49 protein-coding genes and 1 pseudogene (2 of these 50 only partly in view) are annotated in these 56,469 nt (G+C 73.1%); 23 read left to right on the top strand and 27 right to left on the bottom strand.

The window, feature by feature from the left end:
- Both QBL21_RS05215 and QBL21_RS05210 read left to right on the top strand, forming a co-directional pair.
- Positions 1-1,234, top strand: partial view of an alanine racemase gene (locus tag QBL21_RS05215; RefSeq protein ID WP_407560795.1) — the 3' portion only. 101 nt of this gene lie to the left of the window's left edge; only the last 1,234 of its 1,335 coding nucleotides appear in the window; its start codon lies beyond the left edge, outside the window; the stop codon is at positions 1,232-1,234.
- Between the two features lie 22 nt (positions 1,235-1,256).
- On the top strand, positions 1,257-2,840 hold the full coding sequence (locus QBL21_RS05210; protein ID WP_407560794.1) for an amidohydrolase family protein: 1,584 nt from the start codon (positions 1,257-1,259) through the stop codon (positions 2,838-2,840).
- Here the strand turns inward: QBL21_RS05210 and QBL21_RS05205 are convergent.
- Complete coding sequence (locus QBL21_RS05205) at positions 2,773-4,956, bottom strand: P-loop NTPase fold protein (protein WP_407560793.1); 2,184 nt, start codon at positions 4,954-4,956, stop codon at positions 2,773-2,775. The two genes, QBL21_RS05210 and QBL21_RS05205, sit on opposite strands and share 68 nt — an antisense overlap.
- A gap of 119 nt (positions 4,957-5,075) precedes the next feature.
- Here QBL21_RS05205 and QBL21_RS05200 point away from each other — a divergent pair, with 119 nt between their 5' ends.
- Positions 5,076-6,287 carry a pyridoxal phosphate-dependent aminotransferase gene (locus tag QBL21_RS05200; RefSeq protein WP_407560792.1) on the top strand — a complete coding sequence of 404 codons (1,212 nt, stop codon included), beginning with the start codon at positions 5,076-5,078 and terminating at the stop codon, positions 6,285-6,287.
- Positions 6,288-6,413: 126 nt separating this feature from the next.
- On the opposite strand, the pseudogene QBL21_RS05195 reads toward QBL21_RS05200, so the two are convergent.
- Positions 6,414-6,678 (bottom strand): annotated as a pseudogene (locus QBL21_RS05195) (hypothetical protein).
- 178 nt (positions 6,679-6,856) lie between these two features.
- Between QBL21_RS05195 and QBL21_RS05190 the strand changes: the two are divergent.
- A complete protein-coding gene (locus QBL21_RS05190) occupies positions 6,857-9,043 on the top strand; it encodes a thioredoxin domain-containing protein (protein ID WP_407560791.1) in 2,187 nt (728 codons plus the stop codon).
- A 14-nt stretch (positions 9,044-9,057) separates the two neighbouring features.
- Here the strand turns inward: QBL21_RS05190 and QBL21_RS05185 are convergent, their stop codons facing one another.
- The 4 genes from QBL21_RS05185 to QBL21_RS05170 all read right to left on the bottom strand — a co-directional run bounded on the left by QBL21_RS05185 (position 9,058) and on the right by QBL21_RS05170 (position 12,707).
- On the bottom strand, positions 9,058-9,708 hold the full coding sequence (locus QBL21_RS05185) for a TetR/AcrR family transcriptional regulator (RefSeq protein ID WP_407560790.1): 651 nt from the start codon (positions 9,706-9,708) through the stop codon (positions 9,058-9,060).
- A 5-nt stretch (positions 9,709-9,713) separates the two neighbouring features.
- The gene (locus tag QBL21_RS05180) at positions 9,714-11,252 is read right to left on the bottom strand and encodes an MFS transporter (RefSeq protein ID WP_407566312.1); all 1,539 of its coding nucleotides are present in this window, start codon (positions 11,250-11,252) and stop codon (positions 9,714-9,716) included.
- Between the two features lie 288 nt (positions 11,253-11,540).
- Positions 11,541-11,873 (bottom strand): hypothetical protein, encoded by a 333-nt coding sequence (locus QBL21_RS05175; protein ID WP_407560789.1) that lies wholly within the window; start codon positions 11,871-11,873, stop codon positions 11,541-11,543.
- A 144-nt stretch (positions 11,874-12,017) separates the two neighbouring features.
- Entirely contained in the window at positions 12,018-12,707 is a 690-nt protein-coding gene (locus tag QBL21_RS05170) for a hemolysin III family protein (RefSeq protein ID WP_407560788.1), read from the bottom strand.
- Positions 12,708-12,948: 241 nt separating this feature from the next.
- Here QBL21_RS05170 and QBL21_RS05165 point away from each other — a divergent pair, with 241 nt between their 5' ends.
- Complete coding sequence (locus QBL21_RS05165; protein ID WP_407560787.1) at positions 12,949-14,757, top strand: phosphoenolpyruvate carboxykinase (GTP); 1,809 nt, start codon at positions 12,949-12,951, stop codon at positions 14,755-14,757.
- Positions 14,758-14,990: 233 nt separating this feature from the next.
- The gene (locus tag QBL21_RS05160; RefSeq protein ID WP_407560786.1) at positions 14,991-18,335 is read left to right on the top strand and encodes a tetratricopeptide repeat protein; all 3,345 of its coding nucleotides are present in this window, start codon (positions 14,991-14,993) and stop codon (positions 18,333-18,335) included.
- Between the two features lie 69 nt (positions 18,336-18,404).
- Here the strand turns inward: QBL21_RS05160 and QBL21_RS05155 are convergent, their stop codons facing one another.
- Both QBL21_RS05155 and mca read right to left on the bottom strand, forming a co-directional pair.
- Entirely contained in the window at positions 18,405-18,815 is a 411-nt protein-coding gene (locus tag QBL21_RS05155) for a hypothetical protein (protein WP_407560785.1), read from the bottom strand.
- 4 nt (positions 18,816-18,819) lie between these two features.
- Positions 18,820-19,692 carry a mycothiol conjugate amidase Mca gene (mca, locus tag QBL21_RS05150; protein WP_407560784.1) on the bottom strand — a complete coding sequence of 291 codons (873 nt, stop codon included), beginning with the start codon at positions 19,690-19,692 and terminating at the stop codon, positions 18,820-18,822.
- 112 nt (positions 19,693-19,804) lie between these two features.
- On the opposite strand from mca, the gene QBL21_RS05145 reads away from it, so the two are divergent.
- Entirely contained in the window at positions 19,805-20,215 is a 411-nt protein-coding gene (locus QBL21_RS05145; RefSeq protein WP_407560783.1) for a DUF4307 domain-containing protein, read from the top strand.
- A 146-nt stretch (positions 20,216-20,361) separates the two neighbouring features.
- Positions 20,362-20,859 carry a transcription elongation factor GreA gene (greA, locus tag QBL21_RS05140; protein ID WP_407560782.1) on the top strand — a complete coding sequence of 166 codons (498 nt, stop codon included), beginning with the start codon at positions 20,362-20,364 and terminating at the stop codon, positions 20,857-20,859.
- 90 nt (positions 20,860-20,949) lie between these two features.
- Here the strand turns inward: greA and QBL21_RS05135 are convergent, their stop codons facing one another.
- From QBL21_RS05135 to ilvA, 3 genes are all read right to left on the bottom strand, one after another.
- Positions 20,950-21,810 carry an ABC transporter permease gene (locus QBL21_RS05135; protein WP_407560781.1) on the bottom strand — a complete coding sequence of 287 codons (861 nt, stop codon included), beginning with the start codon at positions 21,808-21,810 and terminating at the stop codon, positions 20,950-20,952.
- The gene (locus tag QBL21_RS05130) at positions 21,807-22,823 is read right to left on the bottom strand and encodes an ATP-binding cassette domain-containing protein (RefSeq protein WP_407560780.1); all 1,017 of its coding nucleotides are present in this window, start codon (positions 22,821-22,823) and stop codon (positions 21,807-21,809) included. The genes QBL21_RS05135 and QBL21_RS05130 overlap by 4 nt, the downstream gene beginning before the upstream one ends.
- Before the next feature lie 207 nt (positions 22,824-23,030).
- The gene (gene ilvA / locus QBL21_RS05125) at positions 23,031-24,254 is read right to left on the bottom strand and encodes a threonine ammonia-lyase (protein ID WP_407560779.1); all 1,224 of its coding nucleotides are present in this window, start codon (positions 24,252-24,254) and stop codon (positions 23,031-23,033) included.
- Positions 24,255-24,492: 238 nt separating this feature from the next.
- Here ilvA and QBL21_RS05120 point away from each other — a divergent pair, with 238 nt between their 5' ends.
- The 3 genes from QBL21_RS05120 (at position 24,493) to QBL21_RS05110 (ending at position 25,859) form a co-directional block, all read left to right on the top strand.
- Positions 24,493-25,047 carry a MarR family winged helix-turn-helix transcriptional regulator gene (locus QBL21_RS05120; RefSeq protein ID WP_407560778.1) on the top strand — a complete coding sequence of 185 codons (555 nt, stop codon included), beginning with the start codon at positions 24,493-24,495 and terminating at the stop codon, positions 25,045-25,047.
- A gap of 81 nt (positions 25,048-25,128) precedes the next feature.
- Positions 25,129-25,608, top strand: coding sequence for a sigma factor-like helix-turn-helix DNA-binding protein (locus QBL21_RS05115; protein WP_407560777.1), 480 nt, complete (start codon positions 25,129-25,131; stop codon positions 25,606-25,608).
- Complete coding sequence (locus tag QBL21_RS05110) at positions 25,605-25,859, top strand: hypothetical protein (RefSeq protein ID WP_407560776.1); 255 nt, start codon at positions 25,605-25,607, stop codon at positions 25,857-25,859. Before QBL21_RS05115 ends, QBL21_RS05110 begins: the two co-directional genes overlap by 4 nt.
- Before the next feature lie 166 nt (positions 25,860-26,025).
- Here QBL21_RS05110 and QBL21_RS05105 read toward each other — a convergent pair whose 3' ends face one another.
- On the bottom strand, positions 26,026-27,171 hold the full coding sequence (locus QBL21_RS05105; protein ID WP_407560775.1) for a cystathionine gamma-synthase: 1,146 nt from the start codon (positions 27,169-27,171) through the stop codon (positions 26,026-26,028).
- A gap of 121 nt (positions 27,172-27,292) precedes the next feature.
- On the opposite strand from QBL21_RS05105, the gene QBL21_RS05100 reads away from it, so the two are divergent.
- The 4 genes from QBL21_RS05100 to QBL21_RS05085 all read left to right on the top strand — a co-directional run bounded on the left by QBL21_RS05100 (position 27,293) and on the right by QBL21_RS05085 (position 29,879).
- A complete protein-coding gene (locus QBL21_RS05100; RefSeq protein ID WP_407560774.1) occupies positions 27,293-28,384 on the top strand; it encodes a hypothetical protein in 1,092 nt (363 codons plus the stop codon).
- Between the two features lie 86 nt (positions 28,385-28,470).
- Entirely contained in the window at positions 28,471-29,163 is a 693-nt protein-coding gene (gene msrA / locus QBL21_RS05095) for a peptide-methionine (S)-S-oxide reductase MsrA (protein WP_407560773.1), read from the top strand.
- 93 nt (positions 29,164-29,256) lie between these two features.
- Positions 29,257-29,610 carry a hypothetical protein gene (locus QBL21_RS05090; RefSeq protein WP_047017739.1) on the top strand — a complete coding sequence of 118 codons (354 nt, stop codon included), beginning with the start codon at positions 29,257-29,259 and terminating at the stop codon, positions 29,608-29,610.
- Between the two features lie 41 nt (positions 29,611-29,651).
- On the top strand, positions 29,652-29,879 hold the full coding sequence (locus QBL21_RS05085; RefSeq protein WP_407560772.1) for a hypothetical protein: 228 nt from the start codon (positions 29,652-29,654) through the stop codon (positions 29,877-29,879).
- A 399-nt stretch (positions 29,880-30,278) separates the two neighbouring features.
- Here the strand turns inward: QBL21_RS05085 and QBL21_RS05080 are convergent, their stop codons facing one another.
- Complete coding sequence (locus QBL21_RS05080) at positions 30,279-31,145, bottom strand: peptidoglycan DD-metalloendopeptidase family protein (protein WP_407560771.1); 867 nt, start codon at positions 31,143-31,145, stop codon at positions 30,279-30,281.
- A 252-nt stretch (positions 31,146-31,397) separates the two neighbouring features.
- On the opposite strand from QBL21_RS05080, the gene QBL21_RS05075 reads away from it, so the two are divergent.
- Entirely contained in the window at positions 31,398-33,074 is a 1,677-nt protein-coding gene (locus tag QBL21_RS05075; RefSeq protein ID WP_407560770.1) for a PP2C family protein-serine/threonine phosphatase, read from the top strand.
- Positions 33,071-34,171 carry a B12-binding domain-containing protein gene (locus QBL21_RS05070; RefSeq protein ID WP_407560769.1) on the top strand — a complete coding sequence of 367 codons (1,101 nt, stop codon included), beginning with the start codon at positions 33,071-33,073 and terminating at the stop codon, positions 34,169-34,171. The genes QBL21_RS05075 and QBL21_RS05070 overlap by 4 nt, the downstream gene beginning before the upstream one ends.
- 149 nt (positions 34,172-34,320) lie before the next feature.
- Here QBL21_RS05070 and QBL21_RS05065 read toward each other — a convergent pair whose 3' ends face one another.
- From QBL21_RS05065 to QBL21_RS05055, 3 genes are all read right to left on the bottom strand, one after another.
- Positions 34,321-34,926, bottom strand: coding sequence for a lytic polysaccharide monooxygenase (locus QBL21_RS05065; RefSeq protein WP_407566311.1), 606 nt, complete (start codon positions 34,924-34,926; stop codon positions 34,321-34,323).
- Positions 34,927-35,043: 117 nt separating this feature from the next.
- On the bottom strand, positions 35,044-35,250 hold the full coding sequence (locus tag QBL21_RS05060) for a hypothetical protein (protein WP_407560768.1): 207 nt from the start codon (positions 35,248-35,250) through the stop codon (positions 35,044-35,046).
- A 49-nt stretch (positions 35,251-35,299) separates the two neighbouring features.
- Positions 35,300-35,827: a hypothetical protein gene (locus QBL21_RS05055; RefSeq protein ID WP_407560767.1), complete on the bottom strand. Its 528-nt coding sequence runs from the start codon at positions 35,825-35,827 to the stop codon at positions 35,300-35,302.
- 173 nt (positions 35,828-36,000) lie between these two features.
- Here QBL21_RS05055 and QBL21_RS05050 point away from each other — a divergent pair, with 173 nt between their 5' ends.
- The gene (locus tag QBL21_RS05050; RefSeq protein ID WP_407560766.1) at positions 36,001-37,197 is read left to right on the top strand and encodes an HNH endonuclease; all 1,197 of its coding nucleotides are present in this window, start codon (positions 36,001-36,003) and stop codon (positions 37,195-37,197) included.
- On the opposite strand, the gene gap is transcribed toward QBL21_RS05050, so the two are convergent.
- From gap to QBL21_RS05035, 3 genes are all read right to left on the bottom strand, one after another.
- Positions 37,198-38,196: a type I glyceraldehyde-3-phosphate dehydrogenase gene (gap, locus tag QBL21_RS05045; RefSeq protein WP_407560765.1), complete on the bottom strand. Its 999-nt coding sequence runs from the start codon at positions 38,194-38,196 to the stop codon at positions 37,198-37,200. It lies immediately after the preceding gene.
- A gap of 145 nt (positions 38,197-38,341) precedes the next feature.
- Positions 38,342-39,298: a GlxA family transcriptional regulator gene (locus tag QBL21_RS05040; protein WP_407560764.1), complete on the bottom strand. Its 957-nt coding sequence runs from the start codon at positions 39,296-39,298 to the stop codon at positions 38,342-38,344.
- Between the two features lie 101 nt (positions 39,299-39,399).
- Positions 39,400-40,539 (bottom strand): AraC family transcriptional regulator, encoded by a 1,140-nt coding sequence (locus tag QBL21_RS05035; RefSeq protein WP_407560763.1) that lies wholly within the window; start codon positions 40,537-40,539, stop codon positions 39,400-39,402.
- A 177-nt stretch (positions 40,540-40,716) separates the two neighbouring features.
- Here QBL21_RS05035 and QBL21_RS05030 point away from each other — a divergent pair, with 177 nt between their 5' ends.
- The gene (locus QBL21_RS05030) at positions 40,717-41,478 is read left to right on the top strand and encodes a class I SAM-dependent methyltransferase (RefSeq protein ID WP_407560762.1); all 762 of its coding nucleotides are present in this window, start codon (positions 40,717-40,719) and stop codon (positions 41,476-41,478) included.
- A gap of 96 nt (positions 41,479-41,574) precedes the next feature.
- Here QBL21_RS05030 and QBL21_RS05025 read toward each other — a convergent pair whose 3' ends face one another.
- The gene (locus tag QBL21_RS05025; protein ID WP_407560761.1) at positions 41,575-42,474 is read right to left on the bottom strand and encodes a TIGR03560 family F420-dependent LLM class oxidoreductase; all 900 of its coding nucleotides are present in this window, start codon (positions 42,472-42,474) and stop codon (positions 41,575-41,577) included.
- Positions 42,475-42,671: 197 nt separating this feature from the next.
- Between QBL21_RS05025 and QBL21_RS05020 the strand changes: the two genes are divergently transcribed.
- On the top strand, positions 42,672-43,337 hold the full coding sequence (locus QBL21_RS05020; RefSeq protein WP_407560760.1) for a hypothetical protein: 666 nt from the start codon (positions 42,672-42,674) through the stop codon (positions 43,335-43,337).
- 251 nt (positions 43,338-43,588) lie between these two features.
- Here the strand turns inward: QBL21_RS05020 and QBL21_RS05015 are convergent, their stop codons facing one another.
- The 4 genes from QBL21_RS05015 to hutH all read right to left on the bottom strand — a co-directional run bounded on the left by QBL21_RS05015 (position 43,589) and on the right by hutH (position 49,091).
- The gene (locus tag QBL21_RS05015) at positions 43,589-44,275 is read right to left on the bottom strand and encodes an ABC transporter ATP-binding protein (RefSeq protein WP_407560759.1); all 687 of its coding nucleotides are present in this window, start codon (positions 44,273-44,275) and stop codon (positions 43,589-43,591) included.
- 59 nt (positions 44,276-44,334) lie between these two features.
- Positions 44,335-45,792, bottom strand: coding sequence for an ABC transporter permease (locus QBL21_RS05010; protein WP_407560758.1), 1,458 nt, complete (start codon positions 45,790-45,792; stop codon positions 44,335-44,337).
- A 251-nt stretch (positions 45,793-46,043) separates the two neighbouring features.
- Positions 46,044-47,234 carry an Ig-like domain-containing protein gene (locus QBL21_RS05005; protein WP_407566310.1) on the bottom strand — a complete coding sequence of 397 codons (1,191 nt, stop codon included), beginning with the start codon at positions 47,232-47,234 and terminating at the stop codon, positions 46,044-46,046.
- Positions 47,235-47,492: 258 nt separating this feature from the next.
- The gene (gene hutH, locus QBL21_RS05000; RefSeq protein ID WP_407560756.1) at positions 47,493-49,091 is read right to left on the bottom strand and encodes a histidine ammonia-lyase; all 1,599 of its coding nucleotides are present in this window, start codon (positions 49,089-49,091) and stop codon (positions 47,493-47,495) included.
- A gap of 173 nt (positions 49,092-49,264) precedes the next feature.
- Between hutH and QBL21_RS04995 the strand changes: the two genes are divergently transcribed.
- Complete coding sequence (locus QBL21_RS04995) at positions 49,265-50,044, top strand: enoyl-CoA hydratase/isomerase family protein (protein ID WP_407560754.1); 780 nt, start codon at positions 49,265-49,267, stop codon at positions 50,042-50,044.
- A 93-nt stretch (positions 50,045-50,137) separates the two neighbouring features.
- Complete coding sequence (locus QBL21_RS04990; protein WP_407560753.1) at positions 50,138-51,244, top strand: diguanylate cyclase domain-containing protein; 1,107 nt, start codon at positions 50,138-50,140, stop codon at positions 51,242-51,244.
- 250 nt (positions 51,245-51,494) lie between these two features.
- On the opposite strand, the gene QBL21_RS04985 is transcribed toward QBL21_RS04990, so the two are convergent.
- The 3 genes from QBL21_RS04985 to QBL21_RS04975 form a co-directional block, all read right to left on the bottom strand.
- On the bottom strand, positions 51,495-52,760 hold the full coding sequence (locus tag QBL21_RS04985; protein WP_407560752.1) for an MFS transporter: 1,266 nt from the start codon (positions 52,758-52,760) through the stop codon (positions 51,495-51,497).
- 234 nt (positions 52,761-52,994) lie between these two features.
- A complete protein-coding gene (locus QBL21_RS04980) occupies positions 52,995-54,233 on the bottom strand; it encodes an adenylate/guanylate cyclase domain-containing protein (RefSeq protein ID WP_407560751.1) in 1,239 nt (412 codons plus the stop codon).
- 75 nt (positions 54,234-54,308) lie between these two features.
- The gene (locus QBL21_RS04975; RefSeq protein ID WP_407560750.1) at positions 54,309-55,175 is read right to left on the bottom strand and encodes a biotin--[acetyl-CoA-carboxylase] ligase; all 867 of its coding nucleotides are present in this window, start codon (positions 55,173-55,175) and stop codon (positions 54,309-54,311) included.
- Between the two features lie 174 nt (positions 55,176-55,349).
- Here QBL21_RS04975 and QBL21_RS04970 point away from each other — a divergent pair, with 174 nt between their 5' ends.
- A protein-coding gene (locus tag QBL21_RS04970) for an acyl-CoA carboxylase subunit beta (RefSeq protein WP_407560749.1) crosses the window boundary here: on the top strand, positions 55,350-56,469 show its 5' portion. The gene runs 488 nt beyond the window's last position; only the first 1,120 of its 1,608 coding nucleotides appear in the window; it begins with the start codon at positions 55,350-55,352; its stop codon lies off the right edge, out of view.

The following is a 56,469-nucleotide window of genomic DNA, read 5'->3' as shown; positions in this document are numbered from 1 at the left end:
GCCCGATGCCGCCGGCCTGACCGCCGGCGCGCTGGCCGCCGAGCGCCGGTCGCTGTTCACGGGCGGCTTCACCACCCCCGTGCTCGCGCTCTCCGCCCCCGCGCTGGAGCACAACCTCGGCGCTCTCGCCCGCTTCGCCGCCGGCCACGGCCTGGCCTTCGCGCCGCACGGCAAGACGACGATGGCCCCGCAGCTCTTCGCCCGCCAGCTCGACCACGGCGCCTGGGGCATCACCGTCGCCGTCCCCCACCAGGCGCGGGTGGCGCGGGCGTACGGCGCGGGGCGGATCTTCCTCGCCAACGAGCTGGTCGACGCCGCCGCGCTGCGCTGGCTCGCCGCCGAGCTGGCCGCCGACCCGGACTTCCGGCTCGTCTGCTACGTCGACTCCGTACGCGGCGTCGAGCTGATGGACGCGGCGCTGCACGCGGCCGGGGCGACGCGGCCGGTCGAGGTCACCGTCGAGCTGGGCGCGGGGCCGGACGCGCGCACCGGGGCCCGTACGGAGGCCGACTGCCGCGCGGTCGCCGAGGCGGCGGCGCGGGCGGGGACGCTGCGGCTGGCCGGGGTCGCCGGGTACGAGGCGGAGGCGCCGGGCGCGGACGGCGAGGTGGTACGGGGCTGGATGCGCCGGCTGCTGGGGCTGGCCGCGGAGCTGGATGCCGCGGGGCTCTTCGCGGACGCCGACGAGATCGTGGTCAGCGCCGGGGGCAGCGCGTGGTTCGACGCCGTCGCCGACGGCTTCGCGGCGGCGCCCGAGCTGTCTCGGCCGGTGCTCAGGCTGCTGCGCTCGGGGGCGTACATCAGCCACGACGACGGGCACTACAGCCGGGTGACGCCGTTCAACCGGACGCCCGATCAGGGCTCGCTGGTGCCGGCGTTCCGGCTGTGGACGCAGGTGGTCTCGCGGCCGGAGCCGGGGCAGGCGTTCGTCAACGCCGGCAAGCGGGACGCCGCGTACGACCTGGACCTGCCGGTGCCGGTGGCGGTGCGCGGCTACGACGCGGCCGGCGGGCTGGGCGCGGAGCGGGCGGCGACGGGGATCACGGTGCGCAAGCTCTCGGACCAGCACGCCTGGCTGGACGTGGCCGACACCCCCGGGGCCGCCGCGCTGGAGGTCGGGGACTGGGTGGCGCTGGCGCTGTCGCACCCGTGCACGATCTTCGACAAGTGGCAGCTCATCCCGCTGGTCGAGCAGGACGGTACGGTCACGGAGTACGTACGGACCTTCTTCTGAGCGGCACGGGGGAGCGGCACGCATGGAGCTGGTGATCCGCGGCGCCCTCGTCGTCGACGGCTCGGGGGCGCCCGGCTACCGCGCCGACGTCGGCCTGGCCGGCGGCCGGATCGCGGCCATCGCCCCGCGGCTCACCGGCCGGACCGTACTCGACGCCGGCGGCCTCGTCCTCGCCCCCGGCTTCGTCGACATGCACGCCCACTCCGACCTCGCCCTGCTGCGCGACCCCGAGCACACCGCCAAGGCCGCGCAGGGCGTGACGCTGGAGGTCATCGGCCAGGACGGGCTGTCGTACGCGCCCGTGGACGACCGCACCCTCGGCGAGCTGCGCCGCCAGATCGCCGGCTGGAACGGCGGCGGGCCGGGCGACGACCGGGTGGCGTTCGACTGGCGCACGGTCGGCGAGTACCTCGACCGCCTCGACCGCGGCCCCGACGGCGACGGGCTGGCGGTCAACGCCGCGTACCTCGTGCCGCAGGGCACGGTGCGGATGCTGGCGCTGGGCTGGGAGGACCGGCCGGCGAAGGACGACGAGCTGGCGCACATGAAGCGGCTGGTCGCCGAGGGCCTGGAGCAGGGCGCGGTGGGGATGTCGTCGGGGCTGACGTACCCGCCGGGGATGTACGCGCCGACCGCCGAGCTGACGGAGCTGTGCCGGGTCGTCGCGGCGTACGGCGGCTACTACTGCCCGCACCACCGCTCGTACGGCGCCGGCGCCGTCGGCGCGTACGCCGAGATGCTCGGCCTCGCCCGGGACGCCGGCTGCGCGCTGCACCTCGCGCACGCCACCCTGAATTTCGACGTCAACGCCGGCCGCGCCGCCGAGCTGACCGCGCTGCTGGACCGGGCGCTCGCCGAGGGCGTGGACGTCTCGCTGGACACGTACCCCTACCTGGCCGGCTGCACCACGCTGGCCGCGCTGCTGCCGAGCTGGGCCGCGGTCGGCGGCCCGGAGGCGACGCTCGCGCGGCTGCGGGAGGCGGACACGGCGGCGCGGATCCGGCACGCGCTGGAGGTCGAGGGCTCCGACGGGTCGCACGGGGTGCCGATGGACTGGTCCACGATCGAGGTCTCGGGCGTGGGCGACCCGGCGCTCGCCGGCTGGGTGGGGCGGCGGCTGCCGGACTTCGGCGCGGCCCGCCGGCTGCTGCTGGACGACCGGCTGGCGACGACGATCCTCCAGCACGTAGGGCACGAGGAGAACGTCCGGGCGATCATGGCCCACCCCGCGCACACGGGCGGCAGCGACGGCATCCTGCACGGCGCGAAGCCGCACCCGCGGGCGTACGGCACCTTCCCGCACTACCTCGGCCACTACGTGCGCGAGCTGGGCGTGCTGGCCCTGGAGGAGTGCGTCCGCCACCTCACCGCCCGCCCGGCGGCCCGCCTGCGGCTGGCGGACCGGGGGCTGGTGCGGGAGGGCTACCTGGCGGACCTGGTGCTGTTCGACCCGGCGACGGTGGCGTCGGGGGCGACGTACGAGGAGCCGCGGCGGGGGCCTGTGGGGGTGCCGTACGTGCTGGTGGGCGGGGAGTTCGTCATGCGGGAGGGCCGTCGGACGACCGCGGTGCCGGGCCGTACGGTCCGGGGGCGCGGGCGGCCCTGAGGGACGCGGCCACGAGCGTGGCGTACGCGAGCAACGCGTCCGCGCTGTTGAAGATCGACGCATCCAGCTCGCCGGCCGTTTCCACCCGCTCGGGGGTGACCCGGCCGGAGAGGAACGCGGCGGGGCCGTCGTACGTCCCGGAGTCGCGCCACTGCCGCAGGACGTCCAGGCCGGCGGACCGGGCGGGGCCGCGGGTGATGTCGGAGATCAGCAGATCGAACCGGTTGGCGGCCAGCTCCCGCTCGGCTTCCGCGCGGTCGCGCACGAGGGTGACCCCGGCGCCCCCGCCGCGCAGGCGGCGGACGTGGTCCGTGCCGCCGTCGGTATCGTCGTCGACCCACAGGATCCGCAGGCCCTCCAGCGCGGGCACGGCCGGCCGGGCGCGGCCGTCCGCGGCCTCGCCCGCCGCGTACCCGCCGGGGGGCGGGTAGGGGGACTGGTAGGGCGGCGGCGAGGAGTACGCGGGCTGGGCCGTGGACGGCGTGAACGAGGTGTACGGCGTGTACGGCTGCTGGGCCTGGGACGGGAAGGAAGGCTGCGCGGACGGGGTCTGGCGCCCGTAGGAGGACGGGCTGCCCCACGACGCCTGGCTCCCCCAGGCGGTCTGGCTCCCGGCCGGGTCCTGGCTCCCGTACGGCGCGGAGGCCGTGGGCACCGCCCAGGGTGTGTACGTGGGGAAGACCTGGTCCCCGTAGGGGACCGCCGCCGCCGGCTCGTAGCTCGTCCCCTCCACCGGCGCCGGTGCGCCCTCGCGCAGCAGCACCAGCAGCCGCTCCGCGTCCGGCAGCCGCAGCAGGTCCGCCAGCAGGGACGTGAACCCCGGGTCGTCCGCGTGCTCGGGGAAGCCGACCGGCAGCCGCCGCTCCAGTTGCTCCAGCGCCTGCGCCGGATCCTGCTCCGGCACCGGCGCGGACAGCTCGTACTGCTCGCAGAACGCGCCGACCTCCGCGTGCGAGGCGAACTCCGGCAGGGGCGCCTGCGCGGCCGGCGACGCCGGCGACAGCAGCGCGCGGCGTACGCGGCGGTACGTCGTGAACTCCTGCACCACGTCCCCGCCGGGGGCGACGTCCACGCCGGTCATCATCCGGTAGAACTCCGGATAGAAGTACTGGAGCAGCAGCGTCCTGATGACCGCCTCGGAGCGGAAGCCGGACCACACCGGGTTCAAGGTGGCCTCCAGGACGAAGCCGTTCACCAGCCGCTTGATCCGCCGCGGATTCCGGCCCGACCGCTCGACCAGCAGCTTCTTCAGCCCGTCGTCGAGCATCCGCTCGATGCCCGCGGTGCGCGCGCACCACTCGACGTACGCGCCGACGCCCTCGTTGTCCGCGACGGGGATGCGGTAGCTGGTCTGGAAGATCTTCTCCATGAAGGCCGACGCCGCCGGCGACAGGTCGCGCAGCAGCCCGCTGGGGCCGAGCGCGGAGCGGTCGCAGCCGACGACGAAGACGAGTCCGGGGACGTCCAGGTAGACCTTCAGGGCCTCGCAGACGGCGAGGACGGTCTCCTCGGGGCAGCGGTCGAGGTCGTCGATGAAGACGACCAGCAGCCGGTGCGGCGCGTTCTCGGCCCACTCGCGGGCCATGCGCGCGATCTCCTCGCGCATGCCGTTGCGCGCCTCGGGGCCCGCGTCCCAGCTCGTCCACAGCTCGTCGACCAGCCCGGCCGCGCCGAGCGTGCCGCCGAGCGCAGTGGTGAGGGCGCGTACGCCGCGCACCAGCGTGCGCCCCCGGGAGATCCGGGCCAGCGCGCGCCTGAGCGTGCGCCGCTCGAAGCGCACGAGCACCGACTTCACGAGCCCTTCGAGGGCGTCGGCGCCGGTGGAGGTCCAGGCGTTGTACCAGACCGTCTCCACGTCGGCCTCGACCCGCAGCTTGGCGTCCACCAGCCGCATCAGAGTGGACTTGCCCATCCCCCAGCCGGCGTCCACGGCGAGGGTGAACGGCGTCGAGGCGCGGGAGGCGTGCAGCAGCCGGGCGAGCTGCGCCGCGGCCCGGCCGGTGCCGAGCATGTCGTCGCCGACGGCGGCCACGGGTTCGTCGTTGACCAGGGCGAGCGCGGCACCGGGACCGAGGGGGGCGAACGTCGCCGGACCGGTGGGTGGTTGGGCCGCCATCCGGGCATTGTGGCAGGTACGGGCGGGGTCCGGAGGGGCATCGGGCATGTGACCGGGCTCGCACGGAAGGCGCCGGTTATCCGGAGGCGGTGCCCGGGACCGGCCCGTACAGTGGCCGCATGCAGGTGATCCAGTCAACGAAGCTCGCCAACGTCTGCTACGACATCCGGGGCCCCGTGCTCGAGGAAGCGATGCGGCGCGAGGCGGCAGGTCACCAGATCCTCAAGCTGAACATCGGCAACCCGGCCCCGTTCGGCTTCGAGTGCCCCCCGGAGATCCTGGAGGACCTGCTCCGCACCGCCGGCAGCGCCCACGGGTACGGCGACTCCAAGGGCATCCTGCCCGCCCGCCGCGCCGTGATGCAGCACTACCAGACCAAGGGCATCGACCTGGACGTCGAGGACGTCTTCCTCGGCAACGGCGTCTCCGAGCTGATCCAGATGTCCATGCAGGCCCTCCTCAACGACGGCGACGAGGTCCTGATCCCGGCCCCGGACTACCCGCTGTGGACGGCGTCGGTCTCCCTGGCCGGCGGCACCCCGGTGCACTACCGCTGCGACGAGCAGGCCGACTGGATGCCCGACCTCGACGACATCGAGCGCCGCATCACGGACCGCACCCGCGCGCTGGTCGTCATCAACCCGAACAACCCCACCGGCGCCGTCTACGACGCGGAGCTGATGCGCGGCCTGACCGACATCGCCCGCCGCCACGGCCTGGTGCTCTGCTCCGACGAGATCTACGACAAGATCCTCTACGACGACGCCACCCACGCCCCCACCGCCAGCTACGCCCCCGACCTGCTGGTCCTCACCTTCAACGGGCTCTCCAAGGCATACCGCGTGGCCGGCTACCGCAGCGGCTGGCTGGCCGTGTGCGGCCCGAAGCAGGACGCGCGCAGCTACCTGGAGGGCCTGACGATCCTGGCGAACATGCGTCTGTGCGCCAACGTCCCCGCCCAGCACATCGTCGCCACCGCCCTCGGGGGCCGCCAGTCGATCAAGGACCTGATCCTCCCGGGCGGCCGCCTCCTCGTCCAGCGCGACACCGCCTACGACCTGCTCACCCAGATCCCGGGCGTCACCTGCGTCAAACCCAAGGGCGCCCTGTACGCCTTCCCCCGCCTGGACCCGAAGGTCCACAAGATCAAGGACGACGCCCGATTCGTCCTCGACCTGCTGCGCGCGGAGAACATCCTCCTGGTCCAGGGCACCGGCTTCAACTGGCCCCGCCCCGACCACTTCCGCATCGTCACCCTCCTGGAAAAGGACGGCCTGACGGACGCCATCACCCGCATCGGCACCTTCCTCGACGGCTACCGCCAGCGCTGAGCCGTGCCCCGCCCCGCGAGTGGGCACTGCCGTACGGAACACGCCGGGTGCGCCACGCAAGTCGCCCCCTCCTGCCCCGAGAATGCCCAGGTCCGGCAGGACGCCCGCCTGCGGCCCGCTGTCAGGTCAGACCGATCCCAGGTCCACGGTGAGGGGGAAGGGCACGGCAGCCTTGATCGCGCCGGTGAACATCTCGCCGTCCCGGTAGGTCTGGGTGGCAGGGTCGAGAACGTAGGTATAGACGATCGGGACACCGGTGGCGGCCTGTTCGACACGCCAGTAGACCGTCCACGATCTCAATGCCGGCGCACTGCTCCTCGAACCAGGAGTCGTACTGCTCCGCACTGATCTGGGTGTGCATCCAGGCGGGCGCCACCATCTCGGCGGTCACGGTGTACCTCTCTCAGGAGCTTCCGCAGCTTTCGCCCCGCTGGGCTCAGCCTGTGTCCTGTGCTCCTGAGGCGCCCGGTTCCCGGGAAGAAACGATCTTCGATGAGGCGTGGTTCTGCGAGCGAGCGAGGCCGTGCGGGTTCGTTGGCCGGGACGGGCGCTGTGAGAGGCTGAATCGCATGAATCGCCTGGCCGACTCCCCGTCGCCGTATCTGCTCCAGCACGCCGACAACCCCGTCGACTGGTGGCCCTGGTCGCCGGAGGCGTTCGCCGAGGCGCGGCGCCGTGACGTACCCGTGCTGCTGTCGGTCGGGTACGCCTCCTGTCACTGGTGCCATGTGATGGCGCGTGAGTCCTTCGCCGACGAGGCCACCGCCGCGGAGCTGAACGCGGGGTTCGTCAGCATCAAGGTCGACCGCGAGGAGCGGCCCGACGTCGACGCCGTGTACATGGAGGCGGTCCAGGCCGCCACCGGGCAGGGCGGGTGGCCGATGACGGTGTTCCTCACGCCCGACGCGGAGCCGTTCTACTTCGGTACGTACTTCCCGCCCCGGCCGCGGGGCGGGATGCCGTCGTTCCGGCAGGTGCTCCAGGGCGTCGCGGCGGCCTGGGCGGACCGGCGGGGCGAGGTCACCGAGGTCGCGGCGCGGGTGGCGGCGGACCTGGCGGGGCGGACGCTGAGCGGGGCCGTGGGCGGGCCCGGGGGCGGGCCGCCCGGGGATGCGGAGGTGCATGCGGCGCTGCTGGAGCTGACGAAGGAGTTCGACGCGGTACGGGGCGGGTTCGGCGGTGCGCCGAAGTTCCCGCAGCCGATGGTGCTGGAGTTCCTGCTGCGCCACCACGCCCGCACCGGCTCGGCGGCGGCGCTGGAGATGGTGCAGGCCACCTGCGAGGCGATGGCCCGCGGCGGCATCTACGACCAGCTCGGCGGCGGCTTCGCGCGCTACTCGGTGGACGCGGAGTGGGTCGTCCCGCACTTCGAGAAGATGCTCTACGACAACGCCCTGCTGGCCCGCGTCTACGCCCACCTGTGGCGCGCGACAGGAAGCGAGCAGGCCCGGCGCGTGGCGCTGGAGACCGCGGACTTCCTGGTGCGCGAACTGCGCACCGAGGAGGGCGGCTTCGCCTCCGCGCTCGACGCCGACAGCGACCGGCCGGACGGCGGCGGGCACGCGGAGGGCACGTACTACGTGTGGACGCCCGACGAGCTGCACGACGTCCTCGGCGCGGAGGACGCGGCGCTGGCCGGGGCGTACTACGGCGTGCCCGAGGCACCCGCGGCGGCCACCTTCGAGGAGGGCGCCTCGGTGCTGCAACTCCCCGACACCGGGGTGCCGTCCGACGCCGGGCGGATCGCTTCCGTACGGGAGCGGCTGACGGCGGCGCGGGCGGGGCGGCCGCGGCCGTTCCGCGACGACAAGGTCGTCACGGCGTGGAACGGGCTGGCCATCGCCGCCCTCGCCGAGATCGGCGCGTACTTCGACCGGCCGGACCTCGTGGACGCCGCCGTGGCGGCGGCCGACCTGCTGGTACGGGTGCACATGACGGACGGCACCGGCGGGCCCGGCACGGTGGGGCGGCTGGTGCGCACCTCGCGGGGCGGAGCGGCCGGCGACAGCGCCGGTGTGCTGGAGGACTACGCCGACGTGGCGGAGGGGTTCCTCACGCTCACCGCCGTCACGGGCGAGGGCGCGTGGCTCCAGCTCGCCGGGCTGCTCCTGGACACCGTGCTCGAACGGTTCCGGGGCGAGGGCGGCGCGCTGTACGACACCGCCGACGACGCCGAGCAGCTCATCCGGCGCCCCCAGGACCCCACGGACAACCCGACGCCGTCGGGCTGGACGGCATCGGCCGCCGCGCTGCTGTCCTACGCCGCGTACACCGGCAGCGAACGGCACCGCGAGGCGGCTGAACAGGCCCTCGGCATCGTGGCCAAGCTGGGCCCGCGGGCGCCCCGCTTCGTCGGCTGGGGCCTCGCGGCGGCGGAAGCGGCCCTGGACGGCCCCCGCGAGGTCGCCGTCGTCGGTCCCCCGGACGACCCCCGCCGCACGGAACTGCACCGCACGGCCCTCCTCTCCCCCGCCCCCGGCGCGGTCATCGCCACGGGCCCCCCGCCCGGCACAGGCGAGGCGCCGGGCACGGGCGCGGGTGCGACTACGGGTGCGGGCACGGAGTCCGGCGCGGCGGCCGTATCCGGCGCGGCGCCCACCGTCGATGCCGACGCCGTCCCCCTCCTCGCCGACCGCCCCCTCGTCGACGGCGCCCCCGCCGCCTACGTCTGCCGTCACTTCGTCTGCGCCGCCCCGGTGACCCGGCCCGAAGAGCTACGCGCCCAGTTGACCCCCGCCGCACCCCCGCAGGGCTGACGCGCGGCCCCGCCTCACAGCGTCAGGCCGCGCTCCAGCACCGCCAGCGCCCGGTCGACCGTCTCCACCAGGTCGCAGTCCGGCTCCCGGTCCACCCACTCGAACAGCACCTGGGTCAGCGCCCCGAAGATCGCCCCCACGACCACCCGCAGCTCGAAGTCGTCCCGCGGCCGGCCGGTCCGCTCGGAGAGTACCCCGCACAGCAGCTCGACGTTCTGGTCCATGCTCTCGTGCATCTGCGCCCGCAGCGCCGGCACCTCGCGCACGAGCTGCATCCGCAGCACGAACTCCGGCCGGAACTCCTCGTAGAGCAGCCGCAGCGAGGTGACGACCGCCTCCCGCACCGCGACGAGCGGCGGCTCGTCCGCCGGCCGGTCGAGGATGGCCTGCTCCAGCACCGGGTCGTACTCGTCGGTCAGGATGATGTCCTCCTTGGTCGCGAAGTACCGGAAGACGGTGCTCGGCGAGACCTCCGCGGCCTCGGCGATCTGCTCGACGGTGGTCTGCTCGTACCCCTGCTCCCCGATCAGCCGGTACGCCGCCTGCCGGATGGCCTGGCGGGTGCGCAGCTTCTTGCGCTCGCGCAGACCGAGCCCTGCCTCGGTGACCGCGGCCACGGGGGAGGCGGCTACGGGCGTGACGGCAGAGGTACGGGAGGAGGCCATATTCCTCATTGTCCTGCACCGCGCCTGGCGGCGGCTATTCCGCCGACGTGGTCCGTCTTCCCTCCTCTCCGCTTCCGCCGCGGCTTCTCCTGTCCGGACCCGTCCTTCTCCCCTCGTCTGTCGTCGGGCAGCCGCACGGCGGTGACGACCGCCGTAAGCAGCGCGGCGATCCCGCAGACCAGCAGCGCCAGGCCCATGCCGTGCACGTACGCCGAGTCCGCCGACTCCGCGAGCCGCGGCGCGCCCAGTCGCTCGGCGACCGTGTGCGCCGCGACCACGGACTCCCGCGCCTTCTCCGCCGCGGCCCCCGGCACCCCGCCGGTCTCCAACCGGTCCGTGAACACCCCGTTCAGCAGGCTGCCCAGCAGGGCGACCCCGATGGCGCCGCCGACCTGCCGCAACGTGGTCAGCAGCCCCGTGCCGCTGCCCGCCCGGCTCGCTGGCAGCGCGCCGAGGGCGGCGTCCATGGTCGGCACCAGCGCGAACCCGAGGCCGAAGCCGGTGACGGTCAGCCACACCGCCGTGTAGCCGTACCCGTCGGCGACGTCCGTACGGCTGCCGAGCAGCATGGCGAACGCGAAGACCGCCATCCCGGCGCTGACCACGACCCGCGAGCCGAACCGCGCCATCAGCGCCGGCGCCGCCCGCGCCGTCACCAGCAGCCCCGCCATCAGCGGCATCAGCCGCAGCCCGGTGCCGAACGGGTCGTTGCCCAGCACCGTCTGGAGGTACTGCGGCAGCACGAACAGCAGCCCCGCCATCACGAACGTCGCGAGCACGGCCACCACGGCGTTCCACCGGAAGGCGCGGTTGGCCAGCAGCTCCAGGTCCAGCATCGGCCGGGCCGCACGCCGCTCCCGCAGCACCAGCCAGCAGAGCAGCACCGCCGAGCCGGCCAGCGCCCCCACCACCAGCGGATCGCCCCACCCCCGCGTCGGCCCCTCGATGACGCCGAGGACCAGGCCGCCGAGCCCGAGGACGCTGAGCACCGTGCTGACCGGGTCGACGCGCGGCACCGCGGGGTCCCGGGTCTCGGGTATCAGCAGCAGCGCCGCCGCGATGCCGATGGCCACCAGCGGGATGTTCAGCACGAAGATGGAGCCCCACCAGAAGTGGTCGAGCAGCCAGCCGCCCAGCAGCGGCCCCGCCGGCATGCCGGCCGCCATCGCGGCGGTCACGGCGCCCACGGCCTTCGTCCGCTCCTCGTCGCCGAAGAGCGTGGGGATGACCGAGAGCGCCAGCGGCATGATCAGCGCGCCGCCCAGGCCCATCACCGCGCGCGCGACGATCACCGCCTCCGGGCTGGAGACGAACGGGCCTATGAGGCTGCCGGCCAGGAAGATCCCCAACCCCGCCACCAGCATCCGGCGCCGCCCGAACCGGTCCCCCAGCAGCCCCGCGGGCAGCATGAAGGCGGCGAACACCACCGCGTACGCGTCCACGATCCACTGCAACTCGCCGGTGTCGGCCCCGATGTCCGCCGCCATCGTGGGCAGCGCGACGTTCAGGATCGTCAGGTCGAACCCGAGCACGAGCACGGACATGACGAGCCCGCCGAGAGCCCACCAGCGTCTTTTGGAAGTCACTCCCAAAAAATAGCAACTCCCAGAATCCTGCGCCAGAGCTGTGGACAACCACCTGTGGACAACCGGCCGCGCCCGCCTGACGGCCGTGCCGGCCCGCACCGCCACCCCCGATCCGCACCGCCCCCACCGGAAACAGCAGAAGTCCGGCCCGCACGCCATGACACATGGCGTGCGGGCCGGACCCCGGGAATCCGTGGAGAGTGCCTCCGCGTGGTGCCGCGAGCGCCCTGCCGCGGCGGTCCGGGCTTAGCGCCCGATGACGATCGCCTCACGGTCGTAGCTCTGGAGCGGGCCGAAGTGAATCGACGTGGAGGGGCTGATCTCGGTGTACTGGTTGCCCGAGACGCGGTTGTTGATGTTGTTCTCGACCTCGACCTCGACCTCGACCTCGGTGTTGTTCCAGGTCTTCTGGATCTCGTTGTTGATCTTCTTGCTGATCTCCTGGTTGTACCACTTGGAGCAGCACTGCTTGTCGTGCTTCGGGTGCCCGGTGGCCTGGGCCGAAGCCGCGCCGACACCGGCGAGACCGATCACGAGGGCACCGGTGGCGAGGGAGCGGGCGAGCGTACGGATGCGCATCTTCTGCCTCCACGAGGAGCGGGGGATGGTAGTACGCACCGATAACATCATCCCTGCGGCTTCTGCCCGGGGAAGTACAGGAGCCGACACGTACGGATCACCCGGACAGTCGGACACCCGGATGCCGCACGCGCCCCGTAGGGCTTACGCGTGGCGGTACGCCACGAGCGAGATCCCCACGTAGTGGACGGCGAACGCCGCCAGCGTGAACGAGTGGAAGACCTCGTGGAAGCCGAACCAACGCGGCGACGGGTTCGGCCGCTTGATCCCGTAGACCACACCGCCCGCGCTGTACAGCACGCCGCCGACGACCACCAGCACGAGCACCGCGATGCCGCCCGCGCGCATGAAGTCCGGCAGGAAGAACACCGCCGCCCAGCCCATCGCGATGTAGCACGGCGTGTACAGCCACCGCGGCGCACCGACCCAGACCACGCGGAACGCGATCCCGGCGAGCGCCGCCGCCCAGATGAACCAGAGCAGCGCCTGCTGCCTTCCGCCCTCCAGCAGCAGGATCGTGAACGGCGTGTACGTGCCGGCGATGATCAGGAAGATGTTGGCGTGGTCGAGCCGGCGCAGCACGGCCGTGCCCCGCGGGCCCCAGTCGCCCCGGTGGTACAGCGCGCTGACGCCGAAGAGGAGGCAGGCCGTCAACGTGTAGACCGCGCAGGCCAGCCGGCCGCGCGGGCTCTCCGCCAGCGCCGTCAGCAGCACGCCCGCGAACAGCGCCGCCGGGAACATCACCGCATGCAACCAGCCGCGCAGCCGCGGCTTGAGGACGGCGGCCGCGGCACTGGCGACCCGCTGCAACTCTCCCTCACCCGTCGCACTCATGCGCCCATGCTACCTACGCCTCCGTAGGTCCGCCGCGGAGTGGCGCTGTTCACGCGGGAGCCGGCTGGACATGACGTCTGAGCTACCTCATCATCAAACGAGCGCACACCCGACACCGGACGGGCTCATATGAGCGGCCACCGGGTCGGCGCCCCCAAGGGGTAACGGTCTTGAAAACCAGATAGATGTGACATCACAGAAGAAACGCCCAAACCCTCGACATCTGGAGCATGCGGTACTCATGACCACCCCGACCAAGCACGAAGGGCTCCTCTCCTGGGTCCAGGAGATCGCCGACCTCACCCAGCCCGACGAGATCGTGTGGTGTGACGGCTCCCAGGCGGAGTACGACCGCCTGTGCGCCGAGCTCGTCGCCAAGGGCACCTTCACGAAGCTGGACCCCGTCAAGCGCCCCGGCTCGTACTACGCCGCGTCCGACCCGACCGACGTCGCGCGGGTCGAGGACCGTACGTTCATCTGCTCCGAGCAGGAGCAGGACGCCGGGCCGACGAACCACTGGATGGACCCCGCCGAGATGCGCGAGGTCTTCACCGGCACCTCCGGCAAGGGCGGCCTCTTCCGCGGCGCCATGCGCGGTCGCACCATGTACGTCGTCCCCTTCTGCATGGGCCCGCTGGGCTCCCCGCTCTCCGCCCTCGGCGTCGAGATCACCGACTCCGCGTACGTCGCCACCGCCATGCGCACCATGACCCGCATGGGCCGCCCGGTCCTCGACGAGCTGGGCGACGACGGCTTCTTCGTCAAGGCCGTCCACACCGTCGGCGCGCCCCTGGAGCCCGGAGCGCAGGATGTGCCGTGGCCGTGCAGCTCGACGAAGTACATCTCCCACTTCCCCGAGACCCGCGAGATCTGGTCGTACGGATCCGGCTACGGCGGCAACGCCCTGCTGGGCAAGAAGTGCTACGCCCTGCGCATCGCCTCCGTCATGGCGCGCGACGAGGGCTGGCTCGCCGAGCACATGCTCGTGCTCAAGCTCACGCCGCCGCGCGGTGAGTCCAAGTACGTCGCCGCCGCGTTCCCGTCCGCCTGCGGCAAGACCAACCTCGCCATGCTGGAGCCGACCACCCGCGGCTGGACCGTGGAGACCATCGGCGACGACATCGCCTGGATGCGCTTCGGCGAGGACGGCCGGCTGTACGCGATCAACCCCGAGGCCGGCTTCTTCGGCGTCGCGCCCGGCACCGGCGAGCACACCAACGCCAACGCGATGAAGACCCTGTGGGGCAACTCCGTCTTCACCAACGTCGCCCTCACCGACGACGGCGACGTGTGGTGGGAGGGCATGACCGCGGAGCCCCCGGCGCACGTCACCGACTGGCTCGGCAACGACTGGACCCCGCAGTCCGGCACGCCCGCCGCGCACCCGAACGCCCGCTTCACCGTGCCGGCCGCGCAGTGCCCGACGATCGCGCCGGAGTGGGAGGACCCCAGGGGCGTGCCCATCTCGGCCATCCTCTTCGGCGGTCGCCGCGCCACCGCCGTGCCGCTGGTGACGGAGTCGTTCGACTGGCAGCACGGCGTCTTCCTCGGCGCCAACGTCGCCTCCGAGAAGACCGCCGCCGCCGAGGGCAAGGTCGGCGAGCTGCGCCGCGACCCCTTCGCGATGCTGCCTTTCTGCGGCTACAACATGGGCGACTACTTCGGCCACTGGCTGAAGGTCGGCGCCTCCGCGGACGCCGCGAAGCTCCCGAAGATCTACTACGTCAACTGGTTCCGCAAGGACGCCGACGGGTCGTTCGTCTGGCCCGGGTTCGGTGAGAACAGCCGCGTGCTGAAGTGGATCGTCCAACGGCTCAACGGCGAGGCCGAGGGCGTCGAGAGCCCGATCGGGGTGCTGCCCGCAAAGGGCGCACTGGACATCGACGGGCTCGAACTCACCGACGACCAGCTCGACTTCCTGCTCTCCGTGGACCCCGAGGTATGGCGCGAGGAGGCCGCGCTGATCCCCGCGCACCTCGACACCTTCGGCGACCACACTCCCAAGGAGCTGTGGGAGGAGTACCACGCCCTGGTCAACCGCCTGGGCTGACTCGGTACGCCTCCGGCAGGAACCGGCGGGTACGACAACGGCGTCGTACCCGCCGGACGCGTTTTTCCCGGCACCGAAATTCTGCTCAAGGACCGGATGCCCGGTGTTATCAGCTCTTCATTCACCGCGTCATCCGGCCGAGTTATCCACAGGGGGATGCCGAATACCCGGGAAACGCGGAAGACTTGGCGGTGCAACTGCACCAGCGGGCGACGGGTATGGGAGGGGAGCACATGCCGGGCACAGCGTCCCGACTGCGCGACAAGCATCGGGGGGAGGCGGAGCTTCTTCTCACCCGCGCGGTCGAAGAGGAAGTGCGCCGCTCCGGTGGCCGGACCGACGGCGTGGTGCTGCTCGGCCGGGCGCGGGCGGCGCTGGACGACATGGCCGCACGCGCCGCCGAGGAGTACGGGGCGTACGTGCGCGCGCTGGACGAGTCCGCCGCGGGCCGGCATTCGTTCGCCGAGCGCTTCTCCCCGCAGTCGGTCGGGCCCGCGGTGACCGCGACCCTCACCGCCGCCGCCGTCGCCCTGCTCGTCTCCGCCGAGGAGGGCCTGGGCTCCACGGCCGCGTTCTGGACCGGGCTGGCCACCTGCCTCGCCGGGCTCGTCGCGGGCCTGGTGCAGATCGGCCTGGCCCACTGGCTCTCGGGCAACACGCGCTCGGGCGCCGCCCGGCAGCCCGGCGGCCCCGAGCAGCTCCGGCTCCAGTGGCTGACGGCGCTGGAACTGCGCGGCGTGCGGCCCTTCTTCGACGAGCAGCGGATGATCTCGGCCCGCGTCCGCCCGCCCGCCCGCTCCGAGTCGGCCGGCGACCGCCAGGGGCAGAGCACGGCCGCCGGCGGGGGTACGGACCGCGAGCCCCAGTTGCGCCGGAACCGCAGCCAGGAGGCGCGGCAGCGGGCCACGCTGGAGCAGTCCTACCGCCAACTGCCCGCGGCCTCCCGGGTGTACGTGGGCCGCAAGGCCCAGCTCGCCCGGATCGCCGGATGGGTGCAGCAGGGCCGCGCCAGTACGGAGACCAAGCCGACCGTCGTCGTGCTGCACGGCCCGCCGGGCGCCGGGCGCACCACCCTCGCGGTCCGCGCCGCCCACCAACTGCGCGAGCAGTTCCGCGCCGCCGTGGTGGTGGACCTGCGCGGCGAGAGCCTGGACGAGGCCCCGCTGCCCACCCGGGACGCGCTGCTGCACCTGCTCAACCGCCTCGGCGCCCCGCGCGACCAGCTCATGTTCCGCGAGCGCCCGGCGCACGACGCACAGCTCCGCCGCCTCGTCGAGCTGTACCACCAGCATCTGACGTCGCTGCCGGTGTCCATAGTGCTGGACGACGCGGTCGACGCCGAGCAGGTCCGGCTGCTGGTGCCGGAGCGCTCCGAGAGCCTGGTGCTGGTGACCTCGCGGCAGCGGCTGGAGCTGCCCGACGACCTCGACGCCTGGGTGCACCACATGCCGGTCGAGGGCCTGGAGGCGACCGCGGCCGAGGAGCTGCTGCGCGCCATGGTCCAGGGGACGGACACCGCCGAGCGCTCCGCCGAGCCGTACGACGCGCAGTCCACCGACCGCATCGGGGTGCTATGCGGCGGGCTGCCGCTGGCGCTGCGCATCGCCGGGTCGGCGCTCGACGTGCGCAGCCTGGCCGGACTCGCCGAGGCGCTGGACGCCTACGGGCCGGTGGAGCCGGTGGAGCGCGCACTGTGGCTGCGCTACGGCGACCTGACGGAGCCGACCCGGGCGCTGCTGCGCCGGCTGTCGCTGGTCGGCCGCGCGAGCCTGGGCACGGCGGCCTGCGCCGCGCTGCTCGACGTCGGCGAGGAGGAGGCCGGCAAGCGGCTGACGGCCCTGGCCCGCGCCGGGCTGGTGGAGCACGTCCGCAGCTCCCGCTACCGGGTGCACGACCTGGTACGCCGCTTCGCGTACGCCCGGCTGCTCGACGAGGAGAACCCCGAGGTGCGCGCCGCCGCGCACGAGCGGCTGATCCGCAGCTACGCGGAGCTGGCCGACTCGGTGATCCGGCTGGTCGACGGGCGTACGTCTACGCGCGCCGACCGGTTCGGCTCGCACGGCTTCACGTCACTGGACTCCGCGCTGCGCTGGCTCGACGACGAGCAGAGCTTCATCACCGCCGCCCTCCGGCACGCCGAGGGCGTGGAACAGGCCGCGGTGCTGCACCTGCTGGGCGCCCTCGCGGACTACTGCCTGCTCCGCGGCGACCTGTACCGCCTCGGCGAGCTGAACGAGTTGACCAAGGCCGCCGACCAGGGGCTGCTGATGCGGTCGGTCCAGTGGCGTACGGGCGTCGCGGCCCGGCAGCTCGGCGAGCTGGACAAGGCCCGCTCGACGCTGTCCTCCGTGGTCGACCTCTACCGCGAGGCGCAGCACTCCGCCGGCGCCGCCCGCGCCCTGCGCGACCTGGGCATCACGCTCCAGCAGCAGGGCAGCCTGCGGGAGGCGGAGGCGAAGCTGCGCGAGGCCCTCCAGATGCAGCAGGGCGAGAACATGCGCGGCGACCGCGCCTGGACGCTGCACGCGCTGGCGGCCGTGCTGCGCGACCGCGCACAGTTGGGCGACGCGCTGGCGCTGCTGGACCAGGCGCTCACGCTGCACCAGGAGAGCGAGAGCGTGCACGGCCAGGCGTGGGCGCACTTCCAGCTCGGGCAGGTGCGGCTGCGGATCGGAGACGTACCGGGAGCCGAGGAGCAGTTGGAAGAGGCTCTGGAGCAGTACTCGCGCACCCGCGACGGCCGCGGCGAAGCCTGGGCGATGACGCAGCTCGCCCGCGCCCGGCTGGTCGCCGCCGACCCGGCGACGGCGGTGACGCAGCTCAAGGCGGCCCTCGCCCGGCACCGGGAGAACGACGACGCGCGCGGCGAGGCGTGGACGCTGTACTACCTGGGCCAGGCCCAGGAGGGGGCCGGCAAGCGCGAGTCCGCGGTCCGGGCGCTGGAGCGGTCCCGCTCGATGTTCAGCCGCATGCGGGACGTGTACGGGCTGGCCTGCGCGCGGCACCACTCCGCGCGGGTCACCCGCGATCTGCGCGCCGAGCAGACCGGCACCCTGCGCAACAGCGGCTTCGCCCGGCAGTTGCTCCAGGACGCGCGGCAGGACTTCCGCCGGGTGGGCGTGGCCCACGGCGAGGGCTGGTCGTGCATCGAGCTGGCCGTGATCGACGCGGGCAACGGGCGCGCGGGGCAGGCGCTGGAGCTGGTCGACACGGCGATAGACCTGTTCGCCGGCATCGGCGACCGGCGCGGGGCCACCTGGGCCCGGTTCCTGCGCTGCACGCTGCTGCCGTTCGCCTCGCCGGGCGGCTCGGTGGTGGGCGCCGCGGTGGCGCAGCAGGAGCTGTCGGAGCTGCTGGACGAGTTGCGTACGGCGACCGCGACCCGGCGCGGGGTGGTCGACCCGGCGCTGGAGGACTACGCGGAGACGTTCCAGCTCGTGCTGGAGCGGGGCGTGGAGCCGGAGACGGGCTGGCAGGCGTGGCGCCTGGGCATGGTCCCGAGCCGGCACGCCCGCGAGGTCATGGGCGTCCCCCTGAACGGCGCGGCCCCCGCGGGCGACGGCGCCCTGGCGGGCTAGCCGGCGCCGGGGGCGGACCAGGTCCGTACCGGCCGCCGGGCTCGACCGCCCCGCCGGCCCCGCCCGCCGCTACGGGCGGCGGCCGACGGGCTGCCTGTCGCCCTTCGGGCTCTTTGCCGGCGCCGGGGTCCCGGGCGACTCGTCGCGCGGGCTGTCGTCGCGCGGGGTGCCGTCCCGGGGCGCGTCACCGCGCGGGGCGGACCCGCGCGGTGCGTCGCCGCGAGGCGCGTCCGCACGCGGGTCGCCCCCGTCTCCCGGGCCCTCGCCGTCCGGGCGCGTACCGCCCGGACCGGCGTCGCCGCGGTCGGTCTTCTCCTTGAAGTCGACCTGGTTCAGATGCCGGTTCATGCTCTTGAGCAGGAACCACACCGCGACGCCGAGTAGCGCGAAGACGATGAAGCCGAGGACGCCCGGCGTGACCTTGTTCTTGTCGAGCTCGTCGGCGAGCGGGACGAGGTCGGCAGCCAATGTGGTGTTCACACGGTCAATTGTCGCGGATGCCGGCGAAGAGGTCGTCCTCGGGGAGGGATGTATCCACGAGCGACTTCGCCAGCTCGTACTCCTCGGTGGGCCAGACCTCCTGCTGGATCTCCATCGGGACCTTGAACCACGGCCCGTCGGGGTCGATCTGCGTGGCGTGCGCGATCAGCGCCTTGTCGCGGACCGGGAAGAACTCGTCGCACGGCACGTACGTCGTGATCGTGCGCTCCTTGCGCTCGAACTCCTTCCACCGCTCCAGCCACTCCCCGTACGGCGACTCCAGACCGCGCGTGAGCATCGCCTCGTGCAGCGCGACGGTGCGCGGCCGGTTGAAGCCCTGGTTGTAGTAGACCTTCAGCGGCTGCCAGGGCTCGCCCGCGTCCGGATAGCGCGCGGGGTCGCCGGCGGCGTCGAAGGCGGCCATCGTGATCTTGTGGGTCATGATGTGGTCGGGGTGGGGATAGCCGCCGTTCTCGTCGTAGGTCGTGATGACCTGCGGCTTGAACTCGCGGATCAGGCGGACGAGCGCCTCCGCCGCCTCGTCGACCTCCTTCAGGGCGAAGCAGCCGTCGGGCAGCGGCGGCAGCGGGTCCCCCTCCGGCAGCCCGGAGTCGACGAACCCCAGCCACGCCTGCTTCACGCCGAGGATCTCCCGCGCCTCGGCCATCTCCTTGCGCCGCACTTCGTGCATGTTCTTCTCGATGAAGGCGTCGCCCTGAAGCTTCGGGTTCAGGATCGACCCCCGCTCGCCCCCCGTACAGGTGGCGACCAGGACCTCGACGCCCTCCGAGACGTACTTCGCCATGGTGGCCGCACCCTTGCTCGACTCGTCGTCGGGGTGCGCGTGGACGGCCATCAGCCGCAGGTCATCGCTCACAGATTCAATCCTCGGTAACAGGTCGTCTAGGCCGGCTTCTATAGTGACTGAGCGGACTGACATTTCATTCCGCCGTCAGCTGCTGCCAGCCGATCTGCCGGGAGGGACCATCATGGCCGGTGCGCCCCAGACGCTGCCCGAGGGCCGCTACGGCCGCTCGGCGGACGCCCGTGCCGACCGGCGGCTGAAGGTCGTCGGCGCCGTCCTCGGCGCGGCCCTCCTCGGCTTCGTGGCCTGGGGCGCTGTCGACGCGACGGCCGGTTCGCAGGCGTCCGGTGAGCTGATCCGCTTCAAGGTCGTGTCCGACACAGAGGTGCAGGCGCACATCGAGGTCCGCAAGAAGACCGACGTCGACGCCGTGTGCACGCTGCGTTCGCTGGCAGCGGACAAGTCGGAGGCCGGCGTCCGCGACGTGCGCATCGACGAGCCGAAGTCACGCATCGACACCGTGGTGTCGATCCGGACCACCACGCGCGGCGCCAACGCCGAGCTGGTCGGCTGCAAGGCGGCCGACGAGCGATAACAGTCGCCGTCCCGCTGCCGGAATTGTTACGATCGTGGTTTCGCCCCACCCATGAAGGCGCAATTCTTCTGGGTAGGGCGATTGCTGCATCACAGACGCATGAGAAGTTCCCCCAGCACCAGAACCACCACCGACGAGGAGCACCTGTGACCCAGACCAGCGACAACGTCACCTGGCTGACCCAGGCGGCGTATGACCAGCTCAAGGCCGAGCTGGAGCACCTGTCGGGTCCCGCACGCACCGAGATCGCCAAGAAGATCGAGGCGGCTCGCGAGGAGGGTGACCTGCGGGAGAACGGCGGGTATCACGCGGCCAAGGAGGAGCAGGGCAAGCAGGAGCTGCGGGTACGCCAGCTCCAGCAGCTCCTGGAGAACGCGAAGGTCGGCCAGGCGCCGCCGGACGACGGCGTGGTCGAGCCCGGGATGGTCGTCACGATCGCCTTCGACGGCGACGAGAGCGACACCCTCACTTTCCTGATGGCCTCGCGGGAGTACGCGAGCGGGGACGTCGAGACGTACTCGCCGCAGTCGCCGCTGGGCATGGGAGTCAACGGCAAGAAGATCGGCGAGGAAGCGAGCTACGAGTTGCCGAACGGCAACACGGCGATGGTGACGATCCTCGACGCCAAGCCGTACGCTGCCTGATCGCGCGTCTGACGCAGCAGCCCACCGCGAAGCCCCCGGCGGGAACCCAGGTTCCCGGGCCGGGGGCTTCGACGTGCGCCACCGGGCGCGCTAGCCGGCGGAGTTGCGGTACTTGCGCACCGCCAGCGTGCGGAAGATCACGACGATGACGATCGAGTAGATCAGCGAGGCCAGCACCGGGTGCTGCATCGGCCAGGCGTCGGACTGGACGACGCCGGGGTTGCCGAACAGCTCGCGGCACGCCTGCACGGTCGCGCTGAAGGGGTTCCAGTCGGCGATGTGCCGCAGCCAGGGCGTCATGTTGCCCGAGTCCACGAAGGCGTTCGACACGAACGTCACCGGGAACAGCCAGACCAGCCCGCCGGACGTGGCCGCCTCGGGCGTACGCACCGACAGCCCGATGAGTGCGCCGACCCAGGTGAAGGCGTACCCCAGCAGGAGCAGCAGGCCGAACGCCGCCAGCGCCTTCAGTACGCCCTCGTGGAAGCGCCAACTGACCAGCGCGGCGACGATGGCGAGCACCACCAGCGTCAGCGCGGTCTGCACCAGGTCGGCGAGGGTACGGCCGGTGAGCACCGCGCCGCGGGCCATCGGCAGCGACCGGAAGCGGTCGATGAGCCCCTTGTGCATGTCCTCGGCTATGCCGGCACCGGCGCCGGCGGTGGCGAAGGTGACGGTCTGGGCGAAGATGCCGGCCATCAGGAACTCGCGGTAGACCTCGGCGTTCGTGCTGCCGCCGACGTTCATGGAGCCGCCGAACACGTATGAGAAGAGCACCACGAACATGATCGGCTGGATCAGGCCGAAGATCACGACTTCGGGGATCCGGGACATGCGGAGCAGGTTGCGCTTGGCGACGACCAGCGAGTCGCGGACGGACTGGCCGACACCCCCCAGGCCGGGCGGCGCCGCGGGGGCGGGCGTGCGCGCCGGGGCGGTCGAGGCGGTCACTTGGCGGTCTCCTTCACGGCGTCGTCGGCGGCCTTTCCGTCGCCGTCCTTTGCCTTCGCGTTCCCGTCCTCGGTCTCGGCGGCGTGGCCGGTGAGCGAGATGAACACGTCGTCCAGCGTGGGGCGGCGCAGCCCGATGTCGTCGATGGCGATGCCGCGCTCGTCCAGGTCCCGGATGACGTCGGCGAGCAGCCGGGCACCGCCGCTGACGGGCACGGTGAGCTTGCGGGTGTGGTCCGCGACGGTGACCTCGCCCTGGCCGAGGGCGCCGAGGACCTCGCTGGCGGCGAAGATCTCGTCGCGCTGGTGCACGACGACCTCGACGCGCTCGCCGCCGGTCCGGGCCTTCAGCTCGTCGGAGGTGCCGCGCGCGATGACGCGGCCGTGGTCGATGACGCAGATGTCGTGCGCCAGGTGGTCGGCCTCTTCCAGGTACTGCGTGGTGAGCAGCAGCGTCGTGCCGCCCTTGACCAGTTCCTGGATGACGTCCCAGAGCTGCTGCCGGTTGCGCGGGTCGAGGCCGGTGGTCGGCTCGTCCATGAACATCACGGGCGGCTCGACGACGAGCGCGGCGGCCAGGTCGAGCCGCCGGCGCATGCCGCCGGAGTATGTCTTGGCGGTGCGGTCGGCGGCGTCGGCGAGGTTGAACCGCTCCAGCAGCACGCCGGCGCGGGCCTTCGCGTCGCGGGAGCTCAACTGGTAGAGCTGGCCGACCATCTGGAGGTTCTCCCGGCCGGTCAGATACTCGTCGACCGCGGCGAACTGGCCGGACAGGCCGATGGATCTGCGCACCTCGTTGGGTTGCTTGAGCACGTCGAGCCCGGCGACCTCGGCGCGGCCGGAGTCGGGCCGCAGCAGCGTGGTCAGCACGCGCACGGCGGTGGTCTTCCCGGCCCCGTTGGGGCCGAGCAGGCCGAGAACGGAGCCTTCGGGGACGTCGAGATCGACGCCGTCCAGTGCCCGCACATCGCCGAAGTGCTTGACCAGCCCTTCGGCGTGGATGGCGCCTGGCATAGAGATCTCCCCAGGTTGGATGGAAGTCGGTGGTGGGATGGACGTCTGACGGCACTTCTCAACAAATGTCAGACATGAGCGCATGATCGGGCAACAGCAGGAGAATAGAACACGCGATATATCGCGTCAAGTCGCGAGTGGCCGAGCTGGGCGTGACCGAGTCGCGTGCGGTGGGCGAATGGCTGGACCGTGGGAGGGGCGTGCGTGTCAGGAAGACACCGTGTACCCGGCTTTCCGGAGCGCCGCGAGCACTCGTTCACAGTGCTCCCGCCCCTTCGTCTCTAGCTGTAGCTCGACTTCCGCTTCCGTGAGCCCGAGGCGCGGATCGGTCCGCACGTGACTCACGTCGAGGACGTTAGCGTCCGCCTCTGACAACACCCCCAGCAGCGTCGCCAGCACCCCCGGCCGGTCCGTCACGCGCAACCGCAGCGACAGGTACCTCCCCGCCGCCGCCATGCCGTGCCGCAGAATGCGCTGGACGAGCAGCGGATCGACGTTCCCGCCGGAGAGCACCGCCACCACCGGGCCGCCCCCGAAGGCGTCCGGCTCGGACAGCAGCGCTGCGACCGGAGCCGCCCCGGCCGGCTCGACGACCAGCTTCGCCCGCTCAAGGCACAGCAGTACCGCGGCGGACAGCGCGTCCTCGGAGACCGTACGCACTTCGTCCACGTACTCGCCAATGATTTTGAACGGGACGTCGCCCGGCTTGCCCACCTGGATGCCGTCCGCCATCGTCCCGAACGACTCCAGCGCCACCGGCCGCCCCGCCGCGAGCGACGGCGGATACGCCGCCGCGTCCGCCGCCTGCACCCCGATGATCCGCACGTCGGGCCGGACCGCCTTCACCGCCACCGCGATCCCGGCCGCGAGCCCGCCGCCGCCGATGCCCACCACGATCGTCGACACCTCCGGGCACTGCTCCAGCACCTCAAGGCCGACGGTGCCCTGCCCCGCCACCACGTCGGGGTGGTCGAAGGGGTGGATGAGGACGGCGCCGGTCGCCTCGGCGTACGCCTCCGCCGCCTCCAGCGTCTCGTCGACGACCTGCCCGTGCAGCCGCACGTCCGCGCCGTAGTCCAGCGTCGCGGCCACCTTCGGCAGCGGGGCACCGACCGGCATGAAGACCGTCGAGCGCACTCCCAGCAGCGACGCGGCGAGGGCCACGCCCTGCGCGTGGTTGCCGGCGCTGGCGGCGACCACGCCGCGGGCGCGCTGCCCTTCGCCGAGCCCGGCGATGCGCACGTACGCGCCGCGGAGTTTGAAAGAACCGGTGCGCTGAAGGTTCTCGCACTTCAGGTGGACCGGTGCGCCGACCTGCCGGGAGAGGAACCTGCTGCCCTCCAGCGCGGTGACCCGCGCGATGCCGCCGAGGATGGTCTGTGCGTCGCGTACGTCGTCCAGACTGACGGCCCCGGCCGCGGCTGCGCTCATGGCGACAGTCTCGCACGCTGAGACGACGGCAGGTTTTCCACAGGCCGTACGGCACACGGCCGGGCCGCGTAATCTGTGGCCCAGTTCGAATGCGAATGTCCATCCCCTGTCCTACGCACCGATCGCACCCGTATCCGCACCCGTATCCGCAGCTATCCACCCCCAGCTCCCGCAGCCGGGTTCGTGCCGGCCGCCAGATCCGCAGTCAGTGAACGTCCTCACGAAGTGAGCACCGTCCATGCCCTCGCCCCCTTCCCCGACCGACACCCCCGCGGTTCCCGACCTGCTGAACGACCTCCAGCATCAGTTGGCCGTCTTCGCCCGCCGCGCCGAGCAGACGCGCCTCGCCGGCCTCGGGCAGGTGCGCAATTCGATGGACCGCGCCGCCTATCTGCTGCTCAACCGCCTTGAGCAGCACGGCCCCACGGGCGTCAAGGCCCTCGCCGCCGGCATGGGCATCGACTCCTCGACCGTCACCCGGCAAGTTGCGCCGCTCGTCGACGCCGGGCTCGTCAAGCGCGCCACGCACCCCGAGGACGGCCGCGCCGTCGTACTGGAGCTGACGCCGATCGGCAGGGCGCGGCTGCACGAGGTGCAGGGGTCGCGGCGCGAGCTGGTCGCGCAACTGACCTCCGACTGGACGCAGGCGGAGCGGGCCACGTTCTGCACGCTGCTCACGCGGTTCAACACCTCGGTCTCGCAGGCCAACGCCGGGCAGCAGGAGGGCCGGCCGCCCGGCCGGCCGGACAGGGGACAGGACGGCCTGGACGGCCCGGGGGACGGCGGCGACTAGCGACGCCGGTGGTTCCGGAGTATTGACCCCGGCGCCCGCCTGCCGTCCTATTAGACCGAGGGCGGTGAAGGGAGCAGCGCTGTGCGTCAGCGGCGCTCGGCACAACGGCGCCGCCGTGCCCTGGAGTTCGAGACCTTCTGTGCGGGCGCGGCCGGCCGGCTGCTGCATGTCGCCCAACTGCTCACCGCCGAACCGCCGGACGCCGCCCCGCAGGCCGAACGGCTGCTGACCCGGGCCCTGGCCCGTACCTACGCCCGCTGGGACCGGCTGCGCGGCGAGGATCCGTACGAGGCGGCCCGGCAGCAGCTCGTCTCCCGCTTCGCCCAGACCGCCTGGCGCTACCGACGCACCTCCGGCGGCCTGCTCGACCGGCTCTCGCCGCAGGAGCGGCTGGTGCTCGTGCTGCGGATGGCCGAGGGCGTCGCCGAGGAGCAGACCGCCGCCGCACTCGGGCTGCCGCCGGAGCGGGTCCACCAGATCCTCATGCGGGCCAGCGCCGCCATGCTCAGCCGGCGCACGCCGGCCCCGGGACGTACCCGACGGGCGGTGGCGACGCCGTGATCTCCATCACCGCCCGCAAGGAGCAGGCCGTACGCGACCTCCTCGACGGCCCGCACCCCGCCGTGCCGCCGCAGCTCGCCGCCGTGGCCGCCGCGCGCGGCCGGCGGCTGCTGCGCCGCCGGACGCTGCTGCGGTCGGGGGTATGGCTGCTGCTCGTCGCGGCGCTGGTGGCGCTGACGGTGTGGGCGGCGGTGAGCGGCGCGTGGGTGGACCACCCGGCGCGTACGACACCGGACTTCGAAGGCTGGTGAGGAGGCCGCCCAGCGGGGCAGCCTCCTCAAGCGGCGCGTCGGGGGGTCGGGTCGGGTCAGGCGTCTTCGGGGGCGTAGCGGATCACCGGCACGCATCCGCGCCGCCGGCGCGCCCCGCGCCCAACGCAACGCGCCCCCCGGGTGCGCCCTGCGTGCGTCCCGCGTCTCAGGCGCCGAGCGCCTGCGTGAGGTCCGCCAGCAGGTCGTCCACCGACTCGATCCCGACCGACAGCCGCACCAGGTCGTCCGGCACCTCCAGCGGCGACCCCGCCGCCGAGGCGTGCGTCATCCGCCCCGGGTGCTCGATCAGCGACTCGACGCCGCCCAGCGACTCCCCGAGGATGAACAGCCGCGCCCGGTTGCAGACCTCGACCGCCGCCTCCTCGCCGCCCTCGACGCGGAACGACACCATGCCGCCGAAGTCGCGCATCTGCTTCGCGGCCGTCTCGTGCCCGGGGTGATCTTCGAGGCCCGGGTAGTACACGTGCGTCACGCGCGGGTGCCGGTCCAGCATGTGGGCGACGCGCGCCGCGTTGGCGCTGTGCCTGTCCATCCGTACGGCCAGCGTCTTGATGCCGCGCAGCACCAGCCAGGCGTCGAACGGGCCGGCCACCGCGCCCATCGCGTTCTGGTGGAACGCCAGCCGCTCGCCCAGCTCCCGGTCGGCCACGACGAGCGCGCCGCCGATGACGTCCGAGTGCCCGCCCATGTACTTCGTCGTGGAGTGGACGACGACGTCGGCGCCGAGCGCCAGGGGCTGCTGGAGGTAGGGGCTGGCGAAGGTGTTGTCCACGACGAGCAGCGCGCCGGCCTCGTGCGCGACGGCGGCTGAGGCGGCGATGTCGGTGATGCCCAGCAGCGGGTTGCTGGGCGACTCCACCCACACCACCTTCGTACGGTCGGTCAGCGCAGCCCGCACCGCCGCCGGGTCCGAGGTGTGCGCGACCGAGAACTCGACTCCCCAGCGCGCGGCGACCTGCGCGAACAGCCGGAAGGAGCCGCCGTAGGCGTCATCCGGGATGACCACGTGGTCGCCGGGGCCGAGCACGGTGCGCAGCAGGCAGTCCTCGGCGGCCAGGCCGGAGGCGAACGCGAGGCCGCGGGCCCCGCCCTCCAGCGCGGCGAGGTTCTGCTCCAGGGCGGTGCGGGTGGGGTTGGCGGAACGGCTGTACTCGTAGCCTCCGCGCAGGCCCCCCACCCCGTCCTGCTTGTACGTGGACACCTGGTGGATCGGCGGTACGACCGCGCCCGTCGCCGGGTCGGGCTCCTGGCCCGCGTGGATGGCGACGGTCTCGAAGCTGGGCTGGCTCATGCGGCCCGAGGATAAGCCCTGGAGGGGGGCACTTGCGCGCGGCGGTCTGGTTTGCTGGAGGGGAGGACCCGTACGTGTACCGGCCCGCACCGCACCCTCTTTGAGAAGCCAGGACATATTAATGGAACTGTTGTTCGCACTCCTCGCCATCGCGTTGATCGCGTGGGTCGCCGTGCCCATGCTGCGCCGCGCCCGCGGCGGCAGGGAGGTGGTGCAGTCGAACGCCAGGGCCGTGGACCCGGCCGGCGGCTACGGCTTCGTACCCGTGGACGAACTGGACGTGCGCCTCCCCGGCCCCGACCCGCAGCTCGCCGAGGTCCTCCGCGACCTCCAGCAGGACCAGGACTGGCAGGCCGCCTCCCGGCTGCTCGCGCTCACCGACGACGAGTGGGAGCTGCGCTGGCAGCGGGTGCAGACGCTGGCGGGCGCGGCGGCCTTCGAGCTGGCGCAGGCCCCGGGCGAGGGCGGCGCGTGGCTGCGCACGTGGCGGGCGGAGAAGCCCAAGGACGTGGGCGGGGCCGAGGTGCACGCGGAGTTCCTGGTACGGCAGGCGTGGATGGCCGGGTCGGGGGCGGAGGAGTTCCCCGTGATCCTGGAGGAGGCGAAGAAGGTCTGCGCGGAGGCGGCGATGCTGGCGCCGGGCAGCCCCATGCCGTACGTCATCGAGCTGGCCATCGCCCGCGGCGCGCACTACCGCGAGGCGGACTTCGAGGAGCTGTGGCACACGGTCGAGCAGCGCGCGGGCGACCACATGGGCGCGCATCTCGCGGCACTTCAGTACGCGTGCGAGAAGTGGCACGGCTCCCGGGAGGCGGCGTACGACTTCGCGCAGCGCTCGGCCGCCTCGGCGGGGCCGGGGACGCTGCTGCCCGCGCTGCCGCTCTTCGCGGTCTGGGAGCACCTGCCGGAGGCGAACCTGGTGCGCGGGCTGTACGAGGGCGAGGTCGTCCGGCATGCGATCGAGGGCACGCAGTACGCGGTGCACCACGCCCCGGCGGACCACCCGATGCTGCCGCACGTACGGCACCTGCTGGCGTGCTTCCTGGTACGGGCGGAGCGGTACGAGGAGGCGCTGGAGCAGATGCGGCACGTGGACGGGTACGTGGGCGCGCTCCCGTGGTCGCTGAGCGAGCAGCCGGCGGCGGAGTACGCGGCGTACCGGGCGCTGGCGGTGGCGGGCTACGAGGGCGGCAGGGGTGCGGCGTTGAAGTGACGGCGGGAAGCGACAGCGGGAATGTCGGAGCGGCGCGGTACGTTCCTTGAGAGGAGCACCAGCACCGCCAGCGGAGGAGGCCGGAGATGTTCCTGAACCGCCATAAGAACCAGCTCGTCACCAAGGACGAGGCGCTGCCCGGCCGCCCCGCACCCGCGTTCACCGTGCCGGAGCGGCACACGGTGCTGGGCAACCCGCTGGAGGGTCCGTACCCGGAGGGCCTGGAGGTCGCGGACTTCGGGATGGGCTGTTTCTGGGGCGCCGAGCGCATCTTCTGGCAGGCGCCGGGCGTGTGGACCACCCTGGTCGGCTACCAGGGCGGGCACACGGAGCACCCGACGTACGAGGAGGTCTGCTCGGGCCGGACGGGCCACACCGAGGCCGTCCGCGTGGTGTACGACCCGGCGGTCGTGTCGTACGAGGACCTGCTCAAGCTCTTCTGGGAGTCTCACGACCCCACCCAGGGCTTCCGCCAGGGCAACGACATCGGCACGCAGTACCGCTCGGCGATCTACACCCACACCCCCGCCCAGAGCACGGCGGCCGACGCCTCCCGCGCGGCGTACCAGCAGGTCCTGGCCTCGTCCGGCTACGGCGACATCACCACGGAGATCCTCCCGGCGGCCAACCGCCCCTTCCACCCGGCGGAGGGCTACCACCAGCAGTACCTGGACAAGAACCCGGGCGGCTACTGCGGCATCGGCGGCACGGGCGTCAAGCTAAGTGACCAGTCCGACGGCGCCTTCTGCCCCACCGGCATCGCTCCGACGGAGAGCTGAATCGCTTCTCCCTCACTCGTTCGAGCGGCGGGAACGGACTTGCACCCGGTACGCTGCCGCGAGGGATCAGACTCGGGCCCCATGGGAGCAGCAATGACGATCTCAACCGCCGGGCAGCCGCTCATCCCTCAGCCGGCCGCGACGGTGACCACCCTGCGGCAGGCCGTCAGTCAGATTGCGCCTGCCGCGCTGCCGGCCTTCACTCGCGAGCTTGACCAGGCGGCTGACCAGACCCGACAGGGCTCCGAGATGGGTCCGCTCCAGCGGTTCATCGCCCAGTGGGCCGTCTACGTCCACATCCAGCGCCACCCCGACATGGCCGCACAGTTGCGCTACTGGGAGGACACCGCCCAAGGGGACGACAGCGCCCAAGCGCGGCGAGCAGTCTCCGAGATCGGCAAGATCCTGGACGCAGCACACACCGCCCTCGGTATCCCGATCCAGTGAGCGCGGGGTGGCGTTGGGAGTACGACCCGGATCGTGTTCATGTGGCCGATGGCCTCCCCGAGCATGTGGTTGCAGAGGTGGAGCGTTTGGCCGGGGACCTGGTCGAGCTGGCAGGTACAGGAATCGACATCACCGACCTTGGCCATGGTCCCCGGCCCGGCAGCCTGCGCCGGATGGACGCTGCGGGCGAGTGGTTCTACTTCCTGCCGGTGCCGCGCGACCGTTTGATCGCCATTGTTCGTATCGTGCCTCCGTTCGACGCCTTGTAGCTGGAGTTCTGCGACGTTCCCCGTGGTGACACTCCCGAACTCCGGGCCCCGCTCGCATCACCGGCCCCAACGGGTCACATGGCACGGCAGGCTCGGCGGCACGGGCGTGAGCTGCCCGGTCGGCGTCGCCGGCGCGGGGTGATCCCGCCGGGGTGTGCGACGGGTCTGGCGTGGCTCGGTCCCGACGGGCCGGCAGACCGCTGAAACGCTCCTCCCCCCTCGACGAGGCACACGCCGCTCTGGGCCACCCGCCCCGGTGAGGCTCGACTGACGCTGGGAGTACGACCCGGACCACGAGCATGTCGCAGGAGGTATCCCCACCCCCATGGTGGCGGAGATCGACGGGACGCGGTCCCAAGGGGTCACTGGGCACGTCGGGCTTGCGGGGTGGGCTCTGGTTCAGTCCCAGCGGTCTTCGTTGATGAAGCGGCTGAAGCCCCGCCAGGAGTTGGGGCCCATCACGCCGTCGATCGGTCCCGTGTAGCCGTAGGACGCGGCCAGGCGCTGGACCGCGGCCCAGGTGTGGGGGCCGGGGGCGCCGTCGACGGGTCCGGTGTAGCCCCAGCCCCGCATGTTCCTCTGGAGCGCGGCGTAGGTGTGGGTCCCGGGGACACCGTCGATGGGGCCCGTGTAACCGGACTCGATCCGCAGCCAGTTCTGCGTACGCATCCACATGGTGGGGCCGGGGACACCGTCATTCTCCGTCGTCGTCTTCGGCAGCCCACCGCCGCCGCCCACGTAGTCCAGCGGGTTGACCCGGGCGCCGGCCGGGGTGATCAGGTGCCAGTGGACGTGGGGGCCGGTGGAGTTTCCGGAGCCTGGGGCTCCGGCCGCACCGCCGGAGAGTCCGACGACGCCTCCTTTGCCGACCGAGGTGCCGTTGGCGACGCGGAACTGCGACAGGTGCATGTACTGCGTCCGGTACCCGTCACTGTGGGTGATGGTCACGGTGTGCCCGCCGGTGCCGTTGTTCGGAGTGTTCGTGACGACGCCGGCGCCTGCGGCCGGGAGCTGGGTGCCGACGCTCATGGCGTAGTCGATTCCGCCCAGGGAACCCCGGTCGATGTGGTCCTGCCAACCGCCGGTCATCGGGTAGCCGGTGAACGGGTTATAGGTGTCCAGCGCCTGGGCAGGGTTGCCCGAGAGCAGGACACCGCCCGCCGCCAGGCCGAACGTGACGGCTGACCCGCGCAGCAGGGTGCGCCGGTCCAGTCCGGTACGTGACCGGTCCTTCCGGACGCCATCGGGCTCATGGTTTCCGTGCACGTCAACTCCCCTGCCTGCAAGGCGACTTGGTCTCGCGATATCGACGTGGAGCCACGTTACCCTACGCGCGTAGATTTTGATATGTGCATGACATCCATTTCATGAGCACACCCTGGCCTCGGCCCGTCACGACCCCGCCGTGCCACGCATGCCGCGCCGGGCACCGTCACGGTGGTACAAATAGTATAAAAGGGGGGATAACGCGCAGGAGGCTATGGGCGCAGGAGCGGAGCGCGCAGGAGGTGGTGGCCGATGCCGGAGGACGAAGGCGGCACGGGCACGTGGAGCCACACCTCAGCGGAGCTGGGCACCCTGCTGGATCTCGTCGACGAAGCCGTCGTCACCTGCGACCCCGCCGACGGGACGATCCGGGGGTTCAACCGCGCCGCCGCCCGCCTCTTTCCCCGGCTGCGCCCGGGGCAGCCGCTCGCCGCGTCGGCGGCGGCGCCCCTTGCCCGTGCCGCCGCCCGTGGGGCCGGGCGCTTCCGTGCCGCCCACGAGGGCCGCAGGCTCCGCGGGCGTCTGCACACCGTCGGCGGACTCGCGGTGTGGCTGGTCAGCGAGGTCGGCAGCGCGCAAGCGGCCGAGGCGGCGCTCTTCGACGAACGCGACAGGTCGGCCTTCCTGGAGGAGGCCGCCCAGCGCCTGGGCGCCTCGCTCCACCACGGCCGCACCGCCCGTACGCTCGTCGAGATCGTCATCCCGAGGCTGGCGGACGCCTCCGTGGTCGTCCTGCCCGCGAACGGGCGGCGTACGGACTGGCACCGGGCGGGTCCGGGCGACGCCCGCTCCTACGGAGACGTGGTGGTCGAGCGGCTCGAAGGGGTGCCCGAGGTCGCGAACGCGCTGTACGGACTCCAGCCGCGCCCCACCGTCGTCGGCGCCCGGGAGCTGGACGCGCTCGGCAGCCTCATGCCCGAAGAGTTCGTCAAGGGCGGAGATCCGCTCGTGGCCCAGCTCGCCGCAGGCGGCGTGCCGGCAGGTGCGCTGATCATGTGGCGCGGCCCGGAACGTACGCGCTTCGACGACGCGGACATCGAGCTGACGCATCGGTTCGCCGTACGGGCCGGACTCGCGCTGGAGACGGCGGCACTCTATTCGCAGCAGGCCCACACCATCGCAGTCCTCCAGGCCAGCATGGCCCCCGAACCACTGCCCGCCGCCGACGGACTCAGGCTCGGCGCCGCCTACCGGCCGGCCGCCGAGGCGCTGCACATCAGCGGCGACTTCTACCACGTGGCCCCCGCCGCCGGGGGCGGGGTCACGTTCTTCTTCGGCGACGTGTCCGGCAAGGGTGCCGAGGCCGCGGTGCTGGCGGGGCACCTACGGCAGAGCATGCGGACCCTGGCCATGGCCGCGAAGGAGAACGAACCCCTGCGCGACCTGCATCTGCTCAACGACATCGTCCTCAGCGACGGCCACCGCTTCACGACCCTGATCACCGGCTCCGCCTGCCCCCGCGACGACGGCTCGGTGAAGGTGGAGATCGCCGGCGGCGGCCACCTCTCCCCGCTCGCGCTGCGGGGTGACGGAAGGGTGGAGGAGATCCCCTGCGAGGGCACGCTCGTCGGAGCGGTGCCCGATCCCAGTTTCAGCCGTACGGAGTTCCTTCTCGAACCCGGCGAGCTGATCCTTTTCTACAGCGACGGGGTCACCGAAGCGCGCGGTGGCGCGAGCGGGCGGGAGATATACGGCGAGGAACGCCTCGTCGACGCGCTGGCCACCTGCATCGACATGCAGGCGGCGTCGGTCGCCGAGCGGCTGGAGCTGCTCACGACCGAATGGCTTGCCGGCCGCCCGCACGACGACATCTCCATCCTGACGCTTCAGGCACCTCCCCGCCGTGACTCCCCGCCGTGGCTCCTCGCCGCACCGTCGGCCCGGGCGCCGGGCGAGTCCCCGACGGGCGGGGGGGTCGAGAGCCCATGAGCGATTCCGGGATCACCGACGCCGCCCGGGCGGGCTTCGACGCCTGCCTGGCGGATGCGGACGAGGAGGCGGCGGTCGAGCTGGCCACCGGTCTGGTGGCGAGCGGGGTGAGCGCGGAGGACGTGCTGCTCCAACTGGTGGCACCCGCGCAGGTGAGGGTCGGCAAGCGGTGGGAGTCCGGCGAGTGGTCGGTGGCGCAGGAGCACGCGGCCACGCATGTCAGCAGGCGGACCGTGGACGGGATCGCGTCCGCCGCCCGCGAGATCGCCCGCTCGCGCGCCGGGGCCGGTTCGCGGGGCCAGGTGCTGGTGGCGTGCAGCGACGGTGAGTGGCACATTCTCCCCGCCGACATCCTCACCGAGGTGCTGCGGCTGCGCGGCTTCGACGTGCGCTCGCTCGGCGGGTCGGTGTCCCCGCACGGGATCCTCTCGGACGTCCACCAGAACGGCCCCGACGTGGTCGCCGTCTCGTGCACGCTGCCCTGGAACCTTCCGCTCGCGTACCGGCAGATCGAGATCTGCCGGTGGGCCGGCGTTCCCGTCATCACGGGCGGGACGGGGTTCGGCCCCGGGGGCACGTGGGCGTACACGCTGGGGGCGGACATGTACGCGGCCGACGCCCGCGGCGCCGCGGAGACCCTGCTTCGCGGCTGGCCGCCGGTACTGCGCGGGGAGTCGTCGGTCCAGGCGGATGCCGTGGAGGCGTACGCGATGCTCGTCAGGCAACGCCCCGGGCTGCTGGAGCACTTGACCTCCGCGCTGCGTGACGTGTGCCCGAACCTGGGCGGACGCCCGGGGCCGGAACACGGCTCGGGTACGGGCACGGGGGGCACGGGGCACGAGGAGGGCACCGGGTTTCTCGGCCGGTTGCTGGACTCCCTGGCGGCGGCCGTGTTCGTGGACGACGAGCGCGTGTTCACCGGGCACCTCGCTTTCGTACGGACCTACTTCTCCGCCCGCTCGGCGGACTCGCGCTGGCTCCTCGTGATGGTGGACGCGCTGGCGGACCGGCTGAGCGAGTCGCCCCGGGCCCTCGACAAACTCTCGGCGGCGCGGCGGTTCCTCGTGGAGGGGGACGGCTCCCACCGTCCGGGATGAACGAGTCCGCGACCCCGGGGCGCGTCACGCCCCTTCACGGCGCCCGGACGCCGAAAGCTCCGCCGGCCAGGTGAGTCTGGCCGGCGGAGCCCGGTCTGCCCGGTGCCGGGCTCAGGGCACGGGGCTGTGGTGTGCCGTGGCGCTGCGGCTCACCCGAAGTTCACGTCGCTGCACATCAGGTAAGCCTGGTCGAGGTGCGAGGCCTGCCAGATCGTGAAGACGATGTGGTGTCCGGAGTAGCCGGAGGTCTGGACGGGGAACGTGATGTCGGACGCCGGGGGGTAGCTGCCGGTCTCGGTGATGAAGTCGAGGTCGTCCCAGCCGAGGGCCTGGGTCTTGGGGTCGAAGCCCTGCTTGCTCACGTAGACCCGGAAGAAGTCGGCGCCGTGGGACGCCTGGTCGTACAGGTGGATCGAGAAGTTGTCGCTGACGTCGGTGGTCGTCCAGGCGCCGGGGTTGTTGAGGCTCTCGAAGTTCTGGAGGTTGTTGCTACAGAGCTTCCCGTTGGGGATCCGCGCCTCGAACTGACCGCCGAGGCCGTCCTGGAGCATGCTCATCCAGTTCCACATGGTGTTGGGGTTGGCCTGGTAGGCGCGCCAGCACATGGGGTCTTCCTGCTCCATGGCCGGGTTGAGGTGGTCGTCTCCCCACTCTTCCCAGCAGTGGTAGGCGCGGGTTGCCGGGTCGACGACGGTGCCGTGGGCCTGGGCGGTGCCGGTCCAGCCCAGTGCGCTGACGACGACGGCGAGCAGCAGGGTGAGCGCCTGGAGAGGCCGGCGGACAGCGCGCCGGGGGCGGCTGGCGGAGGGGCTTGGCTTGTGCATGGGGGGTCTCCGTTCCGGTTGATGAACACAGATGGGAGCGCTCCCACTCTACACCGCGCCGGTGAAGTGTCCATGCAGAAAGCCGAGTTCCTCGGCGCCCGGCCGACGGGCCCGGTGCGCAGCCGCCCGGGCGGTCGCGTACGCCGAGGTCTGCGCCGGTTCCTGGCGCTCCCGCCGCCGGCGATCGGCGAGCAGCGTCGCCCCCACGCCGATCGCCGCACCGAGCGCCGTGCCTACGGGCGATGTCCACTCCACGACCGACGACCACAGGACCCCCGGCTCCCCGGCCCGGGGCGTCCGCCCCTCACAGGCCCCGCTCCCGGGGGGCGGGGCGGGTGCCGGCTCCGACCGCCTGCTGGATCGTCCGGGCAAGTTCGGCCGCGTCCTCCGTGAAGCCCGTGAGGAGGAGGCGTTTGCCGTCGCGGACCTTGATCCGGCAGTGGACGTCCCAGCCCATCGCGGCGCTGATCGCGTTGTTCTGGCCGCTGTCGGAGACCTTGCGGATGTTCTCCCACGGGATCACCCGGGTTTCGCCGGTCCTGCGGTAGACGAGGCCGCCCTCGCGCACGGTGTAGATCTCGCCGTGCCGGCTGGTGTAGCGCAGGCCGTTGGTGATGCCCGACCACAGGCACAGCAGCGCCACTCCCACCACGAGCCCGGCGAACGTGCCGCTGGTGGATTCCTCGAAGGTCTGGATGACGATCGGGATGGCCACGGCTCCCGCCGCCACCCCGATCACTAACGAGATGACCCCGGTCCGCCCATGGCGGCTCACGTCGGTCTGGTACCGCCGTACGAAACCACCGAGTTCCTGCTCACCCGGCACGATCATGCGCCTCTCCCCCCTTGTGGTGCGCAGCATTGTCACGAGATGCGCGGCGCCCGGCAAGAGCTTCACCGGCCGTCCGCCCCCCACCCGGGACAGACGTCCCGGGACGGGTGGCGGTTGCCGTCCGGGGCGCCGGGTCGGCGGCGTTGTCGGTGGGGCCGCTTATCGTGAGCGGCATGGCGTTGGGTGACGTGGGAAGAGCGGAGATCCTGCGGGCCGTCGGGGAGTTCGACCGGCTCGGGCGCGCGGCGTTTCTGCGGCGGTACGGGTTCCAGGAGTCCCGTAGGTACGTGCTCGTGGTCGACGGGCGGCGGTACGACTCGAAGGCCGTCGTCGGGGCAGCCCACGGGTTCCTGCCCGGGCGGGAGCCGCTCGCCGCTTCGGAGTTCTCCGGTGGGCGGGGGCACGCCGTGAAGCTGCTCGCCGATCTGGGGTTTCAGGTGGTCGAGCAGGGTGCGGTCACCGAGGTGACCGCGGACGGCCTGGTCGAGCGGATCGGCGCGCTGCGTGTTGCTCATGCGCCGACAGGGCCGCTTCTCTATCAGCCGATCACCCTTCTGTGGGCGTTCGGCCGGGCGCTGCGCGGGGAGCCGCGCCTGCTGGCCTGGGACGAGACGAGTGCGGCCCTGGGCGGGTTGCTGGAGCGGCACGGCCGGCGGGGTGAGCGGAGCAGGCCCGACTATCCGGTGCTCGCGCTCTTCCACGCCGGGCTGTGGGCGCTCCACGGCTACGAGGGCACGGTGCCGCCGGCGCACGGGGACGCCGTGCCCCGGCGGTGGTTCGAGGAGCAGCGGCCCGCCGGTGGGCTCGCCGAGCCCGTGCACGAACTCATGCGGACCTCCGGTCCGGCGCGCGTGGCGGCGATACAGGCGATCACGGAGCGGTTCTTCGACGGATTCGACGAGGTACCGCTGCTGACGGACGTCGGCCTCTACGACGAGTCCGTGGCGGCCTCCGCGGGCTCCCCCGTGACCGATCCGGTGTTGCTGGCCGCCCAGTACGAGCGGCTGTGCCACCTGGTGGAGAGCCGGGAGGAATCCCGGCGCGGGCAGCGCCGGGAGACCGTCTCCCGGGACCCCATCCGGTCGGGATCGGCCCGGGAAGCGGTGATCGCCCGGAGCCGGAGGCGGTGTGAGAACCCGGGCTGCGGCGGGCAGCCCGACGACGTGACGGACAGCGGCGCGCCGATCCTCGAGGTCGACCACGTCGTGGGGCTTGCCGACGACGGCCCCGACCATCCACGTCAGATGATCGCCCTGTGCCCCAACTGCCACGCCGTCAAGACCCGTGGCCGGACCAGACATGAGCTGCGCGACATCCTCATCGAGGTGGCGGCCGAGCGGCACGAGCGGATGGGCGGGCCGCCGCCGTAGTCAGGTGGTGGTGAGGAGTTCCAGGGTGTCGATCACTCGGTGGGAGAAGCCCCACTCGTTGTCGTACCAGGCGACCACCTTGATGTGGCGGCCGTCGACGCGGGTGAGGGCCGAGTCGAAGATGGCCGAGGCCGGGTTGCCGGTGATGTCGGCGGAGACGAGGGGGTCCTCGGAGTATTCGAGGACGCCGGCGAGGCGGCCTTCGGCCGCCGTGCGGTAGGCGTCGAGGACGGCTTCGCGGGTCACGTCGCGGGCGACCGTGGTGTTGAGTTCGACGATCGAGCCGACCGGGACCGGGACGCGGATCGAGTCGCCGGACAGCTTGCCGTCCAGGCCCGGGAGTACGAGGCCGATGGCCTTGGCCGCGCCCGTCGTGGTGGGGACGATGTTGACGGCGGCGGCGCGGGCGCGGCGGGCGTCGCGGTGCGGGCCGTCCTGGAGGTTCTGCTCCTGGGTGTAGGCGTGCACCGTGGTCATGAAGCCGTGCTCAATGCCGGCGAGTTCGTCCAGTACGGCGGCCAGCGGCGCGAGCGCGTTGGTGGTGCAGGAGGCGTTCGAGACGATGGTGTGGGCCTGCGGGTCGTACGCCTCGGTGTTCACCCCGGGCGCGAGGGTGACGTCCGCGCCGGCGGAGGGGGCGCTGACGAGGACCTTGCGCGCGCCCGCGTCGAGGTGCGCGCGGGCGGCGGTCGCCGCGGTGAAGCGGCCGGTGGCTTCGAGGACGACGTCGACGCCGAGTTCCGCCCACGGCAGCTTCGCCGGCTCCCGCTCGGCGAGCACCTTGATGCGGCGGCCGTCCACGACGAGGGTGTCGCCGTCGGCGGTGACCGGGCGGCCGAGGCGGCCGGCGGTGGTGTCGTAGGCGAGGAGCCGCGCGAGGGTGGCGGGCTCGGCGAGGTCGTTGACGGCGACGACGTCGAGGCTGCTGTCGCGTTCCAGCAGCGCGCGCAGCACGTTGCGGCCGATGCGGCCGAATCCGTTGATGGCGATGCGGGTCATGGGGCGTCCTGCCTTCCGGTTTCGACGGCTCTCCAGCGCTCTTCCCACGCTTCACCAGTAGGTTCGCCCGCCCTGCCCGGTCGTGACAGCGGCGTGGGTGCCATCCTCCGCAAGGATCTCGCCAGGGCCCTGCTCGCCAGGTCGCCTACTCGCCCCGCGCGAACGTGCGCCGGTACTCGCTCGGCGTCGTGCCCAGGATCCGCTGGAAGTGCAGCCGCAGGTTCGCCCCCGTGCCGAGGCCGACGCCGTCGGCGATCTGCTCGACGCTCTGCTCCGAGCGCTCCAGCAGCTCGCGCGCCACGTCGATACGGGCCCTCATGATCCACTGCATCGGCGTGTACCCCGTGTCGTCCACGAACCGCCGCGAGAACGTACGCGCCGACACCCCCGCGTGCCGGGCCAGCGCCTCCAGCGTCAGCGGCTCGCCGAGCCGGTGCAGCGCCCACTCCCGGGTCGCGGCGAACCGCTCGCCGAGCGGTTCCGGCACGCTGCGCGGCACGTACTGCGCCTGGCCACCGCTGCGGTACGGGGCCGCCACCAGGCGCCGGGCGGCGTGGTTGGACGCGGCCACGCCGAGGTCGCCGCGCAGGATGTGCAGGCACAGGTCGATGCCGGAGGCGGCGCCGGCGGAGGTCAGGACGCTGCCCTCGTCGACGAAGAGCACGTTCTCGTCGACCCGTACCTCCGGGTGCTTCGCGGCGAGCGCCCGCGTGTAGTGCCAGTGGGTGGTGGCGCGGCGGCCGTCGAGGAGTCCGGTGGCGGCGAGGGCGAAGGCGCCGGTCGAGATGGCGGCGAGGCGGGCGCCGCGGCGGTGGGCGTCGATCAGCGCGTCGGTGACGGCGGGCGGCGGGTCGTCGCGGTCGGGGAAGCGGTAGCCGGGTACGAAGACGATGTCGGCCCAGGTGAGCGCGTCGAGGCCGTGCGCGACGTGGTACGAGAGGCCGTCGCCGCCCGCCACCAGCCCCGGTGCGGCGCCGCACATGCGGACCTCGTACGGCATGCTCCGGCGGGTGCTGAACACCTGCGCGGGGATGCCGGCGTCGAGGGGCTTGGCCCCTTCGAGGACGAGGACGGCGGCGCGGCGGAGGCGGGAGGCTGGCACGGGGACACGGTACGCAGGTCGGGGGTGGGGTGGCGGCAAAGGTGGTTGCGGGGGTGGCGCGGGTGTCCGTGGCGCGCGTTCGGTGCCTTCTCTACGGGTCCTCAGTCCCGCGGGAAGTACGTGCCCGGCGGTGCCCCCACCGTCCGGTGGAACGCCGCCACGAACGCGCTCGGCGACGCGTAGCCGACGTGCCGGGCCGCCGTGGCCACCGTCGCACCCGAGGCCAGCAGCGGCAGGGACTCCTGGAGGCGCAGGTGCGTACGCCAGCGGCCGAAGGGCATGCCCGTCTCGGCGACGAAGAGGCGCGCCAGCGTGCGGGGCGCCGCGCCGGCGTACGGGGACCACTCCGCGAGCGTGCGGGCGTCGGCGGGGGTGTCGCGCAGGGCCTCGGCGACGGCGCGGGAGCGGGGGTCGCGGGGCATGGGCGCCAGGACGGACGTCGGGGCGACGGGGGCGAGTTGGTCGAGGAGCACGGCCTCGGCGCGGGCGCGGGCGGGCGGGGCGGGGGCGTCGTCGGCGAGGTGGTCGAACAGGGCCCGCAGCAGCGGGGTGACCGCCACGACGGTCGGCTCCGTCCACCCCACGGCTACCGGGGCGGGGGCAGAGGTCAGAGCAGGGGCAGGGGCCGGGTCGGTCGCCTCCGGGGGCCGGGTGGGCGGGTGCGGGACGGGCGCGGGGTCCGCCGCCGGCTCCCGGGCACGTAGCCCGCGTTCGGCGGCCGGGGCGGGATTCGCCGCCCCGGCCCGCGCGGGGTTCGCCGCCGTCCCGTCCGCGGCCCGCGTGACCCGCCCGGTGGCGGGGGCGTGGCCCGCCGCCGGCTCCGGAGCCGCCCGGGCCGCGCGCTCGGCGACCGGCGCGTAGTCCCACGCCATCGGCTGAGGGGCCCAGGCCGTACGCTCGGTGGCCGGGGCCGCATCCGTGCCCACCGGCTCCCGGACCCGGCCCCCGCGTGGGCGGCGGGGTGCGGGCGGGCGGGTGCGGGACGGGCGCGGGGCGGCGGGGGGTGCGGGGCGGGCCTGCGGGACGTACAGGGCGCGGGCTTCCGTCGTGCCCGCCGTGCCGGTGGCGTGCCGTACCCCCGGCGGGATCCACAGCGCCGTCGTCGCCGGCAGCACCCACGTCCGCCCCAGCGCGCGCACCATCAGCACCCCGCTCCTGGCCCAGGCCAGTTGCGGCACCGGGTGCCGGTGCCGGCCGACCCAGCCGCCGGCGCCCGCCATCGCGAAGTCCCCCACGAGCACCGCACCGCTCCCCGGACCGGACGCGGCAGCAGAAGCGGAAGCAGAAACGGAAGGCGGTGCTTGGCCGTTCAGCGACATGGCTGGCCAGACTAGCGCGTGGCAGCCACATTCCTTCCCGCGCGTCGGCCGGGCGAAGCGGAAGCGCACGAACGGACCGCCCCCGGGTAGGCATCGGGCATGCGCCCCGTGGACTACGACGACCGCCTCCACCGCACCTACGCCGCCGGCCGCGCCCTCACCGACGCCCAACGCACCGCCTGGGCCCGCGGCTTCGCCGCCCGCCTGCCCGCCGCCCGCCCGCTGCGCGGGCTCGACCTCGGCTCCGGCACCGGGCGGTTCACGCCGCTGCTGGCCGCGGAGTTCGGCGGTCCGGTCACCGGCGTCGAGCCGTCGGCGCGGATGCGCGAGCAGGCGGTGGCGCACGCCGCGCACCCGCGGGTCGCCTACGTCCCGGGGCGGGCGGAGGCGCTGCCGCTGCCGGACGGGTCGGCCGACTTCGCGCTGAGCTTCCTCGTCTGGCACCACGTACGGGACAAGCCCGCGGGCGCGCGCGAGTTGCACCGCGTCGTACGGCCCGGGGGCACCCTGCTGCTGCGTACCGAACTCACCGACCGGCTGCCCGCCCTGTGGTACATCGACGCCTTCCCCGGCGGGCGCGACGTCCTCGCCGCGCTCTACGAGCCGCTGTCGGTGCTGCGCGGTACGTTCGAGGCAGCGGGGTGGGAGCTGGTGTCGGTGGGGGAGGTCGGGCTGCCGGCGCCCGGCACCTGGGCGGGGGCGCTGGCCCGGCTGCGCACCCGGGCGTTCTCCATCTTCGAGCACATGCGGGAGGCCGACATCGACACCGGCTTCGCCGAGTTGGAGCGCCGCGTGGCCGCGGCGCCGCACGCGCCTGCGCCGGTGGCGCCCGGGACGGTGGTCACCTTCCGCCGCGCGTGACGGCCCGGACCCGCGCCGCGTCGGCGGCACGCACCCGGCAGGCGCCCGCGGCGCGTACCCGCAAGGCGCCCGCGGCACCTGCCCGCGTGACGGCCCTCACCACACCCCCACCTGGCTGTTCGGCTTGATCTGCGCCACCACCGGCACGGCCTCCCCCACCGCCTCGACCGCCTCCACCGTCCACGGCCCGTCCGCGACGTACACCACGTGCTCGATCCCGTACTCCGCGAACGACTCGCACCGCTCCGCCACCGACTCCGCGGACTCCCCCAACTCCATCCGGGCGGTGACCGTCTTCTCGACCTCCCAGTACGGCCGCCCCGCAGCCGCGCAGTGGTCGGCGAGCACGTCCAGCTCGCGGCGCAGCGTCAGGCCGCCGTCCGGTACGTCGAAGAAGTTGCACGCGTCCGCGTACTGCGCCGCGAGCCGCAGCATCGGCCCGTCGCCCACGCCGCCGACGAGCACCGCGGGGCGGGGCCGCTGCACCGGCTGCGGGCTGCACACGGGGTAGTCCAGCGTGAAGTGCCGCCCGTCGAACGCGCCGGTGTCGCCCGCCCACATCTGCTGAGCCAGCCGCAGCGTCTCCTCCAGCCGCTCGATCCGCTCGACCGCGGGCGGCAGGGACAGGCCCATGGCGTACGCCTCGTCCTCGCGGTAGCCGGCGCCGAGGCCGAGCCAGGCGCGACCGCCGGAGAGCACGTCGAGGGTGGTGACGGCCTTGACGAGCAGGGCGGGCGGCCGGTACGTGACGCCGGTGACCATGGTGCCGATGCGGACGTGCTCGGTGCGCGCGGCCAGGTAGCCCAGCGTGGTGTACGCCTCCAGCACCGGCTCGTCCGGCGTGCACGTGGGGTCGGCCTGGAGCAGGTGGTCACCGACCCAGACGGTGTCCACGCCCGCCGCGTCCGCCGCGCCGACGACGTCTGCCAGCGCGGGCGCGAGGGCCGTGGGGCCGCCGGGCCAGGAGAAGTCGGTGACGTTGATGCTGATGCGCATGGTGGGCGGCCTCCTCGTCGCTTACCAGGCAGTCTGCCTGCGACGGCGTCAGCGGGTCGTCCGTCCACGGGAGTCAACTTTCCTACTCCCAGGGGAGTAACGGGATGTCAAGGGCCTTCCCGGGGCGTCAGGGGCCCGTCGCCGGGGCGCCGGGCGGTGCGCGGGAGGGGTTCGCGGCGACTGCGTACCGTGGTGCCATGAGCACCGCCAAGTTGACGCCCGCCCGGCGCCGGGCCGTGGCCGGGGCCGACGCCGCGACCGGGCTGGTGCACGCGAGCGAGCGCGTGCTGGAAGGGCTGGTGGACGCGGGTTTCGCGGTACGGCACACGCGCCCGCCGCACCGGCACTACCTCACCCCCGCCGGGCGGGAGCTACGCGACCGGCTGCTCGCCGCCGAAGCGGCGGCCGAGACCGCGGAGGACCCGGCGGACGGCGGCCGGGGCCCGGCGGAACCGGGGGTGTTCGCGACCCGTACCGGCGGGGAGCCCGCCCCGGACGATGCCGTCGCGCGCGCCCGCGAGGTGCGCAGCGCCTGGGAGGGGCTGGCCGAGCTGCGCCGGCTCACCAACGCCGACGGCGCCACCGCTGTGCCGTGCGCCTGGGAGCGTACGCACCTGGCGTCCGCCGTCGCCCTTGCGCTGGAAGCCGCCGGGCTGCCCCCGGCCACCCCCGCGACCGGCGGCTACGCCGTCACCCCCGCCGAGCACCAGCCGGAGGCGGTACGGGTCGACTGGCGGCCCGGGCCGGCGCTGCGGGAACTGGTGCGGGCCGCGGGGGTGCTGGAGTCGGCGGGGTGGCAGGTCTCCGAACACCCGGAGCGCGACGGCGGGATGTACCTGCTGGCCTCACCGCGCCGCCGCTGACGGGCCGTCCGCCCAGCCCCCGGTCCGCACAGCGCCCCGCCCCTCACGGCGCCCCGCCCGTACGGCAGCCCCGTCCCTGCGGCACACCCACGCCGTACGTCCCAGCCCGCACCCGTCCCCGCACCGCTTCTGCGCGCCCCCGCCCGTACACCCGCCGCACACGGCGCGCAGGGGCGCGTACAGGCACCGCCACGCCCGTACGCGCCCCTCCCACGGCACCCCCGTGCCCCCGCCGTGCGGCGGCGGCGCCGCTACGCCGCCGCCTCCCGCTCCGTGACCTTCAGCCGGCCCTTCTTGATCACCGCCAGCCGCGGCGCCCGCCGGGCGATCGAGCTGTCGTGCGTGACCAGCACGTACGTCAGCCCCAGCTCCTTCCACAGCCCTTCCAGCAGCGCCACGATGTCGTCCCGGGTGTCCTCGTCGAGGTTGCCGGTCGGCTCGTCGGCCAGCAGCACCTTCGGCTGCTTCACCAGCGCCCGCGCGATGGCCACGCGCTGCTGCTGGCCGCCGGACAGCTCGCCCGGCAGGTGCGTGAGCCGCTCGGCGAGGCCCACGGACTCCAGCGCGTCCGCCGCCCGCTTGGCGCGCTCGGTCGCCTTCACGCCGAGCGGTACGAGCGCGGTCTCGACGTTCTCCTGGGCGCTGAGGGTGGGGATGAGGTTGAAGCTCTGGAAGACGAAGCCGATGGTCGCGGCCCGTACCCGCGTCAGGGCGGCCTCGCTGAGCCCGCCGAGGTCGGTGCCGTCGAGGCTGAGGGTGCCGGAGGTCGCCCGGTCGAGGCCGCCGAGCAGTTGCAGCAGCGTCGACTTGCCGCCGCCGGTGGGGCCGCGGACGACGAGCTGGTCGCCGTCCGCGATGGTGAGGTCGACGCCGGCGAGGGCGTCGATGGCCTCCTTGCCGCGCTGGTAGCGCTTGGTGACGCCGGTGAGCTGGTACATCGTGTCAACTCCTGGGTGCCGCGGGGGGTGGGGTGGTCGGGGGAAGGGAGGGCGAGGGGCTACTCGACGCGCCGCAGCGCGTCCGCCGGCCGCAGCCGCGCCGCCCGCCAGCCGCCGAAGCAGCCGGCGATCAGCCCGCCGGCGACCGCGAGTGCGACGGCCAGCGCGATCACGGAGAGCGTCACGGGCGCCTGGAGCGAGACCTCCACGCTGGAGCTGGCCGCGTCCAGCATCTGCTGCGGCCCGCGCAGCGTGGCGCCCTCGGGTGCGTCGGCGCCGGGGCCCATCGAGGCGTTCAGCGTCGGGGCGATGGTCGTGACGACGTACGCACCGGCGACCCCGAGCGCGATGCCGAGTGCACCGCCGAGGATCCCGTTGACGAACGCCTCGCCCATCACCTGCCGGACGACGCGACCGCTGCGCCAGCCGAGCGCCTTCAGCGTGCCGAACTCGCGCACCCGCCGGCCGACGGCGGACATCGTGAGCAGCCCGGCGAGCAGGAAGGCGGCGATCAGCACGGCGATGGAGAGCCACCTGCCGATGTTGGTGGCCAGGTTGGAGGCGGTGGAGAGGTTGCCGGAGACCTGCTCGGCGAGGTCGGAGGCGGAGGTGACGCTGGCACCGGACACGTTCTCGTCGATGGCGTCCTTGACCGCGGGGATGTCCTCGGAGCTGTCGGCCTTGACGTAGATGGTGCTGACCTTGTTCTCCAGGTCGGCGTCGGACAGCTCCTGGGCGCGCTTCAGCGGGATGTAGACGTTCGCGGTGGAGGCGCCGGTGTCGGCGGTGGCGATGCCGACGACCTCGAACTTCTTGCCTTTGATGGTGACCTCGTCACCGACCTCAAGGTTCTCGTCCTTGGCGTACGCGCTGTCCACGACGGCCTTGAGCGCGTTGGTGTCGTCCGCGCCGAAGGTCTCGCCGTCGCTGATCTTCGACGAGGAGAGCGGGCCGACGTCCTGCTGGGAGACGTCGAGGCCGGTGACGGTGAAGGAGTCGACGTCGATGTCCGCGCCGCCGCCCTCGATCCGCGGGCCGCCACCGCCACCGCCGCCTGGGCCGCCCTGGCCCGGGGCCGCCTGGCCGTCGGTGCCGCCCTCGATCTTCCCCTGCTGGAAGTCGCCCTTGAACTCGATGTCGTTGAGCGCCAGCGCACCCACCGCGGTGTCGACGCCGTCCTGGCCCGCGACCTCGCCGACGACCGAGTCGTCGAGGTGCTGGAAGCCGCCGAGCGGCATCAGCCGGTCGTCGGTCTTGGTGGCGTCCTCACCGTCGGCGCCGGGCCCGATGCGGAAGCTCTGCGGGCCGCCGTCGCTCTCGTCCGCCTCCTTGCTGACGGTGAGGTCGGTGCCCACGCCGTAGAGGGAGTGCAGGACTTCGTCCTGGGCGTCGCGCATGCCGGCGGCCACGGACGAGACGGTGATGACGAGGCCGATGCCGAGGGCGAGGCCCGTGGCGACGACCAGTGCGGCCTTTCTGCGCCGGCGCAACTCGCGCCGCAGGTAGGTGAGGAACATGCGGCGAAGCTATGGCGCCATGTTGGGGAAAGGCTGAGGCCACCGTGAGAGTGCCATGAGAAAGGGCCGGGCCCTGCCGTACGTACGTCGTACGGCCCAGGTCCCGGCCCTGCGGTGGCTCTGAGGCGGCTCTGCGGCGTCCGCCCGCGGCGCCCGCCGGCGGGCGGCGGTCCGCGCCCTCGCGTGCTGCGGTACGCCGGGGCGTACGGGGCTTCGACCCCGCACGCCGGTCCGGCGCGCCGCGCCTCAGCTCAGAGCGCGCTGCCCTGCTGCCATGCGGCCCAGTCCATGTTCCAGCCGTTGAGGCCGTTGTCCGGGGCGATGGTCTCGTCGGGCGAGTTCTTGACGATCACGACGTCGCCGAGCAGCGACTGGTCGTAGAACCACGCGCCGTCCGTGCCCGGGTCGTTCGCGCCCTGCTTGTCGAACAGGCCGACGCAGCCGTGGCTGGTGTTGGCGCTGCCGAAGACGCCCTGGCCGCCCCAGTAGTTGCCGTGGATGAACGTGCCCGAGGTGGACAGCCGCATGGCGTGCGGCACGTCCGGGATGTCGTACTCGCTCTCGCCCTCCTTGTCGGTGAAACCGACCGTCGAGCCGTCCATCCGGGTCTCCTTGTGCTTCTCGGAGATCACCATCTGGCCGTTGTACGTGGGGTTCTCGGGCGCGCCCGCGGAGATCGGGATCGTCTTGACCTTCTTGCCGTCGCGCACGACCGTCATCGTCATGGCCTTGACGTCGACGGTGGTGACCTGCGAGCGGCCCACGGTGAAGCTCATCTCGCGGTCCTGCACGCCGTAGACGCCGGGCGACGCCTCGACGCCGTCGAGGTTCATGTCCATCGTGACGGTGGAGCCCGCCTGCCAGTAGTCCTCGGGGCGGAAGTCGATCCGGGTGTCGTTGAACCAGTGGCCGACGACGTCCTGGCCGCTGCTCGTCTCGACGTCGATCTTCGACTCGACGGCGGCCTTGTCCTCGACCGGCTTGTCGAAGTTGAGCGACACCGGCATGCCGACGCCGACCTCGGTGCCGTCCTCGGGGGTGAAGTAGCCGATGACGCTGTTCTCGGCGGAGACGGTGGAGAAGCCCGAGTTGGACGTGGACACCTGGCCGTCGCCGTCCTCGGCCTTGGCGGTGATCCGGTACTCCGTGCCGCGCTCCAGCGCCGCGTCCGGCTTCCAGGACTTGCCGTCGTCCGCGATGGTCCCGGCGACCTCGTCGGTGCTGCCGGCCGCGGTGAGCACGACCTCGGTGAGCTTGCCGCCCTTGACGGTGACCTCGGTGTCGGAGTTGATCCCGACGTTCTCCGTACCGTCCTTGGGCGCTATGGATATTCGGGCGTCCGGCACGTTCTTCTTCTGCTCCGAGGCCGACTCCTTCTGGTCCCCGGAGTCGTCCGCCTTGCTGTCGCCGCTACACGCGGTCAGACCCAGCACGGCGCTCATCGCCAGTGCGGACAGCGCCACCCCGCGCCGCCCCTTGCCGTACACCCTCACGTCTTAACTCCCCTTCACCGCGAAAGGCACGATTGCCCTACCTCACGGGATAGGACGCCCGATCCCCACTGGTCCGTTCCGTCCTGCTACCCACTGTGGCACACGCCACCGACGCCCCAGACCCGCGGCCGGGCGCGCCACCCCGTCACCGGTCGATTCGAGTCAGATCGGTGCAGGTCAGTGCGGGTTCGATCAGATCTTGACAGATCAGGAAAGAGGCCCTGTGACGGACTCCACTGCCGCGACCAGCCGCCCGGAGCGTACGAACCCCTCCGCTGCCGCCAGGTCCGGCGACAGGAAGCGGTCGGCCCCGGGCCCCGCCACCCCCGCGTCGCGCACGGCGCGCAGCACGGCCTGGGTGGCGGGCGCCGGTGTGAGCCCGGCGCGCAGCTCGACCGCGCGGGTGGCCGCGTACATCTCGACGGCCAGCACCTTCGTCAGATGGTCGAGCGCGGTTCGCAGCTTGCGCGCCGCGGACCAGCCCATCGAGACGTGGTCCTCCTGCATCGCCGACGACGGGATGGAGTCGGCCGACGCCGGCACGGCCAGCCGCTTCAGCTCGCTGACCAGCGCGGCCTGGGTGTACTGGGCGATCATCAGGCCCGAGTCCACGCCGGGGTCGCCGGCCAGGAAGGCGGGCAGGCCGTGGCTGCGGTTCTTGTCCAGCAGCCGGTCGGTGCGGCGCTCGGCGATGGAGCCGAGGTCGGCGGCGGCGATGGCGAGGAAGTCCAGGACGTACGCGACGGGGGCGCCGTGGAAGTTGCCGTTGGACTCGACCCTGCCCCCCTCGTAGCCGCCGGCGTCGGCGGTACCTCCGGGGAGGACAACGGGGTTGTCGACGGCGGCGGCCAGTTCGCGTTCCGCGACGGTACGGGCGTGGGCGAGGGTGTCCCGGCCGGCGCCGGCGACCTGCGGCGCGCAGCGCACGGAGTACGCGTCCTGCACCCGGGGCGCGGCGGGCAGGCCGTCGTGGCCGGTCTGGTGGTGGCCGGTGAGGCCGGAGCCGTCGAGCACCCTGAGCATGTTGGCGGCGCTGGCGGCCTGGCCGGGGTGGGGGCGTACGGCGTGCAGCTCGGGCGCGAGCACCCGGTCGGTGCCGAGCAGGGCCTCCAGCGTCAGCGCGGCGGTGACGTCGGCGGCGGTGAGCAGCGCGGCGAGGTCGGCGCAGGCCATGAGCAGCATGCCGAGCATCCCGTCGGTGCCGTTGAGCAGCGCCAGGCCCTCCTTCTCGCGCAGCGTGACGGGCGCGAGGCCGTGCGCCGCGAGGAGGTCGGCGGCGGGGTGCACGGCGCCGTCGGGCCCTTCGGCGTCGCCCTCGCCCATGAGCGCCAGCGCGCAGTGCGAGAGCGGGGCGAGGTCGCCGGAGCAGCCGAGCGAGCCGTACTCGTGCACGACGGGGGTGATGCCGGCGTTGAGCATCCCGGCCATCGCCCGGGCCACCTCGGGCCGCACGCCGGTGTGGCCGGAGGCCAGCGTCTTCAGGCGCAGGAACATCAGCGCGCGGACGACCTCCCGCTCCACCCGCGGGCCCATGCCGGCCGCGTGCGAGCGGACGATGTTGCGCTGGAGCTGGACGCGCAGGTCGGGGCTGATGTGCCGGACGGCGAGCGCGCCGAAGCCGGTGGAGATGCCGTAGACGGGTTCGGGCTTGGCGGCGAGGTCGTCCACGACGCGGCGGGCGGCGGCGAGGGCGTCGAGGGCGCTCGCCGACAGCTCGACGGGTGCGCCGCGGCGGGCGACGGCCAGGACGTCGTCCGCGGTGGTGCCGGCGGGCCCGAGGACGACCGGGGCGGGACGGGGGTGCATATTCATATTCAAGAACCTTACGAAGTGAATCCGGAGCTGTCACGAGCGCTGCACGGACCCCGGACGGGCCGTCCAACCGATCAGGAAACGCGTCCGGCCGGCCCTGGCGCGTCGCGCGTCCACGCACTACGTTAGCGACCGTTAACGCCACCACCCGCCGGAGGCCGATTCGCATGGGCGAGGGCATCGCCGTCCACACGCACGAGTACGTCGCCGAGCTGGTCCTCGACCGGCCGGAGGCCATGAACGCCGTCTCCACCGACCTGGCCCGCGCGCTCACCGAGACCACCGCGCGCCTGGCCGCGGACGCCTCCGTACGGGCCGTGGTCCTCACCTCCAGCCACGAGCGGGCCTTCTGCGTCGGCGCGGACCTCAAGGAGCGCAACGACTTCACCGACGCCGACATGCACCGCCACCGCCCCACCTCGCGCGCCGCGTACACGGGAGTGCTGGAGCTGCCGGTGCCGGCCATCGCGGCCGTGCACGGCTTCGCCCTCGGCGGGGGGTACGAGCTGGCGCTGTCCTGCGACTTCATCGTCGCCGACGAGACGGCGGTCGTCGGGCTGCCGGAGGTGTCGGTCGGCGTCGTGCCGGGCGGCGGCGGGACGCAGTTGCTGCCGCGCCGGGTGGGCGCCGCCCGCGCGGCGGAGCTGATCTTCACCGCGCGCCGGGTGGAGGCGGCGGAGGCGCATGCGCTGGGGCTGCTCGACCGGCTGGTGCCGGCGGGCGAGGCGCGCACGACGGCGCTGGAGCTGGCGCGGCGGATCGCGGGCAACTCGCCGGTGGGCGTACGGGCCGCGAAGCGGGCGCTGCGGCTGGGCTTCGGGCGGGAGCTGCGGGCGGGGCTGGAGATCGAGGACGCGGCGTGGCACCGGACGGCGCTGTCGGCGGACCGCAAGGAGGGCGTGGCGGCGTTCAACGAGAAACGCAAGCCGGAGTGGCCGGGAGCGTAGGAAGGGCGCAACAGGGCGCAACGGAGCGCCTTACGCAGAGTGGACAATCAGCCTAAATCTCGTAAATCGTGATCGATTGCCTACCCTGGACCCGTGACGGGCAACGACCGGCCCCCGGACGAATCGCTGCACGCCGTGGTCGAGCTGGCCCGGGCGCTGGCGGACGCGGTGACGCCCCGCGACACCGTACGCGCGGCGGCCGCGGGGGCCAGGCGCGCGCTGGACGGGTCCTTCGCGGCGGTGTCCGTGTGGGAGCGCGAGCGCGGCCGGCTGCGGGTGCTCGTCAACGACGGCGAGCGGGCGGCCGGCGAGGAGGAGTTCCCGCCGGACGAGTCGTACCCCGTGCGCGACTTCCCCGAGCTGGCCTCCTCCCCCGGCGGCCCCTGGACGGCGACCGAGGACTCCGCGGGACGGCGGGGGGACGGGCTGCGGCGACGCGGGCGGGGGAGCTGCCTGGTGGCGCCGGTCGTGGTGCACGGCCGCGCCTGGGGCGAGCTGTACGTCGCCCGCCCGCGCGGCGCCGCCGGCTTCACGCCGTACGACGCGGCCTTCGCGGCGGCGGTGAGCGCGGTGGTCGCGGCGGGGATCGCGCAGACCGAGCGGCTGGAGGAGGCGCGGCGGCTGGCGTTCACGGACCCGCTGACGGGGCTGGCCAACCGCCGGGCGCTGGACCTGCGGCTGGACGAGGCGGTGGAGCAGCACCGGGCGGAGGGCACGGTGGTCAGCCTGGTCGTCTGCGACGTCAACGGCCTGAAGGAGGTCAACGACTCGCTCGGCCACGCGGGCGGCGACCGTCTGCTGGAACGATTCGGCTCGCTGCTGTCGCTGCATGGCGCGGCGCTGCCGGACACCTTGGCCGCCCGGCTGGGCGGCGACGAGTTCTGCCTGCTGTCGGTGGGCCCGCCGCCGGACGACGTGGTGCGCACGGCGACGGAACTGTGCGCGCGAGCGGCGGACCTGGAGCCGGGCCGGGGGGTCGCGTGCGGGGTGGCATCGACGGGGGACCCGATCGGGCCGGTGCTGTCGGGCCGCCGCCTGCTGCGGCTGGCGGACGCGGCCCAGTACGCGGCGAAGGCGGCGGGGGAGGAGGGCCCGGTGGTGGCGGGCAGGGACAGCGAGGTGACGCGACTGGCGGACCACCCGCCGCGGGGCCGGAGCCGCAGGGCGTTCCGGGGACGGCAGGCGGGGAGGAGGGGGTAGAGGGCCGGCCCCGCGTGGGCGGGGAGTGCCCCCAGTCGATGGTCACGGGCCCGAATCCGTGCGGATCATCCCCGCGGGGGCGGGGAGCGCGTGTCCCGGTACATGAGTGCGCCGGGGGGCGGGGGACCATCCCCGCGAGGGCGGGGCGTGCTGCTTCGTCCAGAACGAGTAGATGCCGAATTCGGGACCATCCCGCGTGGGCGGTGCGTGCCCTTCCGGCCTGGAGTGTTGCCGACGCGGCCCCTCCGGTTCAACCACTTCCGCCGAACCGGCCATCGGCCTTCGCCCCCGGCAGCTCCCGCCCCAGCCGCGACAGCGGCGACAGCGCCATCACCACCGGCGACAGCAGCATCCCCGCCGCCGTCGCCAGCAGGCTCGGCCGCAGTCCCCACTCCCCCGCCAGCCACCCGCCCAGCAGCGAGCCCAGCGGTGTCAGCCCCATCCCCGCGAACGTGATCGTCGCCGCCACCCGGCCCTGCATCCCGTCCGGCGTGGCCGCCTGCCGGACCGCCATCACCGTGACGTTCACCAACTGCCCGCCCGCTCCGAACACGAAGCCCACCGCGACCAGCACCGCCACCGTCACCGCCGACGACCCCCGCAGCGCCGGTACGCACAGGAACACCCCGTCGCCCACCACCGCGCCCGCCACCAGCACCGTCCCGTACCCCGCCCGCCGCGGCAGCCAGGCGGCCAGCAGCGCCCCTGCCAGCGCGCCCGGGCCCGTCGCCGCGAGCGTCAGCCCCACCACCGCGCCCGGCAGGCCCAACTCCCGCGGCAGGTAGAGCAGATAGACGGTCATCATCGCCGCCAGCGCGATCTGGAACGCGACCGACGCCAGGCACACCGCCCGGAGCACCGCGTTGCCCGCCACGAAGCGCAGTCCCTCCCGGATGCGCCGCCAGACCCGGGCGGTACGTTCCGGCCCCTGCGGAAGCCGTTCGGTGCCGCGTATGCGCCGGATCGACAGGAACGACAGCGCGAAGCACCCCGCGCTGGACGCCACCGCGACCGGCGCCGACAGCAGCGACACCAGCGCACCGCCGAGCGCCGGACCGCCGATCTGCGCCGCGGACCGGCTGCTCTCCAGCGCGCTGTTGCCCCGCACCAACTGGTCGCGCTCCACGAGTCGTACGAGAGACGCCTGGTACGCCACGTCGAAGAACACGGACAGCGCCCCGACGGCGAACACGACCGCGAACAGCGCCGGCAGCCCGAACCAGCCCACCGCGCCGGCCCCGGCCGCGGCGCCCAGCACCGCCGCCCGGCCGACGTCCGTCCACACCATCACCGTGCGCGTACGCCATCTGTCGACCCACGCCCCGACGAAGAGCGCGAGCAGCAGGATCGGCACCTGCCCCGCCGCCCGCAGGGCGCCCAGTTCGCCGGCGCCGACGTCGAGCGTCAGGACGGCGATCAGGGGGAGAACGACGAGGCCGGTGTGTTCACCGAGCTGAGAGGCCGTCTGTCCGGCCCAGAGCCGGCGGAAGTCGGCTTCCCGCCACAGACTCGACACGAGGGGATCCCTTGGCTTGCGGGCATGCGGAAAAGGGCTCGCTGTGCCGCAACACCAAGGGCAGCACGCGATGACGGGCCACTACGGCCTACGGCGTCAACGCGCGCTCGGAACACCGGGCATGTCGGGAAACTCCTCGTGGATCACGTGCCGGACTCCGAGCCTAGCCCCGCCCGGCCCGCCGCAGAAGACGCCCGGAAGGCACCCCGAAGCCTCCCCGCACCCCGCCCGCCGTCAGCCGCGACGGCTCAGCAGCCACGGCTCCACCACGCCCAGCCCCCGCACCGGCCGCTGCCACATCGGCTGGAGCGCGAACCGGTACGACGGCACGGCCTCCGCGCCGCCCTCCGCCGCGGCCTTCTCCGCCGCCGTGGCCTCCGCCTCCGACTCGGGGGCGTCGCCGTCCCTTATGAGTTCCTCGGCGAAGTCGCTGTCCACCAGCACCGTGTCCTTCGGCGCGATGGACGTCAGCCGGGACGCCAGGTTCACCGTCGTGCCGAACACGTCGCCCATCCGCGTCGTCACCGTGCCGAAAGCGATGCCCACCCGCAGCTCCGGCATCGTCTCGTCGTGGGCCAGCGTCTCGATCATCCGGACGCCGATCTCCGCCGCCGTGCCCGAGTCGTCCGCGGAGAAGAGCACCTCGTCGCCGAGGGTCTTGATGAGCCGGCCGCCGTGGGCGGCGACCAGGTCGGCGGCGGTGGTCTCGAACGCCTCGACCAGCTCGCCCAGCTCCTCTTCCTCCAGCCGCCGGGTCAGCCGCGTGAACCCGACGAGGTCGGCGAAGCCCACCGCGAGGCGGCGGTCGACCATCTCGGCGTCGTCCTGCGCCTGGACGACCCGGCCGGTGGCCGCGGCGAGCTGGCGGCGCCACACGTAGACGAGGAACTCCTCCAGCTCCGGCAGCAGCAGCTCGACCAGCGGGTACGCGATCTCCGTACGGGACATGCCCTCCTGCGGCTCGGTGAGCCCTTCGAGGAAGGAGTCGATCTGCCAGTCCGCCAGCCGGGCTGTGGTCTGCCCGGTGGAGCGCGCCACCTGCACCGCCATGCCCTCGCTCAGCAGCCCGGCCTCCACCAGGCCCGCGAGCCGGCGCAGGGCGAGCACGTCGGCCTCGGTGAGCGCCTTGGCCTGGCCGATGTCGGCGAAGCCCATGGCGCGCCAGAAGCGGGCCGCCAGCTCCATCGGCACGCCCGCCGCCCGCGCGGCCTGGAAGGGCGTGTAGCGGCGGTCGGAGCCCAGGATGAGCTGCTCGATGCGCAGTGCGATGGGGTTCTCGTCGTCCTCCGGGCTCTCCTGGCCTTCGGACGCATCCGGACCTGCCGGGACTTCCCGTGCTTCGGGTTCCTCCGGGCCTTCGGATTCCGCCGGGCCGTCCTCCGGGCCCGCGACGCCTTCCCGGCCCTCCGGGGCCCCGGGTCCTCCCGGACCCGTCGGCTCCGCCGCACCGGAGGAGCCCGCAACCTCACTCACCGGCTGCCCCCTCCCCCCGTCCGTTCCCTGGCCACCGCCCTTGCGGTCCCAACGATACGGGAATTGTGGCCCAGCTCACTCCGCTTCGGCCGCGGTCCGCAGGTGCACCACGTCCCCCGCGCCCACCGGCTCCTCCATGCCCGCCGCGGTGGCCAGCACCAGCCGGCCGTCGCCGTCCACGGCGACGGCCTCGCCGGTCAGCGTCGCCCCGCCCGGCAGCTCCGCGCGAACCTGCCGGCCGAGCGTCGCGCAGCCTGCCGCGTACGTCTCCTGGAGCCGGGCGCCGGCCGGGTCGCCGGCGGCGGTGCGCCAGCTTCCGTACCAGCGTTCCAGCGAGCGCAGCACGGCGCGCAGCAGCGGGTCCCGGTCGGTGACCTTCGCGCCGGCCAGGGCCAGCGAGCCGGCCTGCGGGACGGGCAGTTCGTCGGCGCGCAGCGTGACGTTGATGCCGATGCCGAGGACCACCGCCTCCGCGTCGGCGTCGACGCGCTCCACGAGGATGCCGCCCGTCTTGCGCTCCTCGCCGGCGACGGTGACGAGGACGTCGTTCGGCCACTTCAGCGCCGTGTCGACGCCCGCGGCCCGCGGCAGCGCGGTCGCCACGGCGACGCCGGCGAGCAGGGGCAGCCAGCCCCACCGGCTCGCAGGCACACCCTCGGGGCGCAGCAGTACGGAGAAGAAAAGTCCGGATCTGGCCGGTGCCGACCAGCGGCGGTCCAGCCGGCCGCGCCCGGCGGTCTGCTCCTCCGCGACCAGCACGGCGCCCTCGGGCGCCCCCTCGCGGGCGCGGGCGGCGAGGTCGGCGTTGGTGGAGCCGGTGGCCTCGACGACGTCGAGCGACGTCCACAGCCCTCCGGTCCGTACGAGAGCCTGGCGCAGCGCGTGGGCGTTCAGGGGCGGGCGTTCGAGGTCGGACCAGCGGCTTCCCCGATCTGCACTCATATGGCCACCCTACGGCCAGACATCCGGCCGACCGCCGCCGACGCCACGCCGCCGGTGTGGCCAACGCCGCATCCGTACGGGGGCTCCGCGCCGATAACCTACGTAGCGGTAAGTCCCGCACTCCTCCGGGTACCCCGCCCGGAGGCGCCCCCGACGAGCAGGAGCTGCACCGCGATGGCCAAGGCGTACGAGCCCCCCGCCGAGACGGCGGACAGCCACACGACGGCCGGCCGGCTCGCCGATCTCGGCCGGCGGATCGAGGAGGCCACGCACGCCGGGTCGGCGCGCGCGGTGGAGAAGCAGCACGCGAAGGGCAAGCTGACCGCACGCGAGCGGGTCGACCTGCTGCTGGACGACGGGTCGTTCACCGAGCTGGACGAGTTCGCCCGGCACCGTTCGACGAACTTCGGTATCGACGCCAACCGCCCGTACGGCGACGGCGTGGTCACCGGCTACGGGACCGTCGACGGCCGCCCGGTCGTGGTGTATTCGCAGGACTTCACGGTCTTCGGCGGCTCCCTCGGCGAGGTCTACGGCGAGAAGATCGTCAAGGCGATGGACTTCGCCATGAAGACCGGCTGTCCGATCATCGGCATCAACGACGGCGGCGGCGCGCGCATCCAGGAGGGCGTCGTCGCGCTCGGGCTCTTCGCGGAGATCTTCCGCCGCAACGTCCACAGCTCGGGCGTCGTCCCGCAGATCAGCGTCATCGTCGGCCCGTGCGCGGGCGGGGCGGTGTACTCCCCGGCGATCACGGACTTCACCGTCATGGTGGACGGCACGTCGCACATGTTCATCACGGGCCCCGACGTCATCAAGACCGTCACCGGTGAGGACGTCGGCTTCGAGGAGCTGGGCGGAGCCCGTACCCACAACACCACCTCGGGTGTCGCACACCACATGGCGGGCGACGAGAAGGACGCCTTCGACTACGTCAAGGCGCTGCTGTCGTACCTGCCGTCGAACAACCTCAGCGACCCGCCCGCCTTCCCCGAGGAGGGCGAGGCGGCGGTCACCGACGAGGACCGCGAGCTGGACACGCTCATCCCGGACTCGGCGAGCCAGCCGTACGACATGCACACCGCCATCGAACACGTGCTGGACGACCGCGAGTTCCTGGAGACCCAGTCGCTGTACGCGCCGAACATCATCACCGGCTTCGGCCGCGTGGAGGGCCACCCGGTCGGGGTCGTCGCCAACCAGCCGATGCAGTTCGCCGGCTGCCTGGACATCAAGGCCAGCGAGAAGGCCGCCCGCTTCGTGCGCACCTGCGACGCGTTCAACGTCCCCGTGC

This window comes from Streptomyces sp. 184 (assembly GCF_045781775.1).
Lineage (GTDB): Bacteria > Actinomycetota > Actinomycetes > Streptomycetales > Streptomycetaceae > Streptomyces.
This window is presented reverse-complemented; position numbering and strand designations above follow the sequence as displayed.

Bases quoted from the DNA above. Each gene is read 5' to 3' on its own strand.
- QBL21_RS05210 (WP_407560794.1), top strand. From the start codon at position 1,257: ATGGAGCTGGTGATCCGCGGCGCCCTCGTCGTCGACGGCTCGGGGGCG.
- ilvA (WP_407560779.1), bottom strand. From the start codon at position 24,254: ATGAGCGCAGCCGCGGCCGGGGCCGTCAGTCTGGACGACGTACGCGAC.
- QBL21_RS05005 (WP_407566310.1), bottom strand. From the start codon at position 47,234: ATGAGCGCCGTGCTGGGTCTGACCGCGTGTAGCGGCGACAGCAAGGCG.
- QBL21_RS05205 (WP_407560793.1), bottom strand. From the start codon at position 4,956: ATGGCGGCCCAACCACCCACCGGTCCGGCGACGTTCGCCCCCCTCGGT.
- QBL21_RS04995 (WP_407560754.1), top strand. From the start codon at position 49,265: ATGGGCGAGGGCATCGCCGTCCACACGCACGAGTACGTCGCCGAGCTG.
- QBL21_RS05015 (WP_407560759.1), bottom strand. From the start codon at position 44,275: ATGTACCAGCTCACCGGCGTCACCAAGCGCTACCAGCGCGGCAAGGAG.
- QBL21_RS04975 (WP_407560750.1), bottom strand. From the start codon at position 55,175: ATGAGTGCAGATCGGGGAAGCCGCTGGTCCGACCTCGAACGCCCGCCC.
- QBL21_RS05010 (WP_407560758.1), bottom strand. From the start codon at position 45,792: ATGTTCCTCACCTACCTGCGGCGCGAGTTGCGCCGGCGCAGAAAGGCC.
- QBL21_RS05145 (WP_407560783.1), top strand. From the start codon at position 19,805: ATGGCCGGTGCGCCCCAGACGCTGCCCGAGGGCCGCTACGGCCGCTCG.
- QBL21_RS05175 (WP_407560789.1), bottom strand. From the start codon at position 11,873: ATGCGCATCCGTACGCTCGCCCGCTCCCTCGCCACCGGTGCCCTCGTG.
- QBL21_RS05200 (WP_407560792.1), top strand. From the start codon at position 5,076: ATGCAGGTGATCCAGTCAACGAAGCTCGCCAACGTCTGCTACGACATC.
- gap (WP_407560765.1), bottom strand. From the start codon at position 38,196: ATGACCCGCATCGCCATCAACGGATTCGGCCGCATCGGCCGCAACGTG.
- hutH (WP_407560756.1), bottom strand. From the start codon at position 49,091: ATGCACCCCCGTCCCGCCCCGGTCGTCCTCGGGCCCGCCGGCACCACC.
- QBL21_RS05050 (WP_407560766.1), top strand. From the start codon at position 36,001: ATGGCGTTGGGTGACGTGGGAAGAGCGGAGATCCTGCGGGCCGTCGGG.
- QBL21_RS05160 (WP_407560786.1), top strand. From the start codon at position 14,991: ATGCCGGGCACAGCGTCCCGACTGCGCGACAAGCATCGGGGGGAGGCG.
- QBL21_RS05105 (WP_407560775.1), bottom strand. From the start codon at position 27,171: ATGAGCCAGCCCAGCTTCGAGACCGTCGCCATCCACGCGGGCCAGGAG.
- QBL21_RS05185 (WP_407560790.1), bottom strand. From the start codon at position 9,708: ATGGCCTCCTCCCGTACCTCTGCCGTCACGCCCGTAGCCGCCTCCCCC.
- msrA (WP_407560773.1), top strand. From the start codon at position 28,471: ATGTTCCTGAACCGCCATAAGAACCAGCTCGTCACCAAGGACGAGGCG.
- QBL21_RS05030 (WP_407560762.1), top strand. From the start codon at position 40,717: ATGCGCCCCGTGGACTACGACGACCGCCTCCACCGCACCTACGCCGCC.
- QBL21_RS05025 (WP_407560761.1), bottom strand. From the start codon at position 42,474: ATGCGCATCAGCATCAACGTCACCGACTTCTCCTGGCCCGGCGGCCCC.
- QBL21_RS05055 (WP_407560767.1), bottom strand. From the start codon at position 35,827: ATGATCGTGCCGGGTGAGCAGGAACTCGGTGGTTTCGTACGGCGGTAC.
- QBL21_RS05190 (WP_407560791.1), top strand. From the start codon at position 6,857: ATGAATCGCCTGGCCGACTCCCCGTCGCCGTATCTGCTCCAGCACGCC.
- QBL21_RS05020 (WP_407560760.1), top strand. From the start codon at position 42,672: ATGAGCACCGCCAAGTTGACGCCCGCCCGGCGCCGGGCCGTGGCCGGG.
- QBL21_RS05180 (WP_407566312.1), bottom strand. From the start codon at position 11,252: ATGTCCGTGCTCGTGCTCGGGTTCGACCTGACGATCCTGAACGTCGCG.
- QBL21_RS05170 (WP_407560788.1), bottom strand. From the start codon at position 12,707: ATGAGTGCGACGGGTGAGGGAGAGTTGCAGCGGGTCGCCAGTGCCGCG.
- QBL21_RS05075 (WP_407560770.1), top strand. From the start codon at position 31,398: ATGCCGGAGGACGAAGGCGGCACGGGCACGTGGAGCCACACCTCAGCG.
- QBL21_RS05120 (WP_407560778.1), top strand. From the start codon at position 24,493: ATGCCCTCGCCCCCTTCCCCGACCGACACCCCCGCGGTTCCCGACCTG.
- QBL21_RS05165 (WP_407560787.1), top strand. From the start codon at position 12,949: ATGACCACCCCGACCAAGCACGAAGGGCTCCTCTCCTGGGTCCAGGAG.
- QBL21_RS05130 (WP_407560780.1), bottom strand. From the start codon at position 22,823: ATGCCAGGCGCCATCCACGCCGAAGGGCTGGTCAAGCACTTCGGCGAT.
- QBL21_RS05070 (WP_407560769.1), top strand. From the start codon at position 33,071: ATGAGCGATTCCGGGATCACCGACGCCGCCCGGGCGGGCTTCGACGCC.
- QBL21_RS05100 (WP_407560774.1), top strand. From the start codon at position 27,293: ATGGAACTGTTGTTCGCACTCCTCGCCATCGCGTTGATCGCGTGGGTC.
- QBL21_RS05090 (WP_047017739.1), top strand. From the start codon at position 29,257: ATGACGATCTCAACCGCCGGGCAGCCGCTCATCCCTCAGCCGGCCGCG.